General features: G+C 66.1%; 41 protein-coding genes. 21 read left to right on the plus strand and 20 right to left on the minus strand.

Going from position 1 to position 43,938, the window contains the following annotated elements; all coding sequences use genetic code 11:
- Together VL973_RS12600 and VL973_RS12605 are read left to right on the plus strand one after the other, a co-directional pair.
- On the plus strand, positions 1–961 hold a 961-nt coding region (locus VL973_RS12600; protein WP_325284376.1), incomplete at its 5' end, for a L,D-transpeptidase family protein.
- A gap of 26 nt (positions 962–987) precedes the next feature.
- A complete protein-coding gene (locus VL973_RS12605) occupies positions 988–1,314 on the plus strand; it encodes a hypothetical protein (RefSeq protein ID WP_325284377.1) in 327 nt (108 codons plus the stop codon).
- An 18-nt stretch (positions 1,315–1,332) separates the two neighbouring features.
- Here VL973_RS12605 and VL973_RS12610 read toward each other — a convergent pair whose 3' ends face one another.
- Positions 1,333–2,319, minus strand: a complete 987-nt coding sequence (locus VL973_RS12610; RefSeq protein WP_325284378.1) for an alpha/beta hydrolase — start codon at positions 2,317–2,319, stop codon at positions 1,333–1,335.
- Between the two features lie 124 nt (positions 2,320–2,443).
- On the opposite strand from VL973_RS12610, the gene VL973_RS12615 reads away from it, so the two are divergent.
- Together VL973_RS12615 and VL973_RS12620 are read left to right on the plus strand one after the other, a co-directional pair.
- The gene (locus tag VL973_RS12615; protein ID WP_325284379.1) at positions 2,444–3,649 is read left to right on the plus strand and encodes a saccharopine dehydrogenase family protein; all 1,206 of its coding nucleotides are present in this window, start codon (positions 2,444–2,446) and stop codon (positions 3,647–3,649) included.
- 103 nt (positions 3,650–3,752) lie between these two features.
- Positions 3,753–4,925 (plus strand): carboxynorspermidine decarboxylase, encoded by a 1,173-nt coding sequence (locus VL973_RS12620; protein WP_325284413.1) that lies wholly within the window; start codon positions 3,753–3,755, stop codon positions 4,923–4,925.
- Between the two features lie 114 nt (positions 4,926–5,039).
- Here VL973_RS12620 and VL973_RS12625 read toward each other — a convergent pair whose 3' ends face one another.
- Positions 5,040–6,239, minus strand: coding sequence for a type III PLP-dependent enzyme (locus VL973_RS12625; protein WP_325284380.1), 1,200 nt, complete (start codon positions 6,237–6,239; stop codon positions 5,040–5,042).
- 150 nt (positions 6,240–6,389) lie between these two features.
- Here VL973_RS12625 and VL973_RS12630 point away from each other — a divergent pair, with 150 nt between their 5' ends.
- A complete protein-coding gene (locus VL973_RS12630) occupies positions 6,390–7,382 on the plus strand; it encodes a threonine ammonia-lyase (RefSeq protein ID WP_325284381.1) in 993 nt (330 codons plus the stop codon).
- The gene (locus tag VL973_RS12635) at positions 7,382–7,555 is read left to right on the plus strand and encodes a hypothetical protein (RefSeq protein WP_325284382.1); all 174 of its coding nucleotides are present in this window, start codon (positions 7,382–7,384) and stop codon (positions 7,553–7,555) included. The genes VL973_RS12630 and VL973_RS12635 overlap by 1 nt, the downstream gene beginning before the upstream one ends.
- 4 nt (positions 7,556–7,559) lie before the next feature.
- Here VL973_RS12635 and VL973_RS12640 read toward each other — a convergent pair whose 3' ends face one another.
- Complete coding sequence (locus tag VL973_RS12640) at positions 7,560–8,960, minus strand: amino acid permease (RefSeq protein WP_325284383.1); 1,401 nt, start codon at positions 8,958–8,960, stop codon at positions 7,560–7,562.
- A 199-nt stretch (positions 8,961–9,159) separates the two neighbouring features.
- Here VL973_RS12640 and VL973_RS12645 point away from each other — a divergent pair, with 199 nt between their 5' ends.
- Positions 9,160–9,774, plus strand: a complete 615-nt coding sequence (locus VL973_RS12645) for a superoxide dismutase (RefSeq protein WP_325284384.1) — start codon at positions 9,160–9,162, stop codon at positions 9,772–9,774.
- A gap of 56 nt (positions 9,775–9,830) precedes the next feature.
- Here the strand turns inward: VL973_RS12645 and VL973_RS12650 are convergent, their stop codons facing one another.
- The 3 genes from VL973_RS12650 to VL973_RS12660 form a co-directional block, all read right to left on the minus strand.
- The gene (locus VL973_RS12650) at positions 9,831–10,448 is read right to left on the minus strand and encodes an inner membrane-spanning protein YciB (protein WP_325284385.1); all 618 of its coding nucleotides are present in this window, start codon (positions 10,446–10,448) and stop codon (positions 9,831–9,833) included.
- A gap of 139 nt (positions 10,449–10,587) precedes the next feature.
- The gene (gene ftsY, locus VL973_RS12655) at positions 10,588–11,520 is read right to left on the minus strand and encodes a signal recognition particle-docking protein FtsY (protein ID WP_325284386.1); all 933 of its coding nucleotides are present in this window, start codon (positions 11,518–11,520) and stop codon (positions 10,588–10,590) included.
- The gene (locus tag VL973_RS12660; protein ID WP_325284387.1) at positions 11,517–12,695 is read right to left on the minus strand and encodes a MiaB/RimO family radical SAM methylthiotransferase; all 1,179 of its coding nucleotides are present in this window, start codon (positions 12,693–12,695) and stop codon (positions 11,517–11,519) included. Before VL973_RS12660 ends, ftsY begins: the two co-directional genes overlap by 4 nt.
- Before the next feature lie 84 nt (positions 12,696–12,779).
- Between VL973_RS12660 and VL973_RS12665 the strand changes: the two genes are divergently transcribed.
- The gene (locus tag VL973_RS12665) at positions 12,780–13,325 is read left to right on the plus strand and encodes a DUF924 family protein (protein ID WP_325284388.1); all 546 of its coding nucleotides are present in this window, start codon (positions 12,780–12,782) and stop codon (positions 13,323–13,325) included.
- On the opposite strand, the gene VL973_RS12670 is transcribed toward VL973_RS12665, so the two are convergent.
- Positions 13,300–14,946, minus strand: a complete 1,647-nt coding sequence (locus VL973_RS12670; protein WP_325284389.1) for a putative bifunctional diguanylate cyclase/phosphodiesterase — start codon at positions 14,944–14,946, stop codon at positions 13,300–13,302. The two genes, VL973_RS12665 and VL973_RS12670, sit on opposite strands and share 26 nt — an antisense overlap.
- 209 nt (positions 14,947–15,155) lie before the next feature.
- On the opposite strand from VL973_RS12670, the gene ffh reads away from it, so the two are divergent.
- From ffh to rimM, 4 genes are read left to right on the plus strand one after another with little or no spacing between them, the layout of a single operon-like run.
- Positions 15,156–16,649 (plus strand): signal recognition particle protein, encoded by a 1,494-nt coding sequence (gene ffh / locus VL973_RS12675; RefSeq protein ID WP_325284390.1) that lies wholly within the window; start codon positions 15,156–15,158, stop codon positions 16,647–16,649.
- A gap of 30 nt (positions 16,650–16,679) precedes the next feature.
- Positions 16,680–17,105, plus strand: coding sequence for a 30S ribosomal protein S16 (gene rpsP, locus VL973_RS12680; RefSeq protein ID WP_325284391.1), 426 nt, complete (start codon positions 16,680–16,682; stop codon positions 17,103–17,105).
- Between the two features lie 54 nt (positions 17,106–17,159).
- Positions 17,160–17,336 carry a hypothetical protein gene (locus VL973_RS12685; RefSeq protein ID WP_325284392.1) on the plus strand — a complete coding sequence of 59 codons (177 nt, stop codon included), beginning with the start codon at positions 17,160–17,162 and terminating at the stop codon, positions 17,334–17,336.
- The gene (gene rimM / locus VL973_RS12690) at positions 17,266–17,790 is read left to right on the plus strand and encodes a ribosome maturation factor RimM (RefSeq protein ID WP_325284393.1); all 525 of its coding nucleotides are present in this window, start codon (positions 17,266–17,268) and stop codon (positions 17,788–17,790) included. The genes VL973_RS12685 and rimM overlap by 71 nt, the downstream gene beginning before the upstream one ends.
- A gap of 384 nt (positions 17,791–18,174) precedes the next feature.
- On the opposite strand, the gene VL973_RS12695 is transcribed toward rimM, so the two are convergent.
- On the minus strand, positions 18,175–18,459 hold the full coding sequence (locus VL973_RS12695) for an integration host factor subunit beta (RefSeq protein ID WP_325284394.1): 285 nt from the start codon (positions 18,457–18,459) through the stop codon (positions 18,175–18,177).
- Positions 18,460–18,663: 204 nt separating this feature from the next.
- Positions 18,664–20,367: a 30S ribosomal protein S1 gene (gene rpsA, locus VL973_RS12700; protein ID WP_325284395.1), complete on the minus strand. Its 1,704-nt coding sequence runs from the start codon at positions 20,365–20,367 to the stop codon at positions 18,664–18,666.
- A gap of 330 nt (positions 20,368–20,697) precedes the next feature.
- Here rpsA and VL973_RS12705 point away from each other — a divergent pair, with 330 nt between their 5' ends.
- Together VL973_RS12705 and VL973_RS12710 are read left to right on the plus strand one after the other, a co-directional pair.
- The gene (locus VL973_RS12705; protein ID WP_325284396.1) at positions 20,698–21,537 is read left to right on the plus strand and encodes a class I SAM-dependent methyltransferase; all 840 of its coding nucleotides are present in this window, start codon (positions 20,698–20,700) and stop codon (positions 21,535–21,537) included.
- 23 nt (positions 21,538–21,560) lie between these two features.
- A complete protein-coding gene (locus tag VL973_RS12710; protein ID WP_325284397.1) occupies positions 21,561–22,205 on the plus strand; it encodes a glutathione S-transferase family protein in 645 nt (214 codons plus the stop codon).
- Positions 22,206–22,208: 3 nt separating this feature from the next.
- Here VL973_RS12710 and VL973_RS12715 read toward each other — a convergent pair whose 3' ends face one another.
- From VL973_RS12715 to VL973_RS12730, 4 genes are all read right to left on the minus strand, one after another.
- Entirely contained in the window at positions 22,209–22,427 is a 219-nt protein-coding gene (locus VL973_RS12715) for a hypothetical protein (protein WP_325284398.1), read from the minus strand.
- A 64-nt stretch (positions 22,428–22,491) separates the two neighbouring features.
- Positions 22,492–23,751 carry an N-succinylarginine dihydrolase gene (locus VL973_RS12720; protein ID WP_325284414.1) on the minus strand — a complete coding sequence of 420 codons (1,260 nt, stop codon included), beginning with the start codon at positions 23,749–23,751 and terminating at the stop codon, positions 22,492–22,494.
- A 2-nt stretch (positions 23,752–23,753) separates the two neighbouring features.
- Positions 23,754–24,764, minus strand: a complete 1,011-nt coding sequence (locus tag VL973_RS12725) for an arginine N-succinyltransferase (RefSeq protein ID WP_325284399.1) — start codon at positions 24,762–24,764, stop codon at positions 23,754–23,756.
- On the minus strand, positions 24,761–25,969 hold the full coding sequence (locus tag VL973_RS12730; RefSeq protein ID WP_325284400.1) for a hydrolase: 1,209 nt from the start codon (positions 25,967–25,969) through the stop codon (positions 24,761–24,763). Before VL973_RS12730 ends, VL973_RS12725 begins: the two co-directional genes overlap by 4 nt.
- An 87-nt stretch (positions 25,970–26,056) precedes the next feature.
- Between VL973_RS12730 and parC the strand changes: the two genes are divergently transcribed.
- Positions 26,057–28,321 (plus strand): DNA topoisomerase IV subunit A, encoded by a 2,265-nt coding sequence (gene parC, locus VL973_RS12735; RefSeq protein WP_325284401.1) that lies wholly within the window; start codon positions 26,057–26,059, stop codon positions 28,319–28,321.
- 122 nt (positions 28,322–28,443) lie between these two features.
- Complete coding sequence (locus tag VL973_RS12740; protein WP_325284402.1) at positions 28,444–30,090, plus strand: putative bifunctional diguanylate cyclase/phosphodiesterase; 1,647 nt, start codon at positions 28,444–28,446, stop codon at positions 30,088–30,090.
- Here the strand turns inward: VL973_RS12740 and VL973_RS12745 are convergent.
- Genes VL973_RS12745 through VL973_RS12755 form a run of 3 tightly spaced genes read right to left on the minus strand, consistent with a single transcriptional unit; the run spans position 30,054 to position 32,412 of the window.
- Positions 30,054–31,250, minus strand: a complete 1,197-nt coding sequence (locus VL973_RS12745) for a CCA tRNA nucleotidyltransferase (RefSeq protein ID WP_325284403.1) — start codon at positions 31,248–31,250, stop codon at positions 30,054–30,056. The genes VL973_RS12740 and VL973_RS12745 overlap by 37 nt on opposite strands.
- Positions 31,247–31,837, minus strand: a complete 591-nt coding sequence (locus tag VL973_RS12750) for a CoA pyrophosphatase (RefSeq protein ID WP_325284404.1) — start codon at positions 31,835–31,837, stop codon at positions 31,247–31,249. The genes VL973_RS12745 and VL973_RS12750 overlap by 4 nt, the downstream gene beginning before the upstream one ends.
- A complete protein-coding gene (locus tag VL973_RS12755; RefSeq protein ID WP_325284405.1) occupies positions 31,834–32,412 on the minus strand; it encodes a DUF1285 domain-containing protein in 579 nt (192 codons plus the stop codon). Before VL973_RS12755 ends, VL973_RS12750 begins: the two co-directional genes overlap by 4 nt.
- Positions 32,413–32,563: 151 nt before the next feature.
- Here VL973_RS12755 and VL973_RS12760 point away from each other — a divergent pair, with 151 nt between their 5' ends.
- Positions 32,564–33,040, plus strand: a complete 477-nt coding sequence (locus VL973_RS12760; RefSeq protein ID WP_325284406.1) for a MarR family winged helix-turn-helix transcriptional regulator — start codon at positions 32,564–32,566, stop codon at positions 33,038–33,040.
- A gap of 126 nt (positions 33,041–33,166) precedes the next feature.
- On the opposite strand, the gene VL973_RS12765 is transcribed toward VL973_RS12760, so the two are convergent.
- From VL973_RS12765 to VL973_RS12775, 3 genes are read right to left on the minus strand one after another with little or no spacing between them, the layout of a single operon-like run.
- Entirely contained in the window at positions 33,167–34,387 is a 1,221-nt protein-coding gene (locus VL973_RS12765) for a cyclopropane-fatty-acyl-phospholipid synthase family protein (RefSeq protein ID WP_325284415.1), read from the minus strand.
- Between the two features lie 45 nt (positions 34,388–34,432).
- The gene (locus VL973_RS12770; protein WP_325284407.1) at positions 34,433–35,803 is read right to left on the minus strand and encodes a cryptochrome/photolyase family protein; all 1,371 of its coding nucleotides are present in this window, start codon (positions 35,801–35,803) and stop codon (positions 34,433–34,435) included.
- 43 nt (positions 35,804–35,846) lie between these two features.
- Positions 35,847–36,788 (minus strand): histone deacetylase family protein, encoded by a 942-nt coding sequence (locus VL973_RS12775; RefSeq protein ID WP_325284408.1) that lies wholly within the window; start codon positions 36,786–36,788, stop codon positions 35,847–35,849.
- 55 nt (positions 36,789–36,843) lie between these two features.
- On the opposite strand from VL973_RS12775, the gene VL973_RS12780 reads away from it, so the two are divergent.
- Both VL973_RS12780 and VL973_RS12785 read left to right on the plus strand, forming a co-directional pair.
- Positions 36,844–37,344, plus strand: a complete 501-nt coding sequence (locus VL973_RS12780) for an RNA pyrophosphohydrolase (RefSeq protein WP_325284409.1) — start codon at positions 36,844–36,846, stop codon at positions 37,342–37,344.
- A 58-nt stretch (positions 37,345–37,402) separates the two neighbouring features.
- A complete protein-coding gene (locus tag VL973_RS12785) occupies positions 37,403–38,311 on the plus strand; it encodes a DUF481 domain-containing protein (protein WP_325284410.1) in 909 nt (302 codons plus the stop codon).
- A 64-nt stretch (positions 38,312–38,375) separates the two neighbouring features.
- On the opposite strand, the gene acnA is transcribed toward VL973_RS12785, so the two are convergent.
- Positions 38,376–41,048 (minus strand): aconitate hydratase AcnA, encoded by a 2,673-nt coding sequence (acnA, locus tag VL973_RS12790; RefSeq protein ID WP_325284411.1) that lies wholly within the window; start codon positions 41,046–41,048, stop codon positions 38,376–38,378.
- Between the two features lie 248 nt (positions 41,049–41,296).
- On the opposite strand from acnA, the gene VL973_RS12795 reads away from it, so the two are divergent.
- The gene (locus VL973_RS12795; protein WP_325284412.1) at positions 41,297–42,382 is read left to right on the plus strand and encodes an AI-2E family transporter; all 1,086 of its coding nucleotides are present in this window, start codon (positions 41,297–41,299) and stop codon (positions 42,380–42,382) included.
- An 86-nt stretch (positions 42,383–42,468) separates the two neighbouring features.
- Positions 42,469–43,938: DPP IV N-terminal domain-containing protein (locus tag VL973_RS12800; protein ID WP_414712245.1), on the plus strand; the 1,470-nt coding region annotated here is incomplete at its 3' end.

Genomic DNA, 43,938 nt, shown 5'->3' on the forward strand with positions numbered 1-43,938 from the left:
CTGGAAAACGATCCCCGCCGGTCCCGACATGGGCCTGGGCGCCAGCGGCGCGCGCGTGACGGCGCTTCGTCAGCGGCTTGCGATCGAGGATGCGGAAGTGTCGGCAACGGGCGACAAGTTCGACCAGCCGTTGCGCGCCGCCGTCCAGCGCGCCCAGCGCCGCTATGGCCTGAACCCGACGGGCATCGTGTCCAGCCAGACGCTGGCCGCGCTCAACGTGCCCGTCGCGCGCCGCGTGCGTCAAATCATGGCGAACATGGAACGCTGGCGCTGGCTGCCGGGGCAATTGCCCAAGGATCGCATTCAGGTGAACATCGCCGCCGCCGTGATGACGGTGTTCGAGGGCGATCAGCCGGTCATGTCGATGAAGGCCGTCACCGGCAAGCCGGGTGGCGGGGAGACGCCGATGCTGCGCTCCACCATCCATTCGGTCGTTCTGAATCCGCCATGGAACGTGCCGATGGGCATCGCCAATCGCGAGCTGTTCCCCAAGGGCATGGGCTATCTGAAGGCCAATGGCTTTCGCGTGATCGGGGAGGGAGCAAACCGCCGCCTTCAACAGGCGTCGGGCGACACCAGCGCGCTGGGCCGCTTCAAGTTCGACTTCGACAATCCGTTCGCCGTTTATCTGCACGACACGCCCGCCAAGGGCGGATTCAGCCGGTTCGACCGTTTGGCCAGCCATGGCTGCATCCGGCTGGAAAAGCCCAACGCGCTGGCCAAGCGGCTGCTGCGCGACGTGCCCGAATGGAGCGAGGAAGCGATCGACGAGCAGGTGACGACCAGCACCAAGACGGTGCGCGCGCGTCTGAACACGCCGGTCGAGGTCTATCTGCTCTACTGGACCGCTTTCGCAAGCGGCAATGGCCAGATCAGTTTCCGCGACGACCCCTATGGTTGGGACGAGACGTTGGCCGACAAGATCGAGAACCGCTCGGCGGTTCAGGTCGCCAGCCGCTGACTGCCCTTTTTCAGGAGACCCGATTGATGCGTTCCTCGTTCCGCCCGGCCTTGTTCCTGCTGCCGCTCGCCGCGCTTGCCGCCTGTTCGGGTGAGCCGGAAGTGCCCGCCCCCGAAGGGCCGGACCTGAACCTGACCGAGGAAATGGCGCCGCCCGAGCCGCTGCCCACGCTGGAGCCGACGCCCAGTCCCACGCCGTCGCCCACCCCGACCTTCGAGGCAGCGCCGCCGCCGGTGGTTGAAGAGGATCAGCAGATGCTCGACGATGCGGAGGCGACCGGCATGACCGCGCGCATCGATCGCAGCATGGACGACAACGCGCCCGAAAACCTGCTCGCGCCTGTCCAGGAATAAGGCCGGGACGGGCGGTGCTCAGCCGCCCGTCATTCGCGCGACCCAGGTGGCATAGAGCGCACCCCAGCCATGCGCCGGGTGCGCCGGGTCCAGCGCCATGCCGAACCCATGGCCGCCCGTGTCATACAGATGCGCGTCGACCGGCCGCTTCGCCGCCCGCGCCGCCGCGATCAGCGACAGGCTCATTTCCAGCGGCACCAGCCCGTCATCGCCGGCGTGCAGCAGGAACATCGGCGGCGTTTCGCTGTCGATGCGCGGCGTCACATCCTGTCGTGCAACAGCCGCCGCACCGGGCTGGGCGCCAAGCAGGTTGCGGCCCGAATTGTTGAACTCCCCATTCCAGCGCAGCGCCGTGACGGCATAGATCAGCCCCGCGAAATCGGGTCGCGCGCTTTGCCGGTCGGCGGCATCGACCGCGCGATAAACGCTGTCGTTATGACGGGTCATCAGCGACCCAGCCAAATGCCCGCCCGCCGAAAAGCCAAGAATGCCGATGCGTTCGGGGTCAACGCCGAATGAAGTCGCGCGCGCCCGGATCAGCCGCATCGCGCGCTGGGCATCCTGCAACGGCACATCGGCGCGATCGGCCCAGCCCTCGCCCGGCAGGCGATAGACCAGCACGAAGACGGTATAGCCGAGCGCGTTCAGCACTTTTGCGACATTATGCCCTTCATTCTCGACCGACACGAAGCCGTATCCGCCGCCGGGGATCGACAGCACGCCGACGCCGTTGGGCCGGGTGGGCCGATAGACCGACAGCGTAGGCGCAGGGATGCCGCGCAGCCACAATTCGCGGCCTTCGGGTCCATAGCGCACCAGTTGCGGCAGCGTGGCGGGCGCGCCGGGCGCTTTGCCGGGCCACAGGTCGAACGTTTCGCGCGGGGGCCAGGGCAGGTCGCTGGGCCGCTGGTCGCCGGTCTGTCCGCGCGCGATGCCGCTTGCCGCCAGCCCCGCCGCGCCAAGGCCCATGCCCAGCCCAAGCTCCAGCACTTTCCGTCGATCCATCTCCAACCGCCTTTCGTAAAAACGCGTCATTGTCATCGTGGCTTCATATCCGAACGCGAGGCTTTGCATCCTGAGCCATGGTCCCATATGGGGCCGCTATCTTCTTTGCGCGAAAGGCTGTCAGGTGAAAGACGTTCTGGTGATCGGTGCGGGCGGCGTTTCGTCGGTCGCGGTGCACAAGATGGCGAAGAACCCCGAGCTGTTCGGCAAGGTGACGCTCGCCAGCCGGCGCAGGTTCAAGTGCGATGCCATCGCCCAGTCGGTGAAGGAGCGCTTCGGCGTCGAAATCGCCACCGCTGAGGTGGATGCCGACGATGTCGATGCGACCGCGCGGCTGATCGATCAGGTCAAGCCCAAGCTGCTGGTCAATCTGGCGCTGCCCTATCAGGACCTGAACCTGATGGAAGCGTGCCTGAAAACCGGCGTCGATTATCTCGACACCGCCAATTACGAACCGCGCGACGAGGCGAAGTTCGAATATGGCTGGCAATGGGCCTATCAGGATCGCTTCAAGGAAGCCGGGCTGATGGCGCTGCTGGGTTCCGGTTTCGACCCCGGCGTGACCAGCGTGTTCGCGACCTATATCAAGAAGCACCTGCTCGACACGATCGAGACGCTGGACATTCTCGACTGCAACGGCGGCGACCACGGCCAGCATTTTGCGACCAACTTCAATCCGGAAATCAACATCCGCGAAGTGACCGCGCCGGCGCGCCACTGGCAGGACGGCGACTGGGTCGAAACGCCCGCGCTGTCGGAGCGGCAGGTATTCATCTTCGACCAGGTCGGCGCGAAGAACATGTATCTGATGTATCACGAGGAACTGGAAAGCCTGGTCACGCACATCCCCGAAATCAAGCGTGCGCGTTTCTGGATGACGTTCGGCGAGCAGTATCTGACGCATCTGCGCGTGCTGCAGAATGTCGGCATGACCTCGATCGAGCCGGTGATGTATGAGGGGCGCGAGATTATCCCGCTCCAGTTCCTCAAGGCTGTGCTGCCCGAGCCTTCGACGCTGGGCGAGACGACCAAGGGCAAGACCAATATCGGTGACATTGCCACAGGCACCAGGGACGGCGCGGAAAAGACCGTCTATGTCTATAATGTCTGCGACCATGAGGATGCCTATGCCGAAACCGGCAATCAGGCGGTCAGCTATACCACCGGCGTGCCGGCGATGATCGGCGCGGCGCTGATGCTGAACGGCCAGTGGCGGGGTGAAGGCGTGTTCAACATGGAACAGTTCGACCCCGACCCGTTCATGGACATGCTGAACCAGCACGGCCTGCCCTGGCAGGTCAAGGAACTGCCGGAGCCGCTGCGATTCTGACCGCTGCCCGTGCCGCGGAGCATGTCCGGGGTGCGGGTGCCGGGACCATCCGGCCTGACGAGAGTGTGACATGAAACCCGACGACACCCGCGCCGCTGCCCCGATGACCACCAAATCGGGGGGGGCGGGCGCGTTCGCCAATTTCGACCTGAACCGTGTGCCAAGTCCGTGCTTCGTCGTGGACAAGGCGGCGATCGAGCGCAATCTGGCGATCCTGGCCGATGTGCGCGACCGTGCGGGCATCAAGCTGCTGCTGGCGCTCAAGGCGTTTTCGATGTGGTCGCTGGGCGATCTGGTGGGCCGTTACCTGGACGGCACTGCCACGTCGGGCCTGTGGGAAGCGCGGCTGGCAAAGGCGCATTACGCGGGCGAGGTCGCGACCTTCTGCGCCGGATACAAGGCGAGCGACGTGGTCGAGGTCGCGGCGCTGTCGGACCACGTCATCTTCAATTCGCCCGGCCAGCATCGCCGGTTCGCCGACATGCTGGCGGCCGCACGAACCGGAGGTGCGGCGTTCGACGTCGGTTTGCGCCTGAACCCCATGCACGCGGAAGGGGAGGTCGCCAAATACGACCCCGCCCAGCCGCATTCCCGCCTGGGTCACCCCGCCGACCAGTTGACCGCCGCCGATCTGGAGGGCGTCACCGGCCTGCACGTCCACTCCCTGTGCGAACAGGATTTCCCGCCGTTGCGCCGCACCTGGGAAGCACTGCATCCGCGCGTCGCGCCGTTCCTCGACCGGCTGGAATGGCTGAACTTCGGCGGCGGGCACCACATAACCCGCGCCGATTACCAGCGCGACGATCTGGTCGCGTTCCTGCGCGACGTGAAGCGCGAAACCGGGCTTGAGGTCTATCTGGAACCGGGGGAGGCGATCGCGTTCGACGCCGGCATCCTGGTCGGCGAAGTGGTCGACGTGATCGACAACGGCATGGCCGTCGGCATCGTCGATATCTCCGCCACCTGCCACATGCCCGACGTGATCGAGGCGCCCTATCGCCCCGCAATGATCGGCGAGGTCGAGGGGGGCGTGGCGGTGCGCCTCGGCGGGCCGTCGTGCCTGGCGGGCGACATCATCGGCGATTATCGCTTTGTCGAGCGGCCGGAACCCGGTCAGCGCATCGCGTTCCTTGACCAGGCCCATTATTCGATGGTCAAGACCACGACCTTCAACGGCGTGCCCTTGCCCGCCATCGCCCTGTGGGATTCACGCGACGACAGCCTGGAAATGGTGCGCGAGTTCGGGTGGGAGACGTTCCGGGATCGGCTGTCGTAAGGGGCGCGTGGCCACGCTTCTGCGTCTGACCAGCGCCCAGTGTCTTATCCGGCGCCATGAATAAGGGCGGCGGAAGCATCTGCCTCCGCCGCCCCATGTTCTGGCTTCAACCGATCAGCGGCGCGCGCCCAGGCGCACCACGTTGCCGGTGTCGACCTCGTCCTCCAGACCCGCGTAGAGCGTGGCCATCGGCTCGTCGGTCACTTCGATCGTCTCGTCCGTGCCGAAGCCGTTGAAGGCTGTCCGCATGGCCGAGCCATAGGCACCGAGCATCCCGACTTCGATATAGTCACCCGCCCGCATGTCGGCGGGAAGGTCGAAGGGGCCGGCCATATGGTCCATGTCGTCGCAGGTCGGGCCATAGAAGCTGAACTCCATGTCCTTCGCCCGGCTGTCCGGCTCCCGCAGCAACTGGACGGGGAAGCGCCAGCCGACATGCGCCGCGTCGAACAGCGCACCGTAAGCACCGTCGTTGATGTACAACTCGTCGCCGCGACGCTTTTCGACGCGCACGATCAGCGAGCTGTATTCCGCGCACAGCGCCCGGCCCGGTTCCGCCCAAAGCTCCGCCGAATAGGAGATCGGCAGACTTTCGAACGCGCGGTGGATCGTTTCAAAGAAACGCTCCAGCGGCGGCGGCTCCATGCCGGGATAGGCCGACGGGAACCCGCCGCCCACGTCGATCACGTCGACCGTGACCGCCGCCTCGACAATGGCCGTGCGGACGCGTTCCAGCGCCTGTGCATAGGCGTCGGGCGACATCGCCTGGCTGCCGACATGGAAACAGATGCCCAGCGAATCCGCCGCCTGACGGGCCGCGAACAGCAGTTCCCTGGTCTCACCCGGACCCGCGCCGAACTTGGACGCAAGGCTGAGCTTGGACAGGTCGGACGAAACGCGGATGCGGACGCACAGCGTCAGGTCGTCGGCCCCGTTGGTGGCGCGAACGATCTTTTCCAACTCCTCGATCGTGTCGAGCGAGAAGGTGCGGACACCGTGCTTGAAATACGCCTCCGCTATCGCTTCCTCGGCCTTGACCGGGTGCATGAAGCAAAGCGTGGCATCGGGCAGCGTGCGCGACACCAGCCGCACTTCGCCGATCGACGCGACGTCGTAATGAGACACTCCATTATCCCAAAGGATCTGGAGCAATTCGGGCGACGGGTTCGCCTTGACGGCATAAAGCGTCCGGCCCGGAAACTTCTCGACGAAGAAGCGGGCCGCACGAGCCGCAGCGTGCGGACGAACCAGCGTTACCGGCTGAACCGGTCGAAGGGTGTGAGCTACCCCCAGCGCGCGATGATATTCGGCCAATTCAAGGGACCTCCAATTGCCTTTCGGCATAGTGTGACAAAAAGCTGCCTTGCGGTTGGAAGTCCCATGGGGCAGCGGGGGGTGCACATAGGGTCCGACCCCCCAGGTGTAAAGCGATTCTGAGGGGTTTTTTGCGTTCGGAGACGATTTGTGACGTTTTTGCGACAACCGACCCGTGCCGGTGTCCGCGATGCCGCCGCCAAGGTGGCCGCAATCCTGCCGCCGACCCCGTTGTTCGTCGCCGAGGTGCATGGAACCCCCGTGGCCTTCAAGGCCGAGTGCCTGCAACCCATGGGTGCGTTCAAGTTGCGAGGCGCCTGGCACCGATTGACCGCAATCGCGGCAGAGGACCGGGCAAGAGGCGTGGTCGCTTTTTCGTCCGGCAACCACGCACAGGGTGTGGCATGGGCCGCGCGGCGGCTGAGTATGCCATCGGTTATCGTTATGCCAAGCGATGCCCCCAAGGTCAAACGCGACGCCACGTTGGCGATGGGCGCCGAACTGGTCGATTATGACCGCAAAACCGAAAGCCGGGAAAAGATCGCCGCCCATCTGGCCCATGCGCGCGGCGCCGTGCTGGTGCCCAGTTTCGATGACGCCTGGATCATCGAGGGGCAGGGGAGCGCCGGTGTCGAGGCGGCGGCGCAGGCCGATGCGACAGGGTTCGGCCCGATCACGCGCGTGGTCAGCCCCTGCGGCGGCGGCGGGTTGGCGGCCGGGCTGGCGCTGGCATTGCCCGACGCCGCCATCGTGACGGTCGAGCCTGAGGGGTGGGACGACATGGCGCGCAGTCTCGACGCCGGTTGGATCGAACCCGTGCGCGACGATCCGCCGCCCACCGCCTGCGATTCGCTTCAGACGATGCGCGTCAGCGAGCGGACGTTCGAGGTGCTGGCCCGCCGCGACGCGCTGGGTGTGGCCGTCAGCGAAGCGGAGGTGCGCGCGGCGCAGCGATGGGCCGCATCGCGGCTGCGGCTGGTGGTGGAGCCGGGCGGCGCGGTCGCGCTGGCGGCAATGCTGGCGGGGCGCGTGGCGCCGATGTCGGGCACGCTGGTGCTGTTGTCGGGCGGCAATACCGACCTTGCCGATTATGCCCGCGTGCTGGCGGAGGAAGCGCCGGCCGCACTGGCGGCAACCTCGTGATGCCGACGCCGTCTCCCCTCGCTTCGACCCTGCTGGCGATCGCGATGATCGGCGTGTTCGCGCTGATCGCGGGCGCGGTGGTGCTGTGGCGGCGCGGCGAGCGTCAGAAACCCGTCCTGATGCTCGCCGCGGCGCTGGTCACATTCGTCAATGTCCTGATCTGGACGGTCTAGGCGATTACCCCGCACGCAATCGGCTGTGGCGCCGTCCGTATAGGGCATAGATCACCAGGCCGATTGCGGTGGCGATGGCAAAGCGCACCAACGTGGTCGAAGGCAGGCTGAAGAACAGATACAGGCAGCCCAGGATCGCCAGCGTTCCCACGATATAGGGTTGCGGGCAGCGGAACAGCCGCTCCGCATCCGGCGCGCGGCGGCGCAGGATCATCATGCACGCCGCCACTGACGTGAACGCCACCAGCGTGCCCGCATTGGCGAGTTCCGCCAGTTCATCGATCGGGAAGAAGCCCGCGATGGTCGCGCTGACCAGGCCCGACAGGATGGTGATACGCGTGGGCGCGCCCTTGCTGCTCAGCTTGGCAAGGCCCTGCGGCAACAGGCCGTCGCGCGCCATGGTGAAGAATACGCGGCTCTGCCCATACATGAACACCAGAATGACCGATGGCAGCGCGACCACGGCGGCCAGCGCGATCGCCTGTGCCGCCGTCACCTGACCCAGCGAGCGCAGCACCAGTGCCAGCGGCTCCGGCGAATCGGCGAGTTCCAGATAGGGCATGGCGCCAACGGCGGCGAACGCGATAATCATGTAGATCGCGGTGCAGGCGATCATCGAACCGATGATGCCGATCTTGAGGTCGCGGCCCGGATTCTTTGTCTCTTCGGCGGAAGTTGCCACCGTGTCGAAGCCGTAAAACGCGAAGAACACGATTGCGGCGGCCGCCATCACCCCGCGCTTGGTCCCGTCGATCTCCGATGATCCAAAGCCATAGGGCATGAACGGTGTCAGATTGTCGGCGTCGAAAGCCGGCAGGGCGAAGATGATGAACACGGTCAGTGCGGTCATCTTGATGATGACGAGGATGATGTTCAGGGTCGCGCTCTCCCGCGTGCCGGCGATCAGCAGGCTCATCACGGCCAGCGCCACCAGCACCGCCGGCATATTGAACACGCCGCCTGCATGAGGCCCGGCCAGCAAGGCAGTAGGCAGGTCGACGCCCGCCGACTGGATCCAGCCGACCAGATAACCCGACCAGCCGACCGCCACGGTCGAACAGACGAGCGAATATTCGATGATGAGCGCCCAGCCCACCATCCACGCGATCGTCTCGCCCATGGCGGTATAGCTGAAGGTATAGGCACTGCCCGCCGCCGGGATCAGCGTCGCCAGTTCGGCATAGGCCAGCGCCGCACAGGCGCAGACTGCACCCGCAATGACGAAGGCAAGGATCACGGCCGGTCCCGCGCGCTCGGCCCCCACGCCGATCAGCGTATAGATGCCCGTGCCGACGATCGCGCCGACTCCCAAGGCAATCAGATGCGGCCAGCCCAAGGTCTTTTTCAGGCTGCCGCCCGGCGCCGCGGCCCCCCCAAGCGTCTTGCGTGGTCCAAGGATCGACATGATCGCGCGGTTCTCCCCGTTTTGTTGCGGTCGTTACGTGCGGAGGGCCTTCCTCCCATGTCAGGCGCGCGCGATCAACCGCAGGGCGGTTTTTATCGGCTGGGCACGGTTGCGAAACGAATTGGACGGACCCATTGAGGGCGGACGGCGTTCCTTCGCCGAACCCTTGAGAAGCCAAAACCCCAAGGAGGGAACCATCATGGCCTTTGAACTGCCGCCGCTACCCTATGCCTATGACGCGCTGGAGCCGACCATCGACAAGGAGACGATGACGTTCCACCACGACAAGCATCACGCCGCCTACACCGCCAAGCTGAACGAGGGTGTCGAGAAGGACGGCCTGTCGGGCAAGTCGATCGAGGAAATCCTGGCCAACATCTCGTCTGCCTCCGCCATGGTGCGGAACAATGGCGGCGGTTACTGGAACCATGATTTCTTCTGGAAGACGATGGCCCCTGCTGCCGATCGCGGCCAGCCGTCAGCCGAGCTTCAGGTCGCCATCGACCGTGATTTCGGCGGGCTGGACAAGCTGAAGGACGAATTCAACACCAAGGGCGCGGGCCAGTTCGGATCGGGCTGGGCGTGGCTGATCGTGGACGAGGCGGGCAAGCTGGCCGTCACCTCGACCCCGAACCAGGACAACCCGCTGATGGACGTGGCCGACAAGAAGGGCACGCCGCTGTTGGGCAATGACGTGTGGGAGCACGCATATTACCTGACCTACAAGAACGATCGCCCCGGCTATCTGAAGGCTTGGTGGGATGTCGTGAACTGGAACGTCGTGTCGCAGCGTTTCGCCGACGCAACCACCTGAACCGGCGGCGGCTAGAAAAGGGGTCGGTCCTTGGGAACCGACCCCTTTTTCATGTCTCAACCCTCGGGCGGGGGGACGGCGGCTTCTTCTTTGCGGTCAAGTTGCAGCCCGTTCTTCAACAGCATCGGCACATTGGCGATCGTGAAAAGCAGCGTCGCCGGAATCATCCCCCATGTCTTGAACAACACCCACTGATCCCAGCTCAGCATTGCTCGCGCGACTTCGTTGGCGATCGCGGCGACCGCAAAAAAGGCTGCCCAATTGATCGTCAGCAATCGCCAGCCGCGCGGCGTCAGCCCCGGGTAGGCGCTTTCCAGCAGGTTCTGCAAAAGCGGCCTGCCCGTCGCCAGGCCATAGCCCAGCAGCACCGCGAACATGGCATAAACGAAGGTCGGTTTGACCTGAATGAAGACGCGGTCGTGAAAATACAGCGTCAGACTGCCGAACACGAGCACCAGCCCGCCCGACAACCACAGCATGGGCGAGATATGCCCCGCCCTGAACCACGAAAAGGCGAGTGCCGCCGTGATGGCGATCATGAAGGCGGCGGTAGCGGCCAGGATGCGGCCGATCTCGCTGCCGGGCGCCAGCGCGTTGACGATGAAGAACACCGCCAGCGGGCCGTAATCGACCGCCATCCGCAGGCCGGGGGAAAGGGGCGCTTTGCTTGCCATCGTCAAACCTCGATACCTCGCCCGATGGCGATTGCCCGGACGTGCGCGCCAATACCGCCCCGGAACGCGGAGGGGGATCGCTCGCGCAGGGAGGGATGGAGGGGTAAGGCCACAAGCGAGCGGCCGGGGGGTGTAGCCGTCATCGCACCATCTCCTCGACGCCGGAGATGATGCGCGCCACCTCCTTCGCGTCGAAGGGGCGCAGGTCGTCGGCCTTTTCACCGACGCCGATCGCGTGAATCGGCAGCCCGTATTTCTCCGCTGCGGCAACCAGCACGCCCCCGCGCGCGGTGCCGTCCAGCTTCGTCATGACCAGGCCGGTGACGCCCGCGACTTCCTTGAACACCTCGATCTGGCTCAGCGCGTTCTGCCCGGTCGTCGCGTCGAGGACGAGGACGACATCATGCGGCGCCGCCGGGTTCAGTCGGCCGAGCACGCGGCGTATCTTTGCCAGTTCGTCCATCAGTTCGCGCTTGTTCTGAAGCCGTCCGGCCGTATCGACGATCAGCACGTCGATGCCGGCCGCGGTTGCCTGCTTCACGGCCTCGAATACGATACCGGCGGCATCGCCGCCTTCGGCCCCCGACACGATCGGCACGCCGATCCGCTCGGCCCAGGTGCGGAGCTGGCCGATCGCGGCGGCACGGAACGTGTCGCCCGCCGCCAGCATGACGCCATAATCCTGATCGACCAGCGTCTTGGCGAGCTTGGCGATGGTGGTGGTCTTGCCCGACCCGTTGACGCCGATCACCAGGATCACCTGCGGCCGTGGAAACGCCTCGATCTCCAGCGGGCGGGCGACGGGGGCCAGCGCCTTTTCGACCTCTTCGGCCACGACCAGGCGGATGCCCAGTTCCTCCATGTTGCGCTCATACTGACCCTCGGCCAGCCGGGCACGGACGCGCGCGGCGGTTTCGGGGCCGAGGTCGGAGGCGATCAACGCTTCCTCGATCTGGTCGAGCGTATCGTCGTCCAGCCGCGCCAGCGACAGTCCGGCAAGGTTGCCGAGCAGCCGGTCGGACGTCTTGCGAAAGCCGCCCAGCAGCTTGTCGTGCCAGCTTGGCACCGTCATTCGGGTTCTCCGATCAGGTCATCGTCATGCACGCCGGTGACGCGCACGGGAACAAGAGTGCCGACATCCGCCGGTTTGGCGAGGCGGATAGCGGCGAAGTTCGGCGCATGGCCAATATCGCCGGGTTTTTCCACCAGCACCTGCTGAACCGATCCGACCAGCCCCGCCAGCCAGTCGCCGCGCACGGTTGCGGCGGTCGCGCGCAGACGGGCGGCGCGCTCGCGCACGATATTGGGGTGAACCGGCGGGATGCGGGCGGCGGGCGTGCCCTGGCGCGGCGAGAAGGGGAAGATGTGCGCGTGGACGATCGCGCATTCCTCGATCAGGGCCAGGCTGCCCTGAAATGCGGCCTCGTCCTCGGTCGGAAAGCCCGCGATCAGGTCGGCGCCGATCGCAAGGTCGGGACGCAGTGCGCGCAGCCGGTCGACCAGCCGCACCGCTTGCGCCCGGTTGTGGCGCCGCTTCATCCGCTTGAGGATCAGGTCGTCGCCCGCCTGCATCGACAGGTGCAGGTGCGGCATCACGCGCGGTTCATGCGCGATCAGCGCGAACAGCCGGTCGTCGATCTCACTGGGGTCGAGCGACGACAGGCGCAGGCGGGGCAGGTCGGGGACCAGCCGCAGAATACGTTCCACCAGTCGCCCCAGCGTGGGAATGCCGGGCAGGTCGGCGCCGTAGCTGGTCAGGTCGACCCCCGTCAGCACGACTTCGCGGTGGCCGGCTTCGACCAGCGCGGCGATACGTTCGATCACGCCGCCTGCGGGCAGCGACCGGCTGGGGCCGCGACCCTGCGGGATGATGCAGAAGGTGCAGCTATGGTCGCAGCCATTCTGAACCTCGACCAGCGCGCGGGCATGGGCCGATATCGGCGGCGGGGTGGCGGGCGCGTCCCATGCGTCGGGCGTCAGCTTCAGCGGGTTCACGACGACGCGCGCAACGCCCGGCAGGGCGGCAAAGGCATCCGGGTCGATGGTGGCGGCGCAGCCGGTCACGACCAGTTCGGCATCGGGGTGGGTGCGCGCCAGCCGCCGCACCGCGCGGCGCGACTGGCGCACCGCCTCGGCCGTGACGGCGCAGCTGTTGACCACGGCGACGTCCCGTCCGTCCACCATGGCGCGGATCGTTTCGCTTTCGGCGAGGTTGAGGCGGCAGCCGAGTGTGACGATCTTGGCCATGTCAGCCCGGCTGCTTGGCGGCGAACATGCCCGCGATCTAGGCCTGTCGGATCATGAAGTCCATGCGCGAAGGGAAATTCGACGATGCACCGCGACGCTCCGGCCATCCTTCATTTCTGGTTCGAGGAATGCTCGCCCGACCAGCATTTCGAAAAGGACGAGGGGCTGGACCGCACCATCGCCGATCGGTTCGGCGCATTGCGTGAAACGGTGGTCGCGACCGGCGCGGCGGGATGGCACGACGATCCCGACAGCCTGCTGGCCGCGATCATCCTGATCGACCAGTTCGGGCGCAACATTCATCGCGGATCAGCGGCGGCGTTCGCGGCCGATCCGCTGGCGCTGTCGCTGGCGCGAACCGGGGTGGCGCAGGGGTTCGACGCGGCGCTCCCGCCCGAACGGCGGCGCTTTGTCTACATGCCCTATATGCACGCGGAGGATGCCGGCGCTCAGGCCGAGTGCGTGCGGCTGTTCGAAGCCGCGGGCGACGCTGAATCGGCGGCATTCGCGCGCGATCATGCGGCGGTGATCGAACGGTTCGGCCGCTTTCCCGGCCGCAATGCGGCGCTGGGGCGTGATACCCGTGCCGACGAGCGCGAGTGGCTCAGCCAGCACGCCGGCGGCTGGTGATCGGCGACACATTGTTCGGTTGAACGCCGCCGATCATGTGCCGTTCGGCCAGATGCTTGCGGACGCCGATCATCGACAGGGGCTTGCCATAATGCCAGCCCTGACCCTTGGCGCAGCCCATGGCCGCCAGCCGTTCGGCGATGGCGGCGTCCTCCACCCCCTCGGCCGTGACGGGCAGGTTCAGGCTTTCGCCCAACCGCACGATCGCGGTGACGATGGCGACCGAATCAGGGGCTTCGTTGACCGATGTGACGAACGACTTGTCGATCTTGATCCGGTCGAACGGCAATGCGCGAAGGTGCGCGAGGCTGGAATAACCGGTCCCGAAATCATCGAGCGCCAGCCGCACGCCCTGATTTTTCAGGCTGCCTGTAATCGACTGCGCCAGCGGCAGATTGTCGAACAGCGCGCTTTCGGTGATCTCGATTTCCAGGCGGCTGGCCGGGAAGCCGGTTTCGGTCAGCGTCTTGATGATCTTTTGCGCCAGCCACGGATCGCGAAGCTGCCAGGGGGAGATATTGACCGACAGCGTCAGCGCGGCATCCCAGTCACGCGCGCAGGTGAACGCCTGTCGCATGATCGACAGCGACAATTCGGCGATCATGCCGGTTTCCTCGGCGATCGGAATAAACTGATCGGGGGCAATAATGCCGCGTGTCGGGTGTTCCCAGCGCGCCAGCACCTCAAAGCCGGTCAGCTGGCCCGTCGCCAGATCGACCTGCTGCTCGAAATACGGGACGATCTGACCGCCCGGAATGGCGGTTCGCAGGCCTTGTTCCAGCTCGTTTCGGACGCGCAGTTCGCGCTCCATCGACTGGTCGAACCATGCCATGCGGTTACGGCCCGATTTCTTGGCCGCATACATCGCGATGTCGCCCGCGCGCATCAGTGCCTCCGCGGTCGCCGCGCCGAAGTCGGACCGGGCGATGCCGAGCGAGCAACTGATGTGCAGCTTCTGCCCATCGGCCTCGAACGGTGCGGCAAGGCGCTGGACCAGCCGTTCGGCAACGCGTTCGATCACGTCGGGCGCGGTGGGATCAAAGATCATGGCAATGGCGAACTCGTCGCCGCCCAGCCGCGCCAGTAACGCCGTTGGCGGCGCGATTGCCGCCATCTCACGCGCGACCGCGCAGAGCAGCGCGTCACCCGTCGCATGGCCGTGGATGTCGTTGACGCTTTTGAAATGATCGAGGTCGAGCATCATCAGCGCCACCGCCTTGTGCCGGCGCGTAGCGTCGAAGATCAGCGCCGCACCCTCGTCGGCCAGCGAGCGGCGGTTGTGAAACCCGGTCAGCGGATCGCGCGCGGCCAGCGTGCGGGCGCGTGCCTCCGCGTCGGCGCGTTCGCGCACTTCGGCGGCCAGATTGCTGTGGCGACGCCATCCGATCAGGATCAGTGCGACGTTCAGCAGCAGCGCGATGACCAGTATCTCGTCCGCACGGCCGCGCGTGCCCAGATAATGACCCACCGTCTGCGATACGACGGTTGAGGCGATGCCGACGAACAACAGGATCGCCGCGATACTGATTGCGCCGGTCAAGGTTTCGGGGCGGACCCCGCCGGTGGGTGGCGTGGCATCCGCGTCGCGGTGGCCATAGGCGAATTGGCGGTCGGTCCCCATGCGACGCGGTGTGACACGGCGATCCTGTGCAAAGTGTTAATGCGCGCGGTGCGTTGCGTCGGCATGCGATCAGCGCTATGGGGCATGCGACGTTCCGATGGGAACCGACCGCATCCGCGCCCCAAGGGGTCCGCCGGCCGACGAGTTTTCGTCCGCCGGCGCGTTTTGCGTTAGAGCCATCGGTTGCGCGCGCAAGTGGAGCTTTTGGCATGTTCGACTCTCTCAGTGACCGGCTCGGCGGCGTTTTCGACCGCCTGCGTGGCCGTGGCGCGCTGACCGAAGCCGATGTGCGAACCGCGATGCGCGAAGTGCGGATCGCCCTGCTCGAAGCCGATGTGGCACTGCCGGTCGCGCGCGAATTCGTCGACAAGGTGACGGAACAGGCGATCGGGCATCAGGTGCTGCGTTCGGTCACGCCGGGGCAGCAGGTCGTCAAGATCGTCAACGACGCGCTGGTCGAAATGCTGGGCGCCGAGACCAGCGACCTGAATATCGATGTGACTCCGCCCGCCGTCGTCATGATGGTCGGCCTGCAGGGATCGGGCAAGACGACCAGCACGGCCAAGCTGGCGCGCCTTATCAAGAAGCGCGGCAAAAAGGTGCTCATGGCGTCGCTGGACGTCAATCGCCCGGCCGCGCAGGAACAGTTGGCGGTGCTGGGTACCCAGATCGAGGTCGCGACCCTGCCGATCGTGCAGGGCCAGCAACCGGTCGATATCGCGCGGCGCGCACTGCAATCGGCAAAGCTCCAGGGCTTTGACGTGGTGATGCTCGACACCGCGGGTCGCCTGCACGTCGATCAGGCGTTGATGGACGAGATGAAGGCAGTCGCCGACATCTCGACGCCCGACGAAATCCTGCTGGTGGTCGATTCGCTGACCGGACAGGACGCGGTCAATGTCGCGACCAATTTCTCGCAGCAGGTGCCGCTGACCGGCGTGATGCTGACGCGGATGGACGGCGATGCGCGCGGTGGTGCCGCGCTGTCGATGCGCGCCGTCACCGGCAAGCCGATCAAGTTCGCGGGCATGGGCGAAAAGCTCGACGCGATCGAGCCGTTCCATCCCAAGCGCGTCGCCGGCCGCATCCTGGGCATGGGCGATGTCGTGTCGCTGGTCGAAAAGGCCGCTGAGGCGATCCAGGCCGACGATGCGGAAAAGATGGCCGCACGCATGGCCAAGGGTCAGTTCGACATGAACGACCTTCGCGGCCAGTTGTCACAGATGCGGCGCATGGGCGGCCTGGGCGCGCTGGCGGGCATGTTGCCCGGCATGAAAAAGGCGCAGGCGGCAATGGCCGCGTCGAATGTCGATGATCGCATTCTGCTTCGCATGGACGCGATGATCGGATCGATGACGCCCAAGGAGCGCGCCAAGCCCGAACTGTTGAACGCCAAGCGCAAGATCCGTGTCGCCAAGGGCGCGGGCACGACCGTGCAGGACGTTAACAAGCTGCTCAAGATGCATCAGGAAATGTCGACCGCGATGAAGCGCATCAAGAAGATGGGCGGCATCAAGGGACTGGCGGCAATGCTGGGCAAGGGCGGACCCGGTGGCGGCATGGGCGGCATCGGCAACGCGCTGGGCGGCCCGGCAATGGGCGATTTCATGTCGAAAGCGGGCGGGGGGCTTCCCGGCCTTGGCGGCGGGGGCGACGCGCCCAAGCTGCCGCCCGGTTTCGAAAACCTGTTGAAAAAGAAGTAATCGAACTCAAGCGAAGGAAAGTAAAAACAAATGGCACTCAGTATGCGTCTGTCGCGTGGCGGCTCGAAGAAGCGGCCCTATTACCGGATTGTCGTGGCCGATGCCCGCAGCCCGCGCGACGGCAAGTTCATCGAGAAGATCGGCACCTATAACCCGCTTCTCGCCAAGGATTCGGATGAGCGCGTCAAGCTCGACGCCGATCGCGCCAAGCATTGGCTGGGCGTCGGCGCACAGCCGACCGACCGCGTGCTCCGTTTCCTTGATGCCGCCGGCATCAAGGAGCGCGCCGCACGCAGCAACCCGAACAAGGCCAAGCCGGGCGAGAAGGCCACCGAGCGCGCCGAAGAAAAGGCTGAGAAGCTGAAGGCGCAGCAGGAAGCCGAAGCAGCCGCCAATGCGCCGGCCGAGGAAGCGCCCGCCGAAGCAGCCGTCCCCGAAGAAACGACCGAGGCGTGAGGCACTTGTTCGCCGTCATGCGTTCATCCGGCTTAACGCCAGAAGGAGCGCATGATGGCGAACGACCCTCAAGATTACGAGACCGGCGAGCGTGACGAACCCGGTAAAACCGCCACCAACCCCACGGGCAAGTCGAGCCAAAAGCCCGCCGAAGGGGGCGATGATACCCCTGGCGGCGGCGTCGACTCGCCCGGACACCGCGACATCGACAAGCCCGCCGACGGGACCTGACCGGCCCGTCACGCTGGCGGTGGTCGCGGGCGCGCATGGCGTGCGCGGCGAGGTTCGGCTCAAGATTTTCGCCGATGGCCTTTCAGCGCATTCGGTGTTCAATCACGGGGCGCTCAGGTTGCAATCGCTGCGCGATACCATCGCACGGTTCGAAGGCGTCAGCGACCGGAACGCGGCCGAGGCATTGCGCGGCACCGCGCTGACCGTCCCGCGTTCCAGCCTGCCGGCGCTGGCAATCGGCGAATATTATCATGTTGATCTACTGGGGCTGTCGGCGCGCAGCGAAAGCGGCGACGTGCTGGGCCGCACGGTGGCGGTCGAGAATTATGGCGCCAGCGACCTGGTGGAGATCGAACGTCCTGACGGACGCCGTTTCATGGTGCCGCTGACGGCGCAGGCGGTTCCGCACTGGGATGAAACCACGCTGACGGTCGCCGACGCTTTCGTCGACTGACCGTCCGGTTGCTGGTGCGGGCGGGGGGAATCGAACCCCCACGAGCCGTTCGGCCCTACGGATTTTCTTACCTGCTACGGCTTTCGCCGCCGCGCGGCCGGGTGGCGGCGCGTTTGGGGTCTGGACTATCCCTTCACCATGCCCCGAACCGGGGTGCAGGTGCTGCCCGTCTAGTCTCTACACCTTCCCGCACGGCATGCCGCACGGGCTTGGCTCGGGATCGCCATTTTACAGGGTTCCCCGACTTTGAGCAGTTCTACGTCCCGCGTTTCCGCCGGGCGCACTCAGTTTCACGTCAAGTCCGTTGCGTCTACCAGTTCCGCCACGCCCGCTTGTCGCCCGCACCCTATAAGCGGGCGATGTGCTCGCGCCAAGCGGTTCGGATCACTCGCCGACGTTCAGGCGGACGCGCATTTCCTTGCCCGGTTTGAAATAGGGAACGCGCTTGGCCTCGACCGACACGGTTTCACCAGTGCGCGGGTTGCGCCCGGTGCGCGCGTCGCGCGCGCGGGTTGAAAAGGCGCCGAAGCCGCGCAGCTCGACGCGGCCGTCACCGGACAGGCGTGCGACGATTTCATCGAAAAAGACATTCACGATCCGCTCGACATCACGAACCGAAAGGTCGGGATTGTCGCGGACCAGAAGTTGCACAAGTTCCGAACGGATCATGCGAAAATTACCCCCGAAGGATATCGGCGCCCCGTCCGCCGATATGAAAACACGAATCCTGGAAACCTGTTCCTAGCAAAAAGGGCTAATCTCCATCAATGCGTTAGTAGGGGCGCCTTGTCTCTGATTGATAACTCTTTAGGGTGAAAAAAAGGGGCGGGCGATTGCGCGCCCACCCCCCATTTCGCATCGGTTTGTCGCGACTTAGCCCTTGTCGCCACGCGCCTTGAGCGCTTCGCCCAGAATGTCGCCCAACGACGCGCCAGAGTCGGACGAGCCATATTGTGCAACCGCCTGCTTCTCTTCGGCGATCTGCATCGCCTTGATCGAGAAGGTTGGCTTCTTCGAACGATCGAAGCCCGTCACCATTGCGTCGAACTTCTGGCCGACCTGGAAACGCTCGGGACGCTGTTCGTCGCGGTCGCGGCCAAGGTCGGTGCGCTTGATGAAGCCGGTCGCGCCATCGTCGCCGGTCTGAACCTCAAGACCTGCGTCGCGGACTTCGAGGACGGTGACAGTGACGATCTCGTTCTTGTTGACACGGCCGCCGGTCGCAGCGGCACCCGCGACGGGTGCGCCACGCTCAAGCTGCTTCATGCCGAGCGAGATACGCTCCTTGTCGGCTTCGACGGCCAGCACGATGGCCTTGACCATCTCGCCCTTGCGATGCAGCGCCAGCGCGTCTTCGCCCGAGATGCCCCATGCGATGTCCGACATGTGGACCATGCCGTCGACATCGCCGTCCAGGCCGATGAACAGGCCGAATTCGGTGGCGTTCTTGACTTCGCCCTCGACTTCGCTGCCGACCGGGTGCTGCTCGGCGAAGCGCTCCCACGGATTCTGCTGCGCCTGCTTGAGACCCAGCGAGATGCGGCGCTTGTCCTCATCGACCTCGAGCACGACCACTTCGACTTCCTGCGACGTGCTGACGATCTTGCCTGGATGGACGTTCTTCTTGGTCCAGCTCATTTCGGAGACGTGGACCAGGCCCTCGATGCCGGCTTCCAGTTCGACGAAGGCACCATATTCGGTGATGTTGGTCACGCGGCCCGACAGCTTGGCGCCGATCGGATATTTGGCGCCCGCGCCATCCCACGGATCGCTCTCAAGCTGCTTCATGCCGAGCGAGATGCGCTGCGTGTCGCGGTTGATGCGGATGATCTGCACCTTCACCGTGTCACCGATGTTCAGCATTTCCGACGGATGGCCGACGCGCTTGTAGCTGAGGTCGGTGACGTGCAGCAGGCCGTCGATACCGCCCAGATCCACGAACGCGCCGTAATCGGTGATGTTCTTGACGACGCCGTCGATGATCTGCCCCTCGGCCAGCGACTGGATCAGGCCCGAACGCTGTTCGGCGCGGGTTTCTTCCAGAACGGCGCGGCGCGACACGACGATGTTGCCGCGCTTGCGGTCCATCTTCAGGATCTGGAACGGCTGCGGCAGGTCCATCAGCGGAGTGACATCGCGCACGGGGCGGATATCGACCTGTGAACCCGGCAGGAACGCGACAGCGCCCGACAGGTCGACGGTGAAGCCACCCTTGACGCGGCCGAAGATGATGCCCTCGACGCGGTTGCCCAGCGAGAATTCGAGTTCCAGCTTGTCCCAGGCGGCTTCGCGGCGGGCGCGGTCGCGCGACAGCATCGCCTCGCCCTGCGAATTCTCGACGCGGTCGACATAGACTTCGACTTCGTCACCGACCTTCAGTTCGGCCTTCTGGCCGGGGGCGGCGAATTCGCGCAGCGGCACGCGGCCTTCGGACTTCAGGCCGACGTCGATGACGGCCAGGTCGTTTTCGATGGCGGTAACGGTGCCATGAACGACGCGGCCTTCAAAACTGTCGGCGCCGCCGAACATGTCGTCGAGCATCGCGGCGAAATCGTCGCGGGTTGGGTTGGTAGCCATAAAAGAGCGTTTTCCTCGGTCTTTAACGTTTTCCGGCCAGCCGGTTGTATCCGGCGGTCTTTGGGCCAGAATGCCGCGACGACCCCATGCCGGCGCGGCATCCAACAAACAGGGGCAAGGCAGGCAGAGGGTTCACGATCGACGTTCGGAAAAACGCGAAAGGGGCGCAAGGCTTCACGCCCGCGCCGCTCCACCGCCGAGCACCCACTCGTCGGATGGTCGCGCGCATAACGGGGTCGGGGCAAAAGTGCAAGATCGGGCAATTGTGCGGCAGGCGTGCGGCGACTAGATCGGCGATATGGAAACCGATCCATCGAGCGACGTTCGCGCATGACCGGCGCCGCCGACTGGCAGTCGCGAACCGGTGCGGCCTGGGCGGCCGAATGGGCGCGCACCGATCGCAGTTTCGCGGCGCTTGACCCGCATTTGCTCGAAGCGGCGCTGGCGGGGCTGTATGCCGATGCGGCGGTGCTGGACGTGGGATGTGGTGCCGGCGGCACATCGCTGGCGGTGCAGGCGGCGCGGCCGGAAAGTGCCATCACCGGCATCGACCTGTCCGAAAACCTGATCGAGGTCGCTCGCCAGCGGGCGGCGGCCCTTGCCGGCCGGCGCCCGCAATTTCGGGTCGGGGACGCGTCGGCGTCCGGCGAGGGCGGTTTCGACCGGATCGTGTCCCGCCACGGCGTGATGTTTTTCGCCGATCCGGTCGCGGCCATGGCGCGACTGCGCGGACGCCTGCGGCCGGGCGGTGCGATCACCTTTTCCTGTTTTCGCGAGCGGGCCGCCAATCCATGGGCGACGGAGCCGATCGCCGTGCTTGGCATCGGCGCGTCAGCCGCGGTCGGTGGGCAGGCGGGCGGGCCGGGACCGTTCGCCTTTGCAAACCATGACGAGGTGGCCCGCATCCTGTCGCGTGCGGGATGGGCCGCGATCGAGGCGAAGCCGGTCGATTATCGCTATATCGCGGGGCAGGGGCCGGACGCCGTTGTCGAGGCCGTGGCGCTACTGCGGCGCATCGGCCCCGCCGCGCCGGAGCTTGTGGCGGCACCGCCGGAGCGCCGCACCGAGTTGCTCGAACGACTTGAACATTTCCTGGCGGATCGGCTGATCGACGGAATCGTTTCCTTTCCGGCGACCGCCTGGATCTGGACCGCGCGCAATCCCGACTGACCGACCAAGAACAAGGGGCCGACATGACGATCATCGTCCATCATCTGGAAAACTCGCGCTCGCAGCGCGTGCTGTGGCTGCTTGAGGAACTGGCGCTGCCGTATGAAGTGCGGCGTTACGAGCGCGACAAGGTGACGATGCTGGCGCCGCCCGAATTGAAGCGCGTGCATCCGCTGGGCAAATCACCCGTGATCGAGGACACGTCCGCCGCCGGCGGCGACCGCGCGGTGATCGCGGAGACCGGCGCGATCGTCGAATATCTGGTCGAGAAATGCGACGGTCGCTTGGGCACGCCCGCACGGCGCGCGGATGTGCTGCGCTATCGTTTCTTCCTGCATTATGCCGAAGGGTCGGTGATGCCGCCCTTGCTGGTCAAGCTGGTGTTGAGCAAGGTGCCGTTGCTGGGCAAGGTCGCGATGAAGCGCATCCAGCCGATGATCGACGTGCATCTGGATTTCATCGAGGCGGAACTGGCCAGCCGCCCGTGGTTCGCGGGCGAGGCGTTCAGCGCGGCGGACGTGATGATGAGCTTTCCGGTCGAAGCTGCGCGCAGCCGCGGCGGGCTGGACCGTTCGCGCCCTGCCACCATCGCGTGGCTGGAAAAGGTTCATGCGCGCCCTGCCTATCAGGCGGCGTTGAAGGCGGGCGGTCCCTATGCGTTCGCGTAAGGCTCAATCGGCATAATCGTGTTCGACCGAATCGAGGATGCGCCCGCCCGCCATGAACACCGCGATCGGGCAAATCGCGAACAGCAATTTGCCACCGATGCCTGGATAGTCATGCAGGTATTGCATCCCGCGTTCGACCGCGCCGACGCCCAGGCCATAGATGACGACGAACGCCTCGAACTTGGTCTTGATGACGAACAGGCGTTTGATGCGCTGGAACATGGGCGGGGATACGCAAAACCCATACCAGCCGCGCAAAACCGCCATTTCTGCGAGATCATAAGGGTTAAGTGTTAATTAACCCGACAAGACCCTCTGCCTCCAGCAGCGCGCGGCGGGCCTGTTCGGCCTGTGCGATCAGCGCGGGGTCGCCGATCGCGTCCGCCGCGATGCGTTCGGGCCAGTGGCGCTCAACAATCGCGGCGATCCGGTCGAGCCGGGCGGCGTCGACCATAAAGCGGGGGTCGATCGTCGTGGGGTCGGCCACGACGCGCAGTCGCAGACACGCGGGACCGCCGCCATTGGCCATCGACTGGCGCACATCGACAACCTCAACACGCCGGATGGCACCGTTTCCGGCCAGGTGATCTTCAAGCCAACTCCATACCGCCGCATTGTCTCGCGCCTCGGTCGGCACGATCAGCGTCGGCTGGCCGTCGGGCGGCGTCACCAGCTGGGCGTTGAACAGGTATGAGGCGATGGCGTCGGACAGGCTAACGCGGGCGGCGGGCACCTCGACAATCTCGACTTCCGGCATCAGCCGCGACAGCTCGGCGAAAAAGGCGTCGCGGTCGGCAAAGGCATGTTCGTGGGCGAACAGCACGCGCTCATTCGCGACCGCCACCACGTCGTTATGGAACGCACCCGCCGCGATTGCAGCTTCGGATTGCTGGACGAACAAAGTGCGGTCTGGGTTGAGTCCATGCGCGCGGGCAATCGCTTCGCTGGCATCGCGATGCTGACGCGCGGGAAAGGGGCCGCCAGAGACGCCATAGACGAACACTTCGATGCCCGGCGCATCGTGCGCGGGGCACAGGCGCATGTGGTTGGCCGCGCCTTCGTCCCCGAACGGGGGCGGGACCGGGCCGTGCACGACGAACGCCGCCGGATCGGCAAAAGCCATGCGAAGCTGCGCCAGCGTGCCGGGCCATTCGTGACTGCGATGCGGCATGGTGACGAGGTTCGCGACCGTCAGATGGCATCGGCCATCGGCGGTATCGGGCGCGGGAGATACGGTGGCGGCGTTGGCGGCCCACATCGCGGACGCCGACAGCGCCTGTGCCTTCAGATGCATCGGCGCGTCGGCATAATCGGTCGACAGGCTCGCCAGCCAGCGATGGTCGGGGCGTGCGAGCGGCATGAAGATGCCCTGTGTCAGCCCGAGTTTCAGGTTCGCGCGCATCTTGTCGATGCCCTGCAACGCGGCGGCGCGCGGTTCGGACACGGCACCGGCACTCCGCGTCGCGGCAAGATTGCCGGGGCTGAGACCCGCATAATTATGGCTCGGCCCGATCAGACCGTCGAAATTGATCTCGACCAGCGCCATGCTCATCGCTCCACGTGCAGCACGGTGCCGCCGACTTCGACGCCGAGCAGCGCGGCGCAATCGGGGTCGAGCGTGACGCCATCGTCGCCGTCCCCGACCTTGCCGAACGCGCAGCGGAAATCGCCCAGCCGCCCGCTGGCGACCAGCCGCGCCTCACCGCCTTCGGCCAGCGACGCGACGGTGGCGCGGCGGGCATCGCGGATGCTTTTCACGGTATCGGTCCGCGCGGTCATGGTCGGCCCGCCGTCGAAGATGTCGATATAGCCGTCGTGGCGGAAACCCTCACCCTCCAGCATCCGCATCGCCGCGCGACCGCTGGGATGTGGCAGGCCGATGGCGGCGCGTGCCGTTTCGGTCAGCATCGCGATATAGATGGCGTGCTTGGGCATCAGGTCGGCGATGAACTGATTGCCGTGCGTGGCATTGAACTGGTCGGCATCCTGAAAGTTCATGCCGAAAAAACGGCCCGCCACGCCGTCCCAGAAGGGCGAGCCGCCCTTCTCATCGATCACGCCGCGCAATTCGGCCAGGATGCGGTCGGCAAAGCGCGCGCGGTGCATGGCGATGAACAGGTATCGGCTGCGCGCCAGTAACATGCCCAAGCCTCCGGCGCGCTCACCGGGATGCAGGAACAGGCCGCCGACCTCGCTCGACCCTTCAAGATCATTGGCCAGGTTAAGGATTTCGGAGCGAAATGTGCGCCCCAGTTCCTCGCTGCGCTTGGTGATGGTGCCGATGCGATAGCTGTAGAAGGGCCAGCGCTGTCCCACCTGCGTGAAAATCTGACAGGTGCCGCGCACGTCGCCCGTCGCGGCGTTTTCCAGCACCAGCACGAACAGGTCATCGCGCAGAATGTCGTCGGTGCGCGCGAACGCCTCGTCACTACGCTCCAGCTTGGCGCGAAGCGCTGGCTTGTCGGGGGGCAGATTGGTGAAGCCGCCGCCGGTCAGCTTTGCCATTTCATACAGCGGTTGCAGGTCCTCGTCGCGCGCGGCGCGGATGCGGAAGGTCATGGGCGGCCCCGCTCGGCGATACGCAGGATGGTCAGCGCCGACAGGGCTGCACGTTCCGGCAGGCTTTCGGGGATAAGGAACTCCTCGCACGAATGAATGGCACCGCCGCGCGCGCCCATCGTGTCGATCACCGGCACGCCGCATGCGGCAATATTGTTGCCGTCGCAGACCCCGCCCGAAAACTGCCACGCGATGGGCAGGCCCAGATCGGCGCCCACGTCGCGCACCAGAGCAAACAGGCGCTCGGCGCCCGCGTCGATCGGCTTTGGCGGGCGATTGAAGCTGCCATGCGCGTCGATGCGGACATCGTGCGCGGCGGCGACATCGCGGATGGCAGTGTCGAGCGCGGCCTGAGCCTCGGCAATCGCAGCGGCATCGCGGGGGCGGAAGTTGACGCGCAGCACGGCATGATTGGGCACGACATTGTTCGGCCCGCCGCCCTCGATCCGGGCCGGATTGACGCTCAACCCCTCACGCCCCGCGCGCGACAGGCGCAGCGCCAGGTCGGCGGCGGCGACGATGGCGTTGCGCCCTTCATGCGGGTTGCGCCCGGCATGGGCGCTGCGCCCGGTGACGACCAGCGCGAAATTGCCCGTGCCGCCGCGTGCGCCGGCCAGCGTGCCGTCCGCCAGTGCGGGTTCGTAGGTCAGCGCCGCCACCTTGCCCCGCGCGGCCCGCGTCAGCAGCGCGGCGGACGCGAAGGAGCCGGTTTCCTCATCCGAATTGATGACGACTTCATAGCCGATCCGCTGAGCGACCGGGCTGGCCTCCACCGCGCGAAGGGCGGCCAGCATCAGCGCCAGCCCCCCCTTCATGTCCGCCGCGCCCGGCGCATTGATCGCGCCATCGGGCCGGATCGTCATCGACTGGAACGGGTGGTCGACGCCGTAAACCGTGTCCATATGGCCGGTAAACAGCATCTGGACCGGCGCGTCGGGCCGAACGGTCAGGTGCAGGTGGCAGCCATGCTCGATGGCGACGATGCGGCCATCGGACTCCACCGCCTCGACCGGGGAAGGCTCGACCATTGCGATGTCGCCGGGCAGCGCGGAAAAGGCACCGGCCAGCGTCGCGCCCATCGCGGTCACGCCGGCGATGTTGCGCGTGCCGGAATTAATCGCACACCACGCCTGAACCTGCTCGCGCATCGGCGCGCCGGCGACATGCTCGACGGCGGCGCGTTCGTGTCCTGTCAGTCTCTCCATGCCGATGGGGTTAGCGTGCCGGGATCGCGCCGTCACCCCCGGCGGCTCGCTGGCATCGGCGCTTCGCCTCTGCTAGCCAGCACGGCGATGGCCAGCGACGTGAACGACCCCCTCGACAATCCACCCATCGGCATCCTCGACGCGCCCTTCGACAGCGCGCTGAGCGAGCGTTACCTCGTCTATGCGATGTCGACGATCACCGCGCGCTCGCTGCCCGACGTTCGCGACGGGTTGAAGCCGGTGCATCGCCGCCTGCTCTGGGCGATGCGCCTGCTGAAACTGGACCCCGCCAGCGGATACAAGAAATGTGCGCGCGTCGTCGGCGACGTGATCGGCAAATATCACCCGCATGGCGACCAGTCGGTCTATGACGCGATGGTGCGGTTGGCGCAGACGTTCGCGCTTCGATATCCGCTGGTCGACGGGCAAGGCAATTTCGGGAATATCGACGGCGATAACGCCGCTGCTTATCGCTATACCGAAGCACGGCTGACGCAGGTCGCGATCGACCTGATGTCCGGGCTGGACGAGGACGCGGTCGATTATCGCCCGACCTATAATGGCGAGGAGCAGGAGCCGGAGCTGTTCCCCGGCATGTTCCCCAATTTGCTGGCGAACGGCGCCGCGGGCATCGCGGTCGGCATGGCGACCAGCATCCCGCCGCACAACGCCGCCGAACTGATTGACGCCGCCATCATGCTGATCGACCAGCCACAGGCTGATGATGCGGCCGTGCTCGGTCATGTGAAGGGACCGGATTTTCCGACCGGCGGTATCGTCGTCGACAGTCCTGCGTCGATCACCGAATCCTATGTTACCGGTCGCGGCGGCTTTCGCGTTCGCGCGCGGCACGTGATCGAACGGGAAAAGGGCGGCGGCTGGAACGCCATCATCACCGAAATCCCCTACGGCGTGCAGAAGGGCAAGTTGATCGAGGCGATCGCCGCGCTGATCAACGACAAGAAGTTTCCGATCCTGGCCGATGTCCGCGACGAATCGGATGCCGAAATCCGAATCGTTCTTGAACCGCGCGCGCGCACCGTCGATCCCGGCACGTTGATGGACGGGCTGTTCCGGCTGACCGATCTGGAAACGCGCGTGCCGCTGAATCTGAACGTCCTCGACCATCAGCGCACGCCGCGCGTGATGAGCCTGCGCGACGCATTGTCGGCGTGGGTCGATCATCAGTTCATCGTCCTGCGCCGCCGGTCGCAGCACCGGCTGGACAAGATCGCCGACCGGATCGAGTTGCTGGGCGGCTATATCATCGCGTTCCTTAACCTGAACCGCGTGATCGAGATCATCCGCACTGAGGATGAACCGAAGCCGGTGATGATCGCCGAATTCGAGCTGACCGATCGTCAGGCAGAGGCGATCCTGAACATGCGGCTGCGTTCACTCCGCCGGCTTGAGGAAATGGAGCTGCGGCGCGAGCGGGATGCACTCGACAAGGAACAGGGCGAATTGCAGGCGCTGCTGGCCAGCGAGGGCAAGCAGCGCACCCGGCTGAAGCGCGACCTGAAAAAGGTTCGCGACCGCTATGGTCCGGAAACCCCCCTGGGCGCGCGGCGCACGACGGTCGAGGAAGCCGCCCCCGCACGCGACATCCCGCTGGAGGCGATGATCGAGCGCGAACCGGTGACGGTCATCGTCTCGCAACGCGGCTGGATCCGCGCGATGAAGGGGCATGTCGATCTGGCATCGACCGAAGCGATGAAGTTCCGCGAGGGCGACGGTGCGCGTTTCGCCTTTCACGCGCAGACCACCGACAAGCTGGTCGTCGCGACCGAAAGCGGCCGTTTCTATACACTGGGCGCCGACAAGCTGCCCGGCGGGCGCGGCTTTGGCGAGCCGATCAGCCTGATGGTCGACCTGGACGGCGGGGCGGGCATCGTCACCGTGATCCGCGCCCTGGGCGCCGATGCGCGGCTGCTGGTCGCCGCCAGCGACGGACGCGGCTTCATCGTGCGCGAGGCCGATGTGCTGGCCGAAACGCGCAAGGGCAAGCAGGTCGTGACACCGCGTGCGGGCGCCGCCTTGAAAGTCGTGCGGCGGATCGAGGCGGGCGACGATTATGTTGCCGCCGCCGGCGACAACCGCAAGCTGGTCGTCTTTCCCATCAGTGAAGTCGCCGAATTGTCGCGGGGGCAGGGCGTGCAGCTCCAGCGGTTCCGCGATGGCGGACTGGCCGATGCGCGGACGTTCCGCTTTGCCGACGGGTTGAGCTGGGCGATGGGGGGCGAACAGGGTCGCGTGCGAACCGAAGCCGACCTGTCGCCATGGCGCGCGGCGCGCGGCGCCGCCGGGCGGACACCGCCGACGGGCTTCCCGCGAAATAATCGTTTCGAATAGTCAACGGACGGCTGCGATCTCAAGGGGGTCTTAACCAATCGCGGTGTAGGTCGTCAGTGATGCAAACGGTCGAAACCCTTGCTGCGCCGGATTCGCTGGGTCGCTGGTTGAGCGGTGATTGCTTGACGGCGGGTCCGCAGGCGAGCGCCCTGCTGCTCGACCTGTTGCCCATACCGGCCGCGATCATAAGCGACACGGGAGCGGGTCTGGCGTTCGAAGCGGTCAATCGCGGATTTCGCAGCGCCGGACTGGGCGTCGTCGCGGCACAATCCCCGCTGGTCCGGTTGCTGGGCGCGCGCATCATCGCCTTTCTGGACAGCGGCGAGCGGATTTCCGAGTTCGACTGGCAATTCGGCGACAGCGTCGATTGCCGTTATTTCAGCGTCCGGCTGGCCCGCCCGCCGGTGCCGGGGCAGGATCATCGCTGCCTGCTGACACTGATCGACCAGACCGGGCAGTTCCGCACCGAACATAGTCTGCGGCGCGAGATGATGACCGACAGCCTGACGGGCTTGCCGAACCGCGCGGGCTTTGCCGACCAGCTGGAAAGCGCGATCGCCAACCGCGCGCGCGACAGCTATGCCGTGCTGGCGATCAATCTCGACCGGTTCAGCCGCGTCAATGCGTGCATGGGCGGCCTGGCGGGCGACGAATTGCTGATTTCGGTCGCGCGGCGGTTGAAAGGGGCGTTGCGCGCCCGTGACACCATCGCACGCGTTGGTGGCGACGAGTTCGCGATCCTGATGGCGATCGAGGAAGGCGCGGCCGAAGTCCTGCAACTGGCCCGCCGATTGGAAAACGCGCTTGCCACGCCGTTCCGCCTGTCCGATTTCGAGATCCGCGTCGATTGCTCGATCGGCATCGCGCTGGGCGCCGACGAACGGGGAGAGGCGGAGGAACTAATCCGCCACGCCCAGTTCGCGGTCAAACGGTCGAAGAAGAGCGGACGCGTCGAGATTTACCAGACGCGGGCCTTCGATCTCGCCCGCGCGAAGTTCAGCATCGAAACCGAATTGCGCCGCGCGATCGATGCAGGCGAGTTGGAGCTTCACCTCCAGCCGATCTGCGACCTGTCGACGGGGCGCATCACTTCGTTCGAGGCGTTGTCGCGCTGGACGAACGAGTGCGGCGTCTCGGTGCCGCCCAGCGATTTCATTCCCGTCGCCGAGGAAGCCGGGCTGATTGTCCCGCTTGGCCGCTGGGCAATGGGTGAGGCGGCGCGCACGCTGGCCGAATGGGACCGCGCGGCGGGCGGTTGCTGCGGCGTTAATGTCGCGGTCAACCTGTCGGCGATCCAGCTACAGCGCGATCAGGTGGCGAACATGGTCGGGCAGGCGCTGGCCACGCACGGACTGGACGGACGCCGCCTGACGCTGGAATTGACCGAAAGCGCGATCGTCGCCGATCCCGACGGCGTGTCGAACACGATCCATGCGCTCAAGGAACTCGGCACGACGCTGGCGATGGACGATTTCGGCACGGGCTATTCGAACCTCGCCTATCTTCAGCGCCTGCCGATCGACGTGCTCAAGATCGATCGCAGTTTCGTGTCGGGGATGCTGGCCGATCGCGACAAGGTGGCGATCGTGCGCGCGATCCTGGGTCTGGCGCAGGCGCTGGGCATGAAGACCACGGCGGAAGGAATTGAGACGCCGGAACTGGCGCAGACGTTGACGGCGCTCGGTTGCGGCTATGGTCAGGGTTATCTCTATGCCCGGCCGCTGCCCGCCGATCAGGCGTTCGGGCTGCTGTCGTCGGTCAACGTCTGAGCCACGGCCTCGTCGACCATCGCTGACAGGCGCGCTTCGTCTGGAAAGCCCTCCGCCACCCATGCATCCTCGATGCGTTTCAGCGTGGCGGCGACCAGCGGCCCTTTTGACACGCCGCGCGCGACCAGCGCACCGCCCGTGATCGGCAGGCGAGGGGGCGTCCAGCCGTCCAGCGCCGCGGCCGAGCGTCCCGCCAGCAACAGCCGGTCGGTCGCGGCATCCACGCCGATGCGATAGGCGAGCGCGCGCGGATCGTCGCCGCGATCGGGCATCGCCGCACTCTCCAGCCGCTTGCGCTGCGCGTTCGACAGCCTCAGCCGTGCGCCGATATCATGGGCGATGCCGGGATCGGCGGGGAGCAGGGCGGCCAGCCGGCGAATGGCGTGCGCGGCGATGCCGCCCGCCTGCTCGTCATCGGCAAGGCGTTTCAGCCGTTCGACGCCATCGGCCTCGATTTCGGGCAGGACGGGCAACAGGATGCCGCGTTCCACCATCAGCGCCACGACGCGCACCGCGTCGCGCACGATCAGCAGTTTGAGCAGTTCGTCGGCGATCCGCTCCCGCGACAATGCCATCAGGTCGCGTGCCCGCGCGGCGCAGGCCGCCAGCCCGTCGGCATCGGCCTGATCGCCGAACCGCGCCATGAAGCGGAAGAAGCGCAGGATGCGAAGATGATCCTCGGCAATGCGCTTGAGCGGATCCCCGATGAAGCGCACGCGTCGCGCCGCCAGATCGTCCAGCCCGCCGAAATAGTCGAACACCGCGCCCGTCGCGGGGTCGGCATAGAGCGCGTTCATCGTGAAATCGCGCCGTGCCGCATCCTCGCGCCAGTCGTCGGTAAAGGCGATGGTCGCGTGCCGTCCGTCGGTCGACACGTCGCGACGCAAGGTCGTCACCTCGACCGGCCCGGATGGCAGGACGGCAGTGATCGTGCCATGCGCCAGCCCGGTTGGCACCGCGCGGATGCCGGCGGCTTCCAGTTGGGCGAGCACGGTTGCGGGCGCAAGCCGTGTCGCCAGGTCGATGTCGGCGACGTCGATCCCCAGCAGCGTGTCGCGCACCGCGCCGCCGACGATGCGTGCCTGTTCCGCGCCGCCCAGCGCCGCGATCAGCGCTGCGAATCCCGCTCGACCAGTCCAGGGCGCGTCTTCGATCGTCACAGGCTGGCCAGCCGGCGCGACAGGTTGACGATCATCGCCGCCGTCGCGCCCCAGATGCGCTGGCCCTGCCAGTTCAGTTCCATCACGCGTCGCGTCTGGCCCTGCCACGCCATGTCACGCCATTCGCGGCTGGCGGGGTCGAGCAGAAAGGACAGCGGCGGTTCAAAAATGTCGGCGACCTCATGCGGGGCGGGGACCAGCGCAAGGTCGGGCGGCACGACCGCCAGCACCGGCGTCACCGAAAAGCCGGTGATCGTGCGATAGGGGTCGGCAATGCCGACCACTTCGACCGCATGGCGAGGCAGGGCGATTTCCTCTTCCGCCTCGCGCAGGGCGGCGTCGATCGCGTCGGCGTCGGTGGGGTCGATGCGGCCGCCGGGAAAGGCGACCTGACCGGCATGGCGCGACAGGCTGTCGGTGCGGCGCGTCAGCAGCACGCCGGGGTCGGCCCGGTCGGTGATCGCCACCAACACCGCCGCCGGAGTGGGGTCGCCGACATGATCGAAAATCGGGTCGCCGGGGATCAGCGGTTCGTCACCGGCGGGCGCGCGGGCGAGTGCCGCCGCCAGCCTTTCGGCCAGCGTCACGCCGCAACCGCGTCGTCGCCCGCGATCGGGAAGAAGGCGCCGTCGCTCCAAAGGCCAGCGGGCGCGCTGCCGTTCGACAGCGCCAGATCGGCCAGTTCGTAATAGACCGCACGCGCGACCAGCGCCTCCAGCCCGCCGCGCACCAGCAGATAGGGGCGCGGCCCATCGTCAGACGCGGCGAAGCGCAAGGGGTGGCTGGAACCGGCGGTGATGAGATCGCCGGTATTCAGCCGGAACGCGATTCGCGCGGCATCGCCGGCACCCTCGACCTTCATTTCAACGGCGGTAAAGGGCGCGTCCTCAACCTCGATATCGAGTTTCTCCACCGGCGTGACCAGTACATAGCCGCCATCCGGCTCACGCCGCAGGATGGTGGAGAACAGCCGCACCATTTCCTGCCGCCCGATCGCGCTGCCCTGGTGAAACCAGGTGCCGTCGCGCGCGATCCGCATTTCGCTGTCCCCGCAATGATCGGGGTTCCATTTGTCGACGGGCGGCAGCTTGTTTTGTTCGGCAAGGCGGGCAATGTCGGCAAGGGACAGGCTGGACAGGTCAGGTTGCGTTGGCATCGGCATGATCGGATCGCGTTAGGGTCGGCGATGCGCGATTGGCAAGCGGGAACGCGTCGAAACGGGATGGGCAGTAAAGGTCAACTTGTTCGACAAAAGGGTTTGCGCCGCGTTATGCACGTCGAACGACTCACTTCTGGGAGGGGGGAGAGCCTTTTTGACGGTGCTGAATCTCGACGCTTTTCTGCCGTATCGCCTGTCGATTGCTTCCAACGTGGTGTCGACCGCGATCGCGACAATCTATCAATCCATGTTCGGGCTGCGCGTGCCCGAATGGCGGCTGGTCTGTGTGCTGGCGGAGGGCAAGGGGCTGACCCAGCAGGCGCTGGGAATGCGAACCCAAATGGACAAGGTGACGGTCAGTCGCGCCGCCATTGCACTGGCCGAACGGGGCCTGGTCGAACGTGTGCCGAACCCCGGCGACCAGCGATCGCGCGTGCTGAACCTGACCGAATCGGGTCGCGCGCTTTACGACGTGGTGGCGCCCAAGGCGCTGGAGATGGAACGCGCGCTGTTTGCAGGGTTCGACAGCAAGGAGCGCGAGCAGCTGAACGACATGCTCGTGCGGCTGGAACAGGCGGTCGCCAGTCTGGCGCCGCGGTCGAAGGAGCGACCGGGTGTTCCTGCCGAATAGCCATTGGAACTTGATCGCGGCGGCGCGGCGTGCAGTATCGGCCGCGTCCTCCCCAGGCACGATGAACCGACCCGTTTATACCGAGCCGCTGTTGCACCAGCATCGGCTGCGGGCGGAGGCGGCGGGCTAGGCCGGTTTCACCAGCGTCACTTGCGCGACGGTGATGCCGCCGCCGCGAAAGCCGCCCTCGCAATACATCAGATAATAACGCCACAGATCGCGAAACGCGGTGTCGAGATCGGCGGGCAGCCGCCCCTCGGCATCGGCACGGTCGAACGCGCGGCGCCAGCGGTTCAGCGTCTCGGCATAATCGAGGCCGAAAGCCACCCGGTCATGCCATTCCAGCCCCTGACGCCCGGCGATCGCGCGAAACCGGCTTTCGGAGAGCAACAGGCCGCCGGGAAAGACATATTGCTGGATGAAATCGACGTTGCGGGCATAGGCGTCGAAAATCGCGTCGTCGATGGCGATATACTGGATCGCCGCGCGCCCACCCGGTTTCAGCACGCGCGCAACGGTGGCGAGATAAGCAGGCCAATAAGCCTGTCCTACCGCTTCCACCATTTCGATGCTGGCGACCGCGTCATAAGTGCCGGTCGCATCGCGATAATCGGTCAGCGACACGTCGACGCCCGGTAGTGACAGCGCGTTCACATGCGCCGCCTGCTCGGTCGACAACGTCAGGCCGTGGACCTGCCGCCCGCCGTCGCTGGCGATGCGCGCGAACGAACCCCAGCCGCAGCCGATTTCCAATATCCGCTCGCCGGGCCGGGTCGCGGTGCGATCGAGAATGGCCGACAGCTTGCGGTACTGCGCGCGCGCCAGCGGCTCACCGGCTTCGGCAAAGAGCGCGCTGGAATAGGTCAGCGTGGGATCCAGCCATGCGGCATAGAAGTCATTGCCGAGGTCATAGTGATAGGCGATGTTCGCCCGCGATCCGTCGGGGTCGTTGCGCCGCGCCAGATGCGCCAGTCGCCGGGCAAGGCGCGACCATGGCCGCGCCCGCGCCGTGTCGCCCAGCCCCGCGCGATTGGCGACGAACAGTTCGAACAGCGCCACGGGATCGGGGCTGGCCCATTCGCCCGCCGCCCATGCCTCATACCAGCCCGCCGATCCTCCGGTCGCCAGCCGATACAGCGCCCGCCAGGAACGCAGGTCCACCACCGCCGCCGCACCGGGTGCCCGCCCGCCCAGACGCCGCCGCGCGCCGCCGGGCAGCGTCGCGTCTAGCGATCCCGTCGCCAGCCCCCGGTCGATCCGGTCGAGCAGCCGCACGAACAGCCGGTCGAACATGGCGAGGATGCCTGCCCTGACTTCACCCGTGCGTCGTCCGCGATTGCGCGCCATTTCCGTCATCGGCGCCTCCTTTGGCATCGCGATCCAAAATGGCAATCACTTCATCGCCTTGGCCGCCTCCAGCGCGCGGGCGCGCGCTTCCCGGTGGCCGATGATCTTGCAGGGATAATCGCGCGGGCGGCACCCGGCTTCCTCCGGGTCATGGATCGCCGCGTCGTCCACATCGCGCAATTCGGGCACCCAGTGGCGAATGTAATCGGCGGCGTCGAACTTTTCCGACTGGGTGAGCGGCGCCATGATGCGGACGAACATGTTCGAATCGATGCCGGACCCCGCCGTCCACTGCCAGTTGACCGCGTTCGATGCGTAATCGGCATCGACCAGACAGTCCCAGAACCAGCGCTCTCCCTCTCGCCAGTCGATCAGCAGGTGCTTGATGAGGAAGCTGGCCGTAATCATCCGCACCCGGTTGTGCATCCAGCCGGTCGCCCACAACTGCCGCATCCCGGCATCGACGATCGGATAGCCGGTGCGCCCCTGCTGCCATGCACGCAGTTCGTCCGCGACCCCCTTGCCGCTGCGCCAATTCAGCTTGTCGAACGCGTCGCGCGCGTTTTCCGTGGCGTAGGCGGGGTATTGCAGGATGACGTTCTGGGCATAGTCGCGCCAGCCCAGCTCGCCCAGGAACGTTGCGACCGATCCCCCGACATAGGCGGTGCGGTGCCATGCCTGCGCCGCCGACAACTCGCCGAAATGCAGGTGGGGCGACAGGCGCGAGCTTCCCTCGATCGAGGGAAGGTTGCGCTCCGCCTCATACGCGTCGGCGTGGCGGCGAAATGCCTCCAGCCGTTTCTTCGCGCCCGCCTCGCCGGGTTCCCAATCCTCGAACCCCCCGGCCCAGTTGGGGCGCGTGGGCAGCAAGGCCCAGTCGGCCAGTCTGTCCGACGCGGGCCATCTGCCGGGCACTGGTATGTCGCGCGGGCGGGGGTGGGGTTCGGGTGGCGGCATATGGTTTTTCAGCGCACGCCAGAAGGGGGTGTATATCTTGAACGGATTGCCGCTGCCGGTCGTCACCGATCCCGGCGGCGCGAGATAATTGTCGTGGTGACAGTTGAGGTCGAGCCGCTTTGCCACCGCCCGTTCGGCATTGCGCCACCAGGGTTCGTAATGGCGGATGCAATGCACCGCCGATGCCCCCGTTTCCTCGGCCAGCCGGGCGAGTTCCTCATCCGACCGGCCCCGGCGCAGGATCAGGCGCGATCCCTTGTCACGCAGATCGGCGTCCAGGCTGGTCAGGCTGTGGTGCAGCCACCAACGCGACGCGCCGCCCATCGCGTGATGCCTGGGCGCGTCATCGTCGAGGATGTAGACCGGGATGACCGGACCTTCACGGCAGGCAGCAGCAAGCGAGGCCTGATCCGACAGGCGCAGGTCGCGGCGGAACCAGACAATGACGGGATCGGGCATCTGGACCTTTCGATTTGCGGACGCGCAAGCGACGCGCGGTGCCCTAAACCGTTCCGCGTGCGACCGGGATAGGGCCAAGGGCGGTATCGCCCAGCATCGCCGCGCCCAGCGTCAGGATCGACGCGACATGGCGCTGCGCCACCTCGGTCGCATCATGCCCGTAACCGCCACCCAGCGCGCTGGCGACCGGCAGGCTGCGCGAACGAGCGAGGCGCGCGATCAGCCGTTCCCGCTCCGCCAGTCCGTCCAGCGTCAGCGACAATCGCCCCAGCCGGTCGCCGGCAAAGGGGTCGACGCCCGCCTGATACAGGATCAGGTCGGGCGCGAAGCCGTCGATCATCGGCGCCAGCGTCGATTCCAGCGTGGCGAGATATTCGGCGTCCTCGACCCCGTCGGGCAGCGCCACGTCCAGTGTCGAGCGGGCCTTGCGCGCCGGAAAATTCTTGTCAGCGTGAATGGAATAGGTGGCGATGTCGTGCCGCCCCGCCGTCAGCGACGCGGTGCCGTCGCCCTGATGCACGTCGCAATCGACGATCAGCACGCGGCCAACCACGCCTTCCTCCACCAGCCGGATGGCGGCGCAGGCCAGGTCGTTGAACACGCAGTAACCGGCGCCCGTCGCAGCCAGCGCATGGTGGCTGCCGCCCGCGGTATTGGCGGCATAGCCATGGTCGAGCGCCAGCAGCGCCGCCAGCCAGGTGCCGCCCGGCACCGCCTGTGCCCGCCGGGCCACCAGCGGCGTCACGGGAAAACCGATGCGCCGTTCCTTGGCCGGCGGCACGCGCGCCTCGATCACTTCGGCGACATATTCCGGCTCATGCGCGGCCTCCAGCCACGCGCGCGGCATCGGTTCGGGGGTGTGCCAGGCCAGCCGCGCGCCGCTGTCGATCAGCAGGTCGCGCACCAACCCGTTCTTGTTCCATTGATAACCGCTGCGCGCGGGCGCGAGGGCGACATAATCGGCGTGGTGGACAATCGGGATCACACCCCCCTAGTTAGGGCGAAACCTTCCCCATCGCCATTGTCCGGAGCGTGCCCCCATGTCCGCGTTCGCCGATCTTCCCTACCGCCCCTGCGCCGGTGTCATGCTGGTCAACCGTGACGGCCGCGTGTTCGTCGGCCAGCGCCTCGATTCAGTGCTGGAGGCGTGGCAGATGCCGCAAGGGGGGATCGACGATGGCGAGGCGCCGATCGACGCCGCCGTCCGCGAACTGGGGGAGGAAGCGGGCATCGCCCCACATCTGGTCGAACTGGTGGCGCAGGCGGGTGAGGAACTGACCTATGACCTGCCCGACGACCTGATCGGCAAGGTGTGGAAGGGCAAATGGCGCGGCCAGCGCCAGCGCTGGTTCCTGTTCCGCTTTCTGGGCGAGGACAGCGATGTGAACATCAAAACCGCCGAGCCGGAGTTTCGCGCGTGGCGCTGGATCGAACCGGCCGAACTTCCCGAGATGATCGTGCCGTTCAAGCGCGAACTCTATCAGCGGCTGCTCGATATCTTCGCCGAATCGCTCCCCGCGCGCGACGGGGCGGTTCGCTGAACGGGGCGCCTTGCCCTAGCGTCATTCTGTCGCCGCGATTTGCCGGATAATGCCCTTCATGCTCCAGTCCTTTCCCCTTGTGGCCGTGGCGATCGTGTCGGGCGACGATCCGATCCAGCAGGCCCAGCCCGTGACGATTCCCGTCGAGTTGAAGGCGATGCTCGACGCCGCCATCTCCGGCGGAAACGAGGGGGAGGTCGATACGCTGGTCAAATATGCCAATGCGGCCAAAATCCCCGCCGCGCCGGCGATGCAGCGCATCGCGCAGGCGTGGAAGAACGACCGATATGCCAGCGCGCAGACCCGGCTTCGCGAAGCCGATTTCCTGTCGCTCATCAAGGGACGGGCCGAAATTGCCGGGTTCCAGACCGCCGGCAACTCGGACAATATCGGCGTGTCGGGCAAGCTGGACATCACGCGCGAAGGCCTGCGTTGGCGTCACCGGTGGATGTTGCAGGCCGATTATCAGGAAAGTTTCAACGTCGTCTCGCGCGAACGCTACCTCGCGGCCTATGAACCCAATTACAAGGTCGACGACCGGCTGTATTTCTATGGCGCGGCGCAGTTCGAAGCCGACCGCTTCCTTGGCTATACCAGCCGTTATTCGGCATCGGTCGGTGCCGGTTACACGGTGATCCGGCGAACGGGCATGAACCTTGAGCTGGAGCTTGGCCCGGCATTCCGGCGCACCGATTTCACCGACCAGACGCTGGAAAACAACGTCGCCGCGCGCGGATCGGTCGATTTCGACTGGCAGATCAGCCCGCGCCTGTCGTTCCGGCAGGATGCGTCGCTCTATCTGCAATCGGCGAACAGCACGGTGGCGAGCACGACCGCGCTCAGCGCGCAGGTGCTGGGACCGCTCCAGATGCAGCTATCCTACGTCATCCAATATGAATCGCGCCCACCGGAGGGGCGGGTCAGCACCGACACGACCAGCCGCGCGTCGCTGGTCTATGCGTTTTAGGGGGCGCAACAAAAAAGGCGGCCCGGATCGAATCGGACCGCCCTTTTCATGCCGTCAGCAGCGATCAGGCCGCCAGTTTTCGAAGCACATATTGCAGGATGCCGCCGTTCAGGAAATATTCCAGTTCGTTGGCGGTATCGATGCGGCACTTGGTCATGAAGGTTTCGGTCGAGCCGTCGGCGCGGGTCATCTCGACCTCGACATCCTGACGCGGTTTCAGCGTGGCGACGCCGCGGATCGTGAACGTCTCGTCGCCGGTCAGGCCCAGCGTCTGGCGCGTCACGCCGTCGGCGAACACCAGCGGCAGCACGCCCATGCCGACCAGGTTCGAGCGGTGGATACGCTCGAAGCTCTCGGTGATGACCGCGCGCACGCCCAGCAGGTTGGTGCCCTTCGCCGCCCAGTCGCGCGACGATCCGGTGCCATATTCCTTGCCGCCGATGACGACCAGCGGCGTGCCGTCGGCCTTGTGGCGCATTGCCGCGTCATAGATCGGCATGACGTCGGCGCCATAGCGGGTCATGCCGCCCTCGATGCCGGGCACCATTTCGTTCTTGATGCGGATGTTGGCGAAGGTGCCGCGCATCATCACGTCATGATGGCCGCGACGCGCGCCATAGCTGTTGAAATCGGTGCGCGTGACGCCGTGTTCCATCAACCATGCGCCCGCCGGGCTGTCGGCCTTGATCGAGCCGGCGGGGCTGATGTGATCGGTGGTGATCGAATCGCCCAGGATCGCCAGCGGCTTTGCCGACACGATGTCATCGGTCGCGGCGGGGGTCATCTCCATGCCCTCGAAATAGGGCGGGTTGGCGATATAGGTCGATTCAGGCGGCCACGCATAGGTGTCCGACCCCTCGACGCTGATCCCCGCCCAGTGACGGTCGCCGGCATAGACATTGGCGTAGCGCGAACGGAACATCTCGTCGTCGATGTTCGCGTCCATCACGCTGCGGATTTCGTCGTTGGTGGGCCACACGTCCTTGAGGAACACGGGGCCATCGGTGCCTTCGCCCAGCGGGGTGGCGTAAATGTCCTCGGTCACGGTGCCCTTCAGCGCATAGGCGACGACCAGCGGCGGCGATGCAAGGAAATTGGCGCGCACGTCCGGGCTGACGCGGCCCTCGAAGTTGCGGTTGCCCGACAGGACCGATGCCGCGACAATGTCGTTGCCGTTGATCGCGGCCGAAATCGGCTCCGCCAGCGGACCCGAATTGCCGATGCAGGTGGTGCAGCCATAGCCGACCAGGTTGAAGCCGACCGCGTCGAGATCAGCGCTCAGCCCGGCCTTGTCCAGATAGTCGGTGACGACCTGGCTGCCCGGCGCCAGTGAGGTCTTGACCCATGGCTTGGGCTTGATGCCCAGCGCGCGCGCCTTGCGGGCGACCAGACCGGCGGCGACCAGCACCGAGGGGTTCGACGTGTTGGTGCAGCTGGTGATCGCGGCGATAACGACATCGCCGTCGCCGATGTCGTGATCCTTGCCCTCCACGGCGACGCGAACGGGCGCGTCCTTTTTGTAGACGCTGGCAAGATCGCCATTGAAGCTGTCGTCCACGTCGGTCAGCGGCACGCGGTCCTGCGGGCGCTTCGGCCCGGCCAGGCTGGGGACGACGGTGCCCATGTCGAGTTCGAGCGTGTCGGTGAACACGGGGTCGGCGGCATCGTCATCGCGCCAGAAGCCGTTGGCCTTGGCATAGGCTTCGACCAGCGCGATATTTTCTTCCGAACGTGCGGTCAGGCGCATGTAATCGAGCGTGCGGTCGTCCACGGGGAAGAAGCCGCACGTCGCGCCATATTCAGGCGCCATGTTGGCGATCGTCGCACGGTCCGCCAGGCTCATCGAGGCAAGGCCGGGACCATAGAATTCGACGAAGCGGCCGACCACGCCCTTGGCGCGCAGCATCTGGGTGACGGTCAGCACCAGGTCGGTGGCGGTGATGCCCTCGGCCAGCTTGCCGGTCAGCTTGAAGCCGACGACCTCGGGGATCAGCATCGACACCGGCTGACCCAGCATCGCGGCTTCCGCCTCAATACCGCCCACGCCCCAGCCCAGCACGCCCAGGCCATTGACCATGGTGGTGTGGCTGTCGGTGCCGACCAGCGTGTCGGGATAGGCGATCATGCCCGACCCGTCGGTCGATTCCGACGACCAGATCGCCTGCGCGACATATTCAAGGTTCACCTGATGGCAGATGCCGGTCCCCGGCGGCACGACCTTGAAATTGTCGAGCGCCTTGGAACCCCATTTCAGGAACTCGTAACGCTCGGCATTGCGCTGATATTCGATTTCGACGTTCTGCTCGAACGCCTTGGGCGTGCCGAACTCATCCACCATGACCGAATGGTCGATGACGAGGTGGACGGGCACCTGCGGATTGATCTTGGCCGGGTCGCCGCCCAGCGACGTGATCGCATCGCGCATCGCGGCCAGATCGACGACGCATGGCACGCCGGTGAAATCCTGCATCAGCACGCGCGCGGGGCGATACTGGATCTCGCGGGTCGAGCGGCGTTCCTTCTGCCAATCGACCACGGCCTGTGCGTCGTCGGCGGTGACGGTGGCGCCATCCTCGAACCGCAGCATGTTTTCCAGCAGGACCTTCATCGAGAAAGGCAGGCGGCTGACATCGCCCAGCTTTTCCGCCGCCTTGGCGAGGCTGTAGTAATGATAGGTCTTGCCGGCGACCTGAAGCTGGTCGCGGGTGCCCAGGGTGTCGTTGCCGATGGCGGTCATAATGGCCCTTCCGGTCTGGCCGGTCGCGGCGGGGAGGCGGCGGGAGCCGCGCGGGCGCGCCCGGCATTGTTGCGAATGCGAAGATTCGTTGGCGGCCTTAGCAAGCGGCCGGGGGATGGGGAAGGGGGACGTTCGATTGGCGGCCGGGCGCGCCCGACATGCAACGCGGGCCATCGGAACCCTCCGTGTGTTCAGATTGTTTCGCGTGCGTCAATCCCGCGTTTCGACCGGGGTAATAAGGGGAAATCATGGCTTCGGGTGATATCGGTTCGGGTGACTTGGCGCGCGTGGCGCGATCGACCCTGGTCGTCATGCTGATCGTCGGGCTGGCGATGTTGACGGTCCAGTTTTCGTTCGTGTTCCTGCTGATCTTTTCGGCGGTGCTGGTCGCGACCCTGATCCGCGCGGCGGGCTGGCCGTTCCGGCGGGTTGGCATGAAGGACACGCCATCGGTCTTTCTGGGCCTGCTCCTGATCCTGGTCGTCCTTGGCCTGTGCGGATGGTTGTTCGGCGCGCAACTGACCGAACAGTTCACCGAAGTGGCGTCGCAATTGCCGCAGGCGTTCGAACAGGCGCGGTCGCTGGCGGAACAGGTGCCCTTTCTGAACAGCTTTCTGTCGGGCACGCCGGACATTCAGAGCATGATGGGCCGTGCGGTGTCGTTCGCGTTCGGCGCGGTCGGGGCGATCACCAATCTGGTGCTGGTGATCGTCGCCGCGATCTATTTCGCGCTCGACCCCGGCCTCTACACGCGCGGCGTGGAAAAGCTGTTCCCCAAGTCGGAAGGCGCGCGCGTTCGCGAGGCGCTGTCGGCCAGCGGCCAGGCACTGAACCAGTGGCTGATCGCGCAGTTCGCGACGATGCTGATCGTCGGGTTCCTGATCTGGGGCGGGCTGTCGATGGTCGGCGTGCCCTCGGCGGCGGCACTGGGGGTCATTTCGGGCCTGACCAACTTCATTCCCCTGATCGGCCCGTTCATCGGCGCGGCGCCGGGCATATTGCTGGCGCTGGCGCAGGGGTCGGACGCGATCCTGTGGACGATCGTCGTCTATGTCATCGCGCAGCAGCTCGAAGGCAATGTGCTGACGCCGATGATCCAGAAATATGCGGTGTCGATCCCGCCTGCGGTGCTGCTGTTCGCACTGGCGGCGCTGGGCAGCCTGTTCGGGATGATCGGCGTTATCGTGGCAGCGCCGCTGGCAGTGGTCATCTATGTGCTGATTACGCTGCTGTGGGTCCGCGACACGCTGGGCCACGAGGCCGACATTGCCGAGATCGACGCGCCGCCGCCGCCCGACAGCAACGCGCCCGAAGGGAGCAAGCAGGGCCACTGACCCTTTACGCCCGCGCCCCTACGCGGCATGAACGCCCGATGTTGTGCCGTGCGCCCCGACTGCGCGCGGTTTCACCGGAGATGGGAATGCGTGGATGGTGGTTGGCCCTGATGCTCGGGTCGGCAAGCGTGACGGCAATGGCGGCTGAGCCAGTGGCACAGGCGCAGGTCGGGCACGAAGCGGCAAAGGCGGGCACGCTCGATTTCGAACGCGTGATGGCGGGCGGGCTGACCGGCAGCGGCGGGCGTCCGCCGCGCCTGTCGCCCGACGGCAAGCTGCTGACCCAGCTCCGCGCGCGTGATGGCGAGCCGAACCGGCTGGACCTGTGGGCGCAGGATCTGGCGACGGGTCAGTGGCGGATGCTGGTCGATTCGAAAAAGGTCGGCACCGGCGCCGAATTATCCGAGGCCGAGAAGATGCAGCGCGAACGCGCGCGCATCGGCGGCACGCGCGGGATCGTCAGCTATGACTGGGCGCCCGATGGCCGCTCGATCCTCGTCCCGCTGGACGGCGACCTGTATCTGGCGACGCTGGACGGCAATGTCCGCCGCCTGACTGAGAGCGAAGCGGGCGAACTGAACCCCGCCATCAGCCCGGCGGGTCGCTATATCAGCTTCGTCCGCGATCAGAATCTGTGGGTGCAGCCGCTGTCGGGCGGCGAGGCGCGCGCCGTGACGCAAGGGGGCGGGGGCACCGTCCACTGGGGCGAGGCGGAGTTCGTCGCGCAGGAGGAAATGGGCCGCTCCACCGGTTACTGGTGGGCGCCGGGCGATACCCGCGTGGCCGTTGCCCGCTTCGACGAAGCGCCGGTTCGCGTGCTGACCCGCGCGGCGATCGCGGCAGAGGGGACGCGGCTGTATGAACAGCGTTATCCGCTGGCGGGCACGCCCAATGTCGCGATCGAACTGTATGTGATGGCCCCCGACGGATCGGGCCGGGTCAAGGTCGATCTGGGCAGCGACCCCGACATCTATCTCGCACGCGTCGACTGGAGCGCGGACGGCAAGACGCTCTACGTCCAGCGCCAGAACCGCGAGCAGACGGTGCTGGACATGTTGGCCGTCGATCCCGCGACCGGCCGATCGCGCGTGCTGTTCAGCGAAAAAGCGGCTGCGAAGAGCTGGATCAACCTGTCGGACAATTTCCATGCGCTGGAGGATGGCAGCATCCTTTGGTGGTCGGAACGCGACGGCAATGCACATCTTTATCGGTTCGCAAACGGGCGCTGGACGCAACTGACCGAGGGCGACTGGGAAGTCGCGGACGTGATCGGCGTCGATGAAGCCAAGGACCGCGTTTACTTCACCGCCAACAAGGACGGAGTGCTGGAACGCCACGCTTATGCCGCGCCGCTGACGCGCCCGGGCGCGGTTACTCGGCTGACCGAGGCAGGATACTGGAACAGCGCGGTGATGGACGGCGCGGCCAGCCGCCTGATCGTCACGCGCTCCAGCCCGACCCAGCCGACGCAAAGCTATCTGGCCGATGCGGCGGGCAAGCGGCTGCAATGGCTGGACGAAAACGCGCTTGGGGAGGGGCACCCCTATGCGCCGTTC

The sequence above is a fragment of the Sphingomonas sp. genome, assembly GCF_035490575.1.
Classification (GTDB): domain Bacteria; phylum Pseudomonadota; class Alphaproteobacteria; order Sphingomonadales; family Sphingomonadaceae; genus Sphingomonas.

Excerpts from the sequence above, each read along its gene's own strand:
- VL973_RS12780 (WP_325284409.1), top strand. The coding sequence starts at position 36,844 with ATGTCCGCGTTCGCCGATCTTCCCTACCGCCCCTGCGCCGGTGTCATG.
- VL973_RS12605 (WP_325284377.1), top strand. The coding sequence starts at position 988 with ATGCGTTCCTCGTTCCGCCCGGCCTTGTTCCTGCTGCCGCTCGCCGCG.
- VL973_RS12635 (WP_325284382.1), top strand. The coding sequence starts at position 7,382 with ATGCCGACGCCGTCTCCCCTCGCTTCGACCCTGCTGGCGATCGCGATG.
- VL973_RS12715 (WP_325284398.1), bottom strand. The coding sequence starts at position 22,427 with ATGTTCCAGCGCATCAAACGCCTGTTCGTCATCAAGACCAAGTTCGAG.
- ftsY (WP_325284386.1), bottom strand. The coding sequence starts at position 11,520 with ATGACGGTGCCAAGCTGGCACGACAAGCTGCTGGGCGGCTTTCGCAAG.
- rpsP (WP_325284391.1), top strand. The coding sequence starts at position 16,680 with ATGGCACTCAGTATGCGTCTGTCGCGTGGCGGCTCGAAGAAGCGGCCC.
- ffh (WP_325284390.1), top strand. The coding sequence starts at position 15,156 with ATGTTCGACTCTCTCAGTGACCGGCTCGGCGGCGTTTTCGACCGCCTG.
- VL973_RS12665 (WP_325284388.1), top strand. The coding sequence starts at position 12,780 with ATGCACCGCGACGCTCCGGCCATCCTTCATTTCTGGTTCGAGGAATGC.
- rpsA (WP_325284395.1), bottom strand. The coding sequence starts at position 20,367 with ATGGCTACCAACCCAACCCGCGACGATTTCGCCGCGATGCTCGACGAC.
- VL973_RS12705 (WP_325284396.1), top strand. The coding sequence starts at position 20,698 with ATGACCGGCGCCGCCGACTGGCAGTCGCGAACCGGTGCGGCCTGGGCG.
- VL973_RS12710 (WP_325284397.1), top strand. The coding sequence starts at position 21,561 with ATGACGATCATCGTCCATCATCTGGAAAACTCGCGCTCGCAGCGCGTG.
- VL973_RS12650 (WP_325284385.1), bottom strand. The coding sequence starts at position 10,448 with ATGGCAAGCAAAGCGCCCCTTTCCCCCGGCCTGCGGATGGCGGTCGAT.
- VL973_RS12640 (WP_325284383.1), bottom strand. The coding sequence starts at position 8,960 with ATGTCGATCCTTGGACCACGCAAGACGCTTGGGGGGGCCGCGGCGCCG.
- VL973_RS12695 (WP_325284394.1), bottom strand. The coding sequence starts at position 18,459 with ATGATCCGTTCGGAACTTGTGCAACTTCTGGTCCGCGACAATCCCGAC.
- VL973_RS12620 (WP_325284413.1), top strand. The coding sequence starts at position 3,753 with ATGACCACCAAATCGGGGGGGGCGGGCGCGTTCGCCAATTTCGACCTG.
- rimM (WP_325284393.1), top strand. The coding sequence starts at position 17,266 with ATGATACCCCTGGCGGCGGCGTCGACTCGCCCGGACACCGCGACATCG.
- VL973_RS12660 (WP_325284387.1), bottom strand. The coding sequence starts at position 12,695 with ATGGCCAAGATCGTCACACTCGGCTGCCGCCTCAACCTCGCCGAAAGC.
- VL973_RS12725 (WP_325284399.1), bottom strand. The coding sequence starts at position 24,764 with ATGACCTTCCGCATCCGCGCCGCGCGCGACGAGGACCTGCAACCGCTG.
- VL973_RS12720 (WP_325284414.1), bottom strand. The coding sequence starts at position 23,751 with ATGGCGCTGGTCGAGATCAATTTCGACGGTCTGATCGGGCCGAGCCAT.
- VL973_RS12610 (WP_325284378.1), bottom strand. The coding sequence starts at position 2,319 with ATGGATCGACGGAAAGTGCTGGAGCTTGGGCTGGGCATGGGCCTTGGC.
- VL973_RS12795 (WP_325284412.1), top strand. The coding sequence starts at position 41,297 with ATGGCTTCGGGTGATATCGGTTCGGGTGACTTGGCGCGCGTGGCGCGA.
- VL973_RS12785 (WP_325284410.1), top strand. The coding sequence starts at position 37,403 with ATGCTCCAGTCCTTTCCCCTTGTGGCCGTGGCGATCGTGTCGGGCGAC.
- acnA (WP_325284411.1), bottom strand. The coding sequence starts at position 41,048 with ATGACCGCCATCGGCAACGACACCCTGGGCACCCGCGACCAGCTTCAG.
- VL973_RS12765 (WP_325284415.1), bottom strand. The coding sequence starts at position 34,387 with ATGGCGCGCAATCGCGGACGACGCACGGGTGAAGTCAGGGCAGGCATC.
- VL973_RS12685 (WP_325284392.1), top strand. The coding sequence starts at position 17,160 with ATGGCGAACGACCCTCAAGATTACGAGACCGGCGAGCGTGACGAACCC.
- parC (WP_325284401.1), top strand. The coding sequence starts at position 26,057 with ATGGCCAGCGACGTGAACGACCCCCTCGACAATCCACCCATCGGCATC.
- VL973_RS12730 (WP_325284400.1), bottom strand. The coding sequence starts at position 25,969 with ATGGAGAGACTGACAGGACACGAACGCGCCGCCGTCGAGCATGTCGCC.
- VL973_RS12755 (WP_325284405.1), bottom strand. The coding sequence starts at position 32,412 with ATGCCGATGCCAACGCAACCTGACCTGTCCAGCCTGTCCCTTGCCGAC.
- VL973_RS12770 (WP_325284407.1), bottom strand. The coding sequence starts at position 35,803 with ATGCCCGATCCCGTCATTGTCTGGTTCCGCCGCGACCTGCGCCTGTCG.
- VL973_RS12670 (WP_325284389.1), bottom strand. The coding sequence starts at position 14,946 with ATGGGGACCGACCGCCAATTCGCCTATGGCCACCGCGACGCGGATGCC.
- VL973_RS12645 (WP_325284384.1), top strand. The coding sequence starts at position 9,160 with ATGGCCTTTGAACTGCCGCCGCTACCCTATGCCTATGACGCGCTGGAG.